This window comes from Blautia sp. MSK17_66 (assembly GCF_020538025.1).
Taxonomy (GTDB): domain Bacteria; phylum Bacillota; class Clostridia; order Lachnospirales; family Lachnospiraceae; genus Blautia_A.
In genome coordinates, this window is the sequence record NZ_JAJBNQ010000019.1 from 1 (window position 1) to 57,671 (window position 57,671).

At 45.1% G+C, this 57,671-nt stretch carries 47 protein-coding genes, 1 tRNA gene, 1 pseudogene and 1 other annotated feature (1 of these 50 running past the window's edge); of the genes and pseudogenes, 48 read left to right on the forward strand and 1 reads right to left on the reverse strand.

Going from position 1 to position 57,671, the window contains the following annotated elements; genetic code table 11:
- Positions 1–414: 414 nt before the first annotated feature.
- The 14 genes from LIR34_RS11025 (at position 415) to LIR34_RS11090 (ending at position 15,326) form a co-directional block, all read left to right on the forward strand.
- Complete coding sequence (locus tag LIR34_RS11025; protein WP_173902803.1) at positions 415–1,356, forward strand: magnesium transporter CorA family protein; 942 nt, start codon at positions 415–417, stop codon at positions 1,354–1,356.
- Positions 1,357–1,399: 43 nt separating this feature from the next.
- Positions 1,400–2,278: a hypothetical protein gene (locus LIR34_RS11030; RefSeq protein ID WP_173902802.1), complete on the forward strand. Its 879-nt coding sequence runs from the start codon at positions 1,400–1,402 to the stop codon at positions 2,276–2,278.
- Between the two features lie 50 nt (positions 2,279–2,328).
- Positions 2,329–3,621 carry a diaminopimelate decarboxylase family protein gene (locus tag LIR34_RS11035; protein ID WP_161284487.1) on the forward strand — a complete coding sequence of 431 codons (1,293 nt, stop codon included), beginning with the start codon at positions 2,329–2,331 and terminating at the stop codon, positions 3,619–3,621.
- Between the two features lie 56 nt (positions 3,622–3,677).
- Positions 3,678–3,757 (forward strand) — tRNA-Leu (locus LIR34_RS11040).
- Between the two features lie 258 nt (positions 3,758–4,015).
- Positions 4,016–5,887 (forward strand): ATP-dependent zinc metalloprotease FtsH, encoded by a 1,872-nt coding sequence (gene ftsH / locus LIR34_RS11045; RefSeq protein WP_173902801.1) that lies wholly within the window; start codon positions 4,016–4,018, stop codon positions 5,885–5,887.
- Positions 5,888–6,033: 146 nt separating this feature from the next.
- Positions 6,034–6,366: an anti-sigma factor family protein gene (locus LIR34_RS11050; RefSeq protein WP_161286083.1), complete on the forward strand. Its 333-nt coding sequence runs from the start codon at positions 6,034–6,036 to the stop codon at positions 6,364–6,366.
- A 28-nt stretch (positions 6,367–6,394) separates the two neighbouring features.
- On the forward strand, positions 6,395–9,034 hold the full coding sequence (polA, locus tag LIR34_RS11055; RefSeq protein ID WP_173902800.1) for a DNA polymerase I: 2,640 nt from the start codon (positions 6,395–6,397) through the stop codon (positions 9,032–9,034).
- On the forward strand, positions 9,035–9,625 hold the full coding sequence (coaE, locus tag LIR34_RS11060; RefSeq protein WP_173902799.1) for a dephospho-CoA kinase: 591 nt from the start codon (positions 9,035–9,037) through the stop codon (positions 9,623–9,625). It abuts the gene before it with no gap.
- Entirely contained in the window at positions 9,622–10,419 is a 798-nt protein-coding gene (locus LIR34_RS11065; RefSeq protein ID WP_173902798.1) for an MBL fold metallo-hydrolase, read from the forward strand. Before coaE ends, LIR34_RS11065 begins: the two co-directional genes overlap by 4 nt.
- 17 nt (positions 10,420–10,436) lie before the next feature.
- Positions 10,437–10,709 (forward strand): ACT domain-containing protein, encoded by a 273-nt coding sequence (locus tag LIR34_RS11070; protein WP_173902797.1) that lies wholly within the window; start codon positions 10,437–10,439, stop codon positions 10,707–10,709.
- A 72-nt stretch (positions 10,710–10,781) separates the two neighbouring features.
- On the forward strand, positions 10,782–12,146 hold the full coding sequence (locus LIR34_RS11075) for a PFL family protein (protein ID WP_161286075.1): 1,365 nt from the start codon (positions 10,782–10,784) through the stop codon (positions 12,144–12,146).
- Between the two features lie 65 nt (positions 12,147–12,211).
- Positions 12,212–12,459: a binding site (T-box leader), on the forward strand.
- A 65-nt stretch (positions 12,460–12,524) separates the two neighbouring features.
- The gene (locus tag LIR34_RS11080; protein WP_161286074.1) at positions 12,525–13,547 is read left to right on the forward strand and encodes an ABC transporter substrate-binding protein; all 1,023 of its coding nucleotides are present in this window, start codon (positions 12,525–12,527) and stop codon (positions 13,545–13,547) included.
- Between the two features lie 76 nt (positions 13,548–13,623).
- On the forward strand, positions 13,624–14,535 hold the full coding sequence (locus tag LIR34_RS11085; protein ID WP_173902806.1) for an ABC transporter permease: 912 nt from the start codon (positions 13,624–13,626) through the stop codon (positions 14,533–14,535).
- A 2-nt stretch (positions 14,536–14,537) separates the two neighbouring features.
- Complete coding sequence (locus LIR34_RS11090; RefSeq protein WP_173902796.1) at positions 14,538–15,326, forward strand: ABC transporter ATP-binding protein; 789 nt, start codon at positions 14,538–14,540, stop codon at positions 15,324–15,326.
- A gap of 82 nt (positions 15,327–15,408) precedes the next feature.
- Here the strand turns inward: LIR34_RS11090 and LIR34_RS11095 are convergent, their stop codons facing one another.
- On the reverse strand, positions 15,409–16,716 hold the full coding sequence (locus LIR34_RS11095; RefSeq protein WP_173902795.1) for a tRNA(Met) cytidine acetate ligase: 1,308 nt from the start codon (positions 16,714–16,716) through the stop codon (positions 15,409–15,411).
- A gap of 158 nt (positions 16,717–16,874) precedes the next feature.
- Between LIR34_RS11095 and LIR34_RS11100 the strand changes: the two genes are divergently transcribed.
- The 34 genes and pseudogenes from LIR34_RS11100 to LIR34_RS11265 all read left to right on the forward strand — a co-directional run.
- The gene (locus tag LIR34_RS11100) at positions 16,875–17,792 is read left to right on the forward strand and encodes a hypothetical protein (protein WP_022215452.1); all 918 of its coding nucleotides are present in this window, start codon (positions 16,875–16,877) and stop codon (positions 17,790–17,792) included.
- 177 nt (positions 17,793–17,969) lie between these two features.
- Entirely contained in the window at positions 17,970–18,977 is a 1,008-nt protein-coding gene (gene pta, locus LIR34_RS11105; RefSeq protein ID WP_161286070.1) for a phosphate acetyltransferase, read from the forward strand.
- A 53-nt stretch (positions 18,978–19,030) separates the two neighbouring features.
- A complete protein-coding gene (locus LIR34_RS11110; protein WP_173902794.1) occupies positions 19,031–20,221 on the forward strand; it encodes an acetate kinase in 1,191 nt (396 codons plus the stop codon).
- A gap of 284 nt (positions 20,222–20,505) precedes the next feature.
- Positions 20,506–21,033 carry a YceD family protein gene (locus LIR34_RS11115; RefSeq protein ID WP_173902793.1) on the forward strand — a complete coding sequence of 176 codons (528 nt, stop codon included), beginning with the start codon at positions 20,506–20,508 and terminating at the stop codon, positions 21,031–21,033.
- Positions 21,034–21,036: 3 nt separating this feature from the next.
- Positions 21,037–21,219, forward strand: a complete 183-nt coding sequence (rpmF, locus tag LIR34_RS11120; RefSeq protein ID WP_005425421.1) for a 50S ribosomal protein L32 — start codon at positions 21,037–21,039, stop codon at positions 21,217–21,219.
- Positions 21,220–21,296: 77 nt separating this feature from the next.
- Positions 21,297–22,718: a hypothetical protein gene (locus LIR34_RS11125; protein ID WP_173902792.1), complete on the forward strand. Its 1,422-nt coding sequence runs from the start codon at positions 21,297–21,299 to the stop codon at positions 22,716–22,718.
- An 89-nt stretch (positions 22,719–22,807) separates the two neighbouring features.
- Positions 22,808–23,488: a hypothetical protein gene (locus LIR34_RS11130; protein ID WP_173902791.1), complete on the forward strand. Its 681-nt coding sequence runs from the start codon at positions 22,808–22,810 to the stop codon at positions 23,486–23,488.
- A 2-nt stretch (positions 23,489–23,490) separates the two neighbouring features.
- Entirely contained in the window at positions 23,491–25,827 is a 2,337-nt protein-coding gene (locus LIR34_RS11135) for a serine/threonine protein kinase (protein ID WP_173902790.1), read from the forward strand.
- Positions 25,828–25,830: 3 nt separating this feature from the next.
- A pseudogene (locus LIR34_RS11140) lies at positions 25,831–27,531 on the forward strand (serine/threonine protein kinase).
- Positions 27,532–27,562: 31 nt separating this feature from the next.
- A complete protein-coding gene (locus LIR34_RS11145) occupies positions 27,563–29,152 on the forward strand; it encodes a serine/threonine protein kinase (protein WP_173902787.1) in 1,590 nt (529 codons plus the stop codon).
- A 16-nt stretch (positions 29,153–29,168) separates the two neighbouring features.
- A complete protein-coding gene (locus tag LIR34_RS11150) occupies positions 29,169–29,666 on the forward strand; it encodes a VWA domain-containing protein (protein ID WP_173902786.1) in 498 nt (165 codons plus the stop codon).
- Positions 29,667–29,681: 15 nt separating this feature from the next.
- Positions 29,682–30,566 (forward strand): hypothetical protein, encoded by an 885-nt coding sequence (locus LIR34_RS11155; protein WP_173902785.1) that lies wholly within the window; start codon positions 29,682–29,684, stop codon positions 30,564–30,566.
- Positions 30,567–30,668: 102 nt separating this feature from the next.
- Entirely contained in the window at positions 30,669–32,015 is a 1,347-nt protein-coding gene (locus LIR34_RS11160) for an MATE family efflux transporter (RefSeq protein ID WP_173902784.1), read from the forward strand.
- 9 nt (positions 32,016–32,024) lie between these two features.
- The gene (locus LIR34_RS11165) at positions 32,025–33,860 is read left to right on the forward strand and encodes an ABC-F family ATP-binding cassette domain-containing protein (RefSeq protein ID WP_161286058.1); all 1,836 of its coding nucleotides are present in this window, start codon (positions 32,025–32,027) and stop codon (positions 33,858–33,860) included.
- Between the two features lie 202 nt (positions 33,861–34,062).
- Positions 34,063–35,121, forward strand: coding sequence for a phosphate acyltransferase PlsX (gene plsX, locus LIR34_RS11170; RefSeq protein ID WP_173902783.1), 1,059 nt, complete (start codon positions 34,063–34,065; stop codon positions 35,119–35,121).
- 2 nt (positions 35,122–35,123) lie between these two features.
- Positions 35,124–35,795: a ribonuclease III gene (rnc, locus tag LIR34_RS11175; protein ID WP_173902805.1), complete on the forward strand. Its 672-nt coding sequence runs from the start codon at positions 35,124–35,126 to the stop codon at positions 35,793–35,795.
- A gap of 13 nt (positions 35,796–35,808) precedes the next feature.
- Positions 35,809–39,369, forward strand: a complete 3,561-nt coding sequence (gene smc / locus LIR34_RS11180) for a chromosome segregation protein SMC (protein WP_173902782.1) — start codon at positions 35,809–35,811, stop codon at positions 39,367–39,369.
- A 15-nt stretch (positions 39,370–39,384) separates the two neighbouring features.
- A complete protein-coding gene (gene ftsY, locus LIR34_RS11185) occupies positions 39,385–40,335 on the forward strand; it encodes a signal recognition particle-docking protein FtsY (RefSeq protein ID WP_173902781.1) in 951 nt (316 codons plus the stop codon).
- 42 nt (positions 40,336–40,377) lie between these two features.
- Complete coding sequence (ilvA, locus tag LIR34_RS11190; protein ID WP_161286054.1) at positions 40,378–41,589, forward strand: threonine ammonia-lyase; 1,212 nt, start codon at positions 40,378–40,380, stop codon at positions 41,587–41,589.
- Between the two features lie 98 nt (positions 41,590–41,687).
- The gene (locus LIR34_RS11195; RefSeq protein WP_173902780.1) at positions 41,688–43,601 is read left to right on the forward strand and encodes a BMP family ABC transporter substrate-binding protein; all 1,914 of its coding nucleotides are present in this window, start codon (positions 41,688–41,690) and stop codon (positions 43,599–43,601) included.
- 16 nt (positions 43,602–43,617) lie between these two features.
- Positions 43,618–44,238, forward strand: a complete 621-nt coding sequence (locus tag LIR34_RS11200) for a metallophosphoesterase family protein (RefSeq protein ID WP_161286108.1) — start codon at positions 43,618–43,620, stop codon at positions 44,236–44,238.
- A 74-nt stretch (positions 44,239–44,312) separates the two neighbouring features.
- On the forward strand, positions 44,313–44,636 hold the full coding sequence (gene ylxM / locus LIR34_RS11205) for a YlxM family DNA-binding protein (protein WP_161286106.1): 324 nt from the start codon (positions 44,313–44,315) through the stop codon (positions 44,634–44,636).
- 3 nt (positions 44,637–44,639) lie between these two features.
- The gene (gene ffh / locus LIR34_RS11210; RefSeq protein WP_161286105.1) at positions 44,640–45,986 is read left to right on the forward strand and encodes a signal recognition particle protein; all 1,347 of its coding nucleotides are present in this window, start codon (positions 44,640–44,642) and stop codon (positions 45,984–45,986) included.
- 54 nt (positions 45,987–46,040) lie between these two features.
- On the forward strand, positions 46,041–46,286 hold the full coding sequence (rpsP, locus tag LIR34_RS11215) for a 30S ribosomal protein S16 (RefSeq protein WP_005424344.1): 246 nt from the start codon (positions 46,041–46,043) through the stop codon (positions 46,284–46,286).
- 61 nt (positions 46,287–46,347) lie between these two features.
- Positions 46,348–46,578 carry a KH domain-containing protein gene (locus tag LIR34_RS11220; RefSeq protein ID WP_005424345.1) on the forward strand — a complete coding sequence of 77 codons (231 nt, stop codon included), beginning with the start codon at positions 46,348–46,350 and terminating at the stop codon, positions 46,576–46,578.
- A 58-nt stretch (positions 46,579–46,636) separates the two neighbouring features.
- Positions 46,637–47,143, forward strand: a complete 507-nt coding sequence (rimM, locus tag LIR34_RS11225) for a ribosome maturation factor RimM (RefSeq protein WP_173902779.1) — start codon at positions 46,637–46,639, stop codon at positions 47,141–47,143.
- Positions 47,144–47,908, forward strand: coding sequence for a tRNA (guanosine(37)-N1)-methyltransferase TrmD (gene trmD / locus LIR34_RS11230; RefSeq protein WP_173902778.1), 765 nt, complete (start codon positions 47,144–47,146; stop codon positions 47,906–47,908). It begins immediately after the preceding gene.
- A gap of 11 nt (positions 47,909–47,919) precedes the next feature.
- Entirely contained in the window at positions 47,920–48,945 is a 1,026-nt protein-coding gene (gene queA, locus LIR34_RS11235; protein ID WP_173902777.1) for a tRNA preQ1(34) S-adenosylmethionine ribosyltransferase-isomerase QueA, read from the forward strand.
- Between the two features lie 149 nt (positions 48,946–49,094).
- Entirely contained in the window at positions 49,095–49,676 is a 582-nt protein-coding gene (locus LIR34_RS11240) for a DUF6553 family protein (protein ID WP_173902776.1), read from the forward strand.
- A gap of 44 nt (positions 49,677–49,720) precedes the next feature.
- Complete coding sequence (locus tag LIR34_RS11245; RefSeq protein ID WP_173902775.1) at positions 49,721–52,645, forward strand: insulinase family protein; 2,925 nt, start codon at positions 49,721–49,723, stop codon at positions 52,643–52,645.
- A 29-nt stretch (positions 52,646–52,674) separates the two neighbouring features.
- Complete coding sequence (gene era, locus LIR34_RS11250; RefSeq protein ID WP_161286099.1) at positions 52,675–53,583, forward strand: GTPase Era; 909 nt, start codon at positions 52,675–52,677, stop codon at positions 53,581–53,583.
- 3 nt (positions 53,584–53,586) lie between these two features.
- Complete coding sequence (gene recO / locus LIR34_RS11255; protein ID WP_173902774.1) at positions 53,587–54,339, forward strand: DNA repair protein RecO; 753 nt, start codon at positions 53,587–53,589, stop codon at positions 54,337–54,339.
- A 78-nt stretch (positions 54,340–54,417) separates the two neighbouring features.
- Complete coding sequence (locus LIR34_RS11260) at positions 54,418–55,812, forward strand: glycine--tRNA ligase (protein WP_173902773.1); 1,395 nt, start codon at positions 54,418–54,420, stop codon at positions 55,810–55,812.
- A gap of 828 nt (positions 55,813–56,640) precedes the next feature.
- Positions 56,641–57,671: the 5' portion of a 6-phosphofructokinase gene (locus LIR34_RS11265; RefSeq protein WP_161286096.1), read on the forward strand. It continues 220 nt past the right edge of the window; the window shows 1,031 of its 1,251 coding nt (coding positions 1–1,031); the start codon lies at positions 56,641–56,643; the stop codon falls past the right edge of the window.

Sequence of the window (57,671 nt, forward strand, 5' to 3'; positions counted from 1 at the left end):
TTAACGCAGATGCAGTAGGTGCGTTTAATATCCTGCGGAAATATCTTTCCGTATCCGGGAAGCAGAAAGAATTGTCCGTAACCAGACTAAAAAATCCAGAAATAATAAAAGTAGCTGTATAGCCGAAAGGCAAGCAGTATTGGTGTCATGGACGCACCCTGAAAAAAGGCGGTATCCCGCCAGACTTCAGATGCTCTGGTAACTTGTTGCCGAGTAGTTCACAGGCGTATGTTAATTTTGGGTAAATCAAAACTGTTGGAATTGACAAAGAACCATGCACAATTTATAATGTAAGCTGTGCAGCGGTTCGGAGCTGGTAACTGAGAAAGAGTAAAGGGGAACAGGAAGAAAACGGCTGTACAGACACATGGAACTCTGGGACATGTGTAATATGAGTGGAAGGGGAGTGGAATCGTGGTTAGAATGTTTCGAACATCAGATGGAGCCATTCATGAGATTCAGGAACCACAGGACGGCTGCTGGATTGCATTGACCAATCCTACAGCAACAGAGATTTTTGAAATATCAGAACAGTTCCAGATAGAGGTCGACGATCTGCGAGCTCCTTTGGATGAGGAAGAACGTTCCCGTATCGAAGTCGAGGATACTTATACACTGATCCTGGTAGATGTCCCGATGATAGAGGAGCGTAATGATAAGGACTGGTATGGTACTATTCCGCTTGGTATCATTGTCACGGACAAGATGATCTTTACGATCTGCCTGGAAGATACACAGGTACTGACAAGGTTTATGGAGGGGCGTGTCCGCAATTTCTTTACTTATATGAAGACACGTTTTATCCTGCAGATTTTGTATCGAAATGCAAGCATGTATCTTCGTTATCTGCGTATCATTGACAAAAAGAGTGAACAGGTGGAGGAGAAACTCCATTTTTCACCGCGAAACAAGGAGCTGATCGAGCTTCTGGAACTGGAGAAATCACTGGTTTACTTTACGACATCTCTGCGTTCCAATGAGGCGGTTCTGGAGAAACTGATCAAGATCGAAAGCATCAAGAAATACCCGGAAGATACGGAACTTCTTGAGGATGTTATTATTGAGAACACGCAGGCGATCGAGATGGCAAATATCTACAGCGGTATCCTTGCCAACATGATGGATGCGTTTGCATCAGTTATTTCCAATAACCTGAATGATGTAATGAAGATCCTGTCTGTGATCACGATCGTTATGAGTATCCCGACAATCATATTCAGTGCTTACGGAATGAACTTAAGTGCTGTCGGCATGCCATTTTCCAAGACATCATGGGGATTTCTGATCGTAATCGTGATCTCGATCGCGGCAAGTATCGTAGCAGCGATCTTTCTGGCAAAAAAGAAATATTTTTAGTCTTTCCAAGTAGTATACTGACCGAAAAGGAGAAAGTGATTTTATGAATTGGATTGATAAACTGGAACGTAAGTTTGGACGATTCGGGGTTCAGAATCTGACGATGTATATCATCATCTGTTATGTAGTGGGATATTTTCTGACTTATCTGAACCCGAGCCTGATGGCAATGATGAGTCTTGATGTGGCAAAAATCCTCCATGGACAGATATGGAGACTGGTGACATGGGTGATCTACCCGCCCAGCACAGGGAATTTCCTGCTGTTTGTAATTTCTATTTTGTTTTTTTATTATCCGATAGGAACTTCACTGGAACGTACCTGGGGAACTTTCCGATATACATTGTATATTTTTTCAGGACTGTTCTTTGTACTGATTGCAGCTTTTCTGACTTATTTCATAACAGGTGGTTATGTTGTGATCGGAGGAATGAGCTATGCAATCGGCGGTGGAGTGTTTACGACTTATTATGTCAGTCTGTCTGTATTCCTTGCCTATGCGATGTCATGTCCGGACATGCAGATCCTTCTGTGGTTTGTGATTCCGATCAAGATGAAGTGGATGGCGATTGTTTACGGAGTGATCGTTCTTTATAATATGATCACTTATATAAGAGCCGGACTCTGGGTGATGGCAGTGCCGATTGTTGCCTCACTTCTGAACTTTGTGCTGTTTTTCTTCAGCACAAGAAATATGCATCGTTATAATCCGAAAGAGGTGCACAGAAGGAGAGAATTCAAGAAGGCAGTGGCACAGAGCAGGGTCAATCCGGCGACAGGCGGGCTCACCAAACATAAGTGTGCAATCTGCGGCAGAACAGAGCAGGACGATCCGAATCTGGAATTCAGATTCTGTTCCAAATGCAATGGAAATTATGAATATTGTCAGGATCATCTGTTTACGCATGAGCATGTAAAGTGAACGTATGGCTGTGAACAGGAAGAAATAAACCAAACGAGGAGAGATACATTATGAAAAAAAAGCCGTTTGTAACCTTAGACAAGCTGAAAGAAATTTCAGCACAGTATCCGACACCATTTCATCTCTACGATGAAAAGGGAATCCGTGAAAATGCAAAGGCCTTAAAGGAAGCATTCGCATGGAACAAAGGATTTAAAGAATTTTTTGCCGTAAAAGCAACCCCGAATCCGTATCTGATTCAGATTCTTCAGGAGTATGGCTGCGGCTGTGACTGTTCTTCCATGACAGAACTGATGCTTTCCAAGGCAATCGGCTGTAAAAAAGGCGATATTATGTTCTCTTCCAACGATACTCCGGAAGAGGAATTCCGCTATGCAGATGAGATCGGTGGAATCATCAATCTTGACGACATCACACATATCGAGGCGGTAGAGCGTGCAGTGGGAAAAATTCCAAAAACCATCAGCTGCCGTTATAATCCGGGTGGTGTGTTCAAGATCAGCAATGATATTATGGACAATCCCGGGGATGCAAAATACGGAATGACAACAGAGCAGATTTTTGAAGCCTTCCGTATCCTCAAATCCAAAGGAGCAGAGAAGTTTGGTATTCATGCATTCCTGGCAAGCAATACTGTCACAAATGAATATTATCCGATGCTTGCGAAGGTAATGTTTGAACTGGCAGTGAAGCTTCAGAAAGAGACAGGGGCAAAGGTTGCATTTATTAATCTTTCTGGAGGAATTGGTATTCCATACAGACCGGATCAGACTCCGAATGATATCCGTGTGATCGGAGAAGGAGTCCGCAAGGTATATGAGGAAGTTCTTGTTCCGGCAGGAATGGGTGATGTTGCCATCTACACAGAGCTTGGACGATTTATGATGGGACCATATGGCTGCCTGGTAACAAAGGCAATCCACGAAAAACATACACACAAAGAATACGTAGGGGTAGATGCGTGTGCGGTAAACCTGATGCGGCCGGCTATGTATGGTGCTTATCATCACATCACTGTCATGGGTAAAGAAGACAAGCCGTGTGATCATCTTTATGATATTACAGGATCTCTTTGTGAAAATAACGATAAATTTGCAATTGACCGCTATCTTCCGGAGATTGAGATGGGAGATCTGCTTGTGATCCATGACACAGGAGCACATGGATTTGCTATGGGCTACAACTACAATGGTAAACTTAAATCAGCAGAGATTCTTCTGCATGAGGACGGTAGCTTTGAGATGATCCGAAGAGCAGAAACCCCAAGAGATTATTTTGCGACCTTCGACAGCTTCCCGATTTATGAGAAGCTTTTGCAGGACGAAGATAAATTGTACAAATAATTAAAAAACACTTGCTAAGAACCGGAAATTATGATAATATAATTTTCGGTTCATGTGCCGCTGTGGCGGAATTGGCAGACGCACTTGACTCAAAATCAAGCGGGAAACCGTGCCGGTTCGAGTCCGGCCAGCGGCACCTCAAAAGTCCTGAGTTTTTTCAGGGCTTTTTCTTTTTGTGAAAATTCTCGGAGAATCACGGAATGCATGGGAGTAATTGTTTTACTTCCAGGATTTCTGTCGAAAAATGTTTTATGAAAAGTTTATAATTTTTCATACAATGAACATTGAATAACTGTGAAAAAAATGGTATGGTACATGACATAAATGATTTCGAAGGAATACGGGAATACTGAAGATACCGGATGCTTTCGAAGATATGGAGGACAGAAGTTAAATGAAGTTTGGCAGTAAGAAACCAGAAAAGATCCCAATGTATGTCTATTACATCATTGCAGGTATCGTTATCATTCTTCTGAACATGCTTGTAGTTCCAGCAGTGCAGGAAAGAAGCATACAGAAGACAGATTATTCTACATTTATAAAGAATGTGGAGAAGGGGAATGTCACCAAGGCCACTGTGGAAGAGAATTACATTTATTATGAAACAGGGACAGAAGCTTCCGGTGACAGCGTTCTCTGCAAGACTGTTAAGATGGATGATCCTGATCTTGTGAACCGTCTGCTTGACGCAGGGGTAACAATGGATGAGGTCCTTCCGGAAAGCCCGTCAATTTTTATGACGATTATCCTTAGCTATGTTGTACCAATCGTGATTTTTATCTTTATTGGACGCTGGCTGAGCAAGAAAATGATGTCATCTATGGGTGGTGGTCCCGGAGGAGCAATGTCCTTTGGAAAGAGCAATGCCAAGGTTTATGTCAAATCATCCACAGGAATTAAATTTTCTGATGTGGCAGGGGAAGATGAGGCCAAGGAACTTCTGACAGAAATCGTTGACTATCTCCACAATCCGCAGAAATACACGGAGATCGGAGCATCTATGCCGAAGGGAGCTCTTCTTGTAGGCCCTCCTGGAACAGGTAAAACTCTTCTTGCCAAGGCAGTAGCAGGTGAGGCTGAGGTACCGTTCTTCTCCATTTCAGGATCTGAATTTGTAGAGATGTTTGTTGGTATGGGTGCGGCCAAGGTCCGTGATCTTTTTAAGCAGGCCAATGAGAAGGCACCGTGTATTGTCTTTATCGATGAGATTGATACGATTGGTAAGAAGCGTGACGGTGCAGGATTTACAGGTGGTAATGATGAGCGTGAACAGACACTGAACCAGCTTTTGACAGAGATGGATGGCTTTGACGGATCCAAGGGTGTCGTGATCCTTGCAGCGACAAACCGTCCGGATTCTCTTGATCCGGCACTTCTCCGTCCGGGTCGTTTTGACAGAAGAATTCCGGTAGAACTTCCTGATCTTCTGGGACGTGAGGAAATCCTCAAGGTTCATGCGAAGAAGATCAAGATTGCAGATACGGTACGATTTGATGAGATTGCCAAGGCTGCTGCCGGAGCTTCCGGTGCAGAGCTTGCCAACATTGTCAATGAGGCGGCACTGAGAGCGGTTCGTGATGGACGTAAATTTGCGACCCAGGCAGATTTTGAAGAGAGCATTGAAGTTGTAATTGCCGGTTATCAGAAAAAGAACCGTGTTCTTTCCAATAAGGAGAAGCTGATCGTTTCCTACCATGAGATCGGACATGCGCTGGTTGCGGCGAAGCAGACAGAATCCGCACCGGTACACAAGATCACGATCATTCCGCGTACTTCAGGAGCACTTGGATATACCATGCAGGTAGATGAGAAGGAACATTTCCTTATGTCCAAGGAAGAACTGGAAAACAAGATCGCTACCTTTACCGGTGGACGTGCGGCAGAGGAACTGATCTTCCATTCTATTACCACAGGTGCATCCAATGATATTGAACAGGCAACCAAAATCGCCAGAGCAATGATCTCACGCTATGGCATGAGTGAGGATTTTGACATGGTTGCGATGGAAAGTGTCAGCAATCAGTATCTGGGAGGAGACAGCAGTCTTGCCTGCTCCTTTGAAACGCAGACACTGCTCGATAAAAAAGTGGTAGAGCTTGTACGTACCCAGCATGAGAAGGCGCTTCAGATCCTTAAGGACAACATAGGTAAGCTTCATGAACTGGCAAAATATCTTTATGAACATGAAACCATTACAGGAGAAGAGTTTATGAAGATTCTCGAGACTCCGTCAGACACTCAGGAAGTCAGCCTTGCAAAAGAATAAAAACATTTGAGTTCACACCAAAAGACAGTTCCGGTAAATTTCATTGAGAACTGTCTTTTTTTATGCTATACTACAGTGACAGAATAAAATCCGAAACAAAATCAGTGGTACAGAACAGAAACAGGAGGTGGCAGCCAGTGACGGAAATGGATTGCAGGACAGCAGAGAGCATGGTTACACGTTTTATTGACCACAGCCTGTCTATGAATGAACTTGAGGGATTCCTGGATCATATAGAACATTGTCCCTCCTGTTATGACGAACTGGAGACTTATTTTATTGTTCATGAGGCAATGCAGCAGCTGGATGAGGATAAAGATGGAAAGGTTCTTGATTTTAAGAAGCTTCTTGAGCAGGAGATCCGTAGAACCAGGAGGAACATCCATCAGAAGCGGGTTATGTATTTTGTGACAGGGCTTTTATGCGTGTGTGCTGCCATAGCCTTGTGTGTATTTGCGATTTTGGTTATCTTCAGTTAACTGGATATATAACAGGAGGACAGGAAACTTGAGTGAAAAAATATTGTTGATAGATGGACACAGCATACTGAACCGTGCTTTTTACGGACTTCCGGATCTGACAAACTCAGAGGGGAAACATACAGGCGCGGTTTATGGGTTTTTGAATATTCTTTTTCGTATCCTTGAGGAGGAGAAGCCGGAGTATCTGACTGTCGCATTTGATCTTCATGAGCCGACTTTCCGGCACAAGATGTATGAAGCATATAAGGGAACAAGAAAGCCAATGCCTGTGGAACTTCGGGAGCAGGTACCGTTGATCCGAGAAGTCCTCACCTCTATGGGCGTGAAGACAGTTTCCATGGCAGGTTATGAAGCGGATGACCTTCTTGGTACGCTGGCATTTCGAAGTGAAAAACAGGGCATGGAGGTCACAATCCTTTCAGGAGACAGAGATCTTCTCCAGCTTGCGACAGACAGGATCATGATCCGCCTTCCCAAGACATCCCGTGGCAAAACGACGATTGAGAATTTTCATGCAGAGCAGGTTCTGGAGAAATATCAGGTTACACCGCCTCAGATCATTGAATTGAAAGCTCTGATGGGGGATTCCGCAGATAATATCCCGGGAATTCCGGGGGTAGGAGAGAAGACTGCCACCAAATTGATCGTACAGTATGGTTCTATTGAGAATGCCCATGAACATCTTGAAGAAGTGAAACCAAATAAGGCAAGAGAATCTCTTCGTGAGCATTATGATCTGGCAGTTTTAAGTAAATCTCTGGCAACGATCAATACACAGAGTCCGATCGAGTTCTCCTATGAGGAGGCACGGATCAGAAATCTCTATACCCCGGAAGCTTACGAACTCTGTAAACGTCTGGAATTCAAGAATCTTCTGGGACGTTTTGACGTGACAAGTGTGCCGGAGCAGACCATGGCGGATGATTTTTTTACCTGTGAAGATCTGGCCGGAGCCGAGGCACTTTTTCAGAAAGCAGCATCCAAAGTCTGTGCAGGCATAGAACTGCTCTGTGACAAAGAGAATGTCTATGGAGTTGGAATCGCACTGGAGGAAAATGAGGTCTACCATATCCCGGTGGAGGGACTTGTGACAGGAGAGTATCTCTGCGGTAAGTTAGAGAAACTTTCAAAGACGACAATACTGTGCTGTATGGATGTCAAGAGTGTTCTTAAGCATGTGAAGCTTACAGAAGCCTCGAAGTTATTTGATGTGGGGATTGGAGTGTATCTTCTGAATCCGTTGAAATCCTCCTATACCTTTGATGATGTGGCAAAGGAATATCTGGACGGAAAATTACTTCCGACTCGTGAAGACCTTTTGGGCAAAGAAACCTTCCGGACAGCCTGGGAGAAATCTCTGGACAGCCTGGGAAGCTATGCCTGTTATGTAGCGTACACTGTCCTTGCGTCCAGAGCGCCGATCGAAAAAGCTCTTCATGAGACAGAAATGTGGAAGGTTTATACAGAAATCGAGCTTCCGCTGGTATTCACACTGGATTCCATGGAGAAATGGGGAATCTGTGTCAGAGGCGAGGAACTGAAGAATTACGGTGAGAAACTGAGTATCCGTATTCATGAACTGGAAAAGCTGATCTGGGAACAGGCCGGTGAAGAATTCAATATTAATTCCCCGAAGCAACTGGGTGTGATCCTGTTTGAAAAGATGGAGATCCCGGGCGGCAAGAAGACAAAGACAGGCTACTCTACAGCGGCAGACATTCTGGAGAAGCTTGCGCCGGAGCATGAGATCATCAAGAATATCCTGGAATACCGCCAGCTTGCCAAGCTTAAATCTACCTATGCAGATGGACTGAGTGCTGTGATCGAAGCAGACGGAAGAATTCATTCTACCTTTAATCAGACGATCACGGCGACCGGACGGATCAGCAGTACAGAACCGAATCTTCAGAATATTCCGGTCAGGATGGAACTTGGAAGACTGATCCGTAAGGTTTTTGTGCCGGAAGACGGATTCGTGTTCCTGGATGCGGATTATTCTCAGATTGAGCTGAGAGTCCTTGCACATATGTCTGGAGATGAGAAACTGATCCAGGCATATCGGGAGGCACAGGACATCCATCGACTGACGGCTTCTCAGGTTTTTCATGTGCCGTTTGATGAGGTCACACCGCTTCAGCGAAGAAATGCCAAGGCAGTCAACTTTGGAATTGTATACGGCATCAGTTCTTTTGGCTTAAGTCAGGATTTAAGTATTACCCGCAAAGAGGCAGCAGCCTATATCGAGAAATATTTTGAGACCTATCCCAAGATTAAGGGATTTCTCGATGAACTTGTAAAAACAGCGAAAGAAAAAGGCTATGTATCGACAATGCTCGGACGCCGCCGTCCGGTACCGGAACTTAAATCCAGCAATTTCATGCAGCGTTCCTTCGGAGAGAGGGTGGCGATGAACTCACCGATCCAGGGAAGTGCGGCAGACATTATCAAGATTGCGATGAACCGTGTATACGAAAGAATGAAACAGGAAGGATTAAAGTCAAGGCTTGTCCTTCAGGTGCACGATGAGCTCCTGATCGAAACCAAAAAAGAAGAAATTGACATTGTGTCAAAGATTCTGGAAGAAGAAATGAAAGGTGCCGCACATCTGTCCGTGGAGCTTGAGATTGACATGCACCAGGGCGAAAACTGGTATGAGGCAAAATAAATGAAGATTATAGGAATTACAGGAGGGGTCGGTGCCGGTAAGAGCACCGTCCTCGATTATCTGGAGAAAGAATTCAACGCCTGTGTGCTGCAGGCAGACAAAATCGGTCATCTGGTCATGGAACCGGACGGTATCTGTTATGATCAGGTTATCGCATTGTTCGGAAAAAAAATCATAAAAAACGATAAAACCATTGACCGGAAGATAGTTTCTGATGTAGTATTTGCCCATGAAGAAATGCGGCAGAAGCTGGATGATATTATTCATCCGGCTGTAAAGAGGTATATTCTGGATGAGATTGAGGTACAGCAAAGAGCAGGCTGCCCTCTTATGGTAGTGGAGGCTGCCCTTCTTCTGGAAGATCATTATGATGCATTCTGTGACAAAGTGTGGTATATTCATACAGACCGGGAAATCCGGATCGAACGTCTGATGAACAGCCGGGGCTACACAAGAGAAAAGGCCGGAAACATCATTGCACGTCAGGCAACAGAGGAATTTTTCCGGGAACATGCAGATTATATCATACAAAATAACGGAGATCTGAAGGAAACATGGAGTCAGATCGAAGAAGGGATCAGGGCATTATGAGATTTTGCAGTATTGCAAGCGGCAGCAGCGGGAATTGCATTTACATAGGATCTGAGCAGGCGCATATGCTGGTGGATATCGGCATCAGCGGAAAGAAGATGGAGGCAGGACTCAACAGCATCGATCTTACAGGCCGTGATCTGGACGGAATCCTGATCACGCATGAGCACTCAGATCATATCAGGGGACTGGGCGTGATCGCACGCAAATACGGGATTCCGGTTTATGCAACGGAGGGTACGATAGACGCGATGGTCAAGAGCGGATCCCTTGGGAAACTTCCGGAGGGGATTTTTTATGAAATCAGAGAGGACGAGCCTTTCGCAGTTAAGGATCTGACCATCAATCCTTTTACCATTCCTCATGACGCGGCACAGCCGGTTGGTTATCGCGTGGAATGTGGAGAAAGTTCCGTTGGTATTGCGACGGACCTTGGTAATTATAATGAATATATTGTCGAAAATCTTCAGAATCTGGATGCACTCCTTCTGGAAGCAAACCATGATATCCGGATGCTTCAGGTTGGGAAATATCCTTATTATCTGAAACAGAGGATTCTTGGAGAGAAGGGGCATCTGTCCAATGAAAATGCGGGCAGGCTTCTGTGCCGTCTTCTTCACGATAATATGAAAGCGATTTTTCTTGGACATTTAAGCAGGGAAAACAATTATGAAGAACTTGCTTACGAAACCGTATGTTCAGAGGTAACAATGGGAGACAACCCTTACAAATCAAAAGATTTCAGAATTCAGGTAGCGCACAGGGATTTTGCTTCTGAGGCAGTTACCGTATAAGAGAAAGGGAGACAGTTATGAAAAAAACAATCATTACAGTAGTAGGAAATGATACCGTGGGAATCATTGCAAAGGTATGTACCTATCTTGCAGACAACAATGTGAATATCCTGGATATTTCTCAGACTATCGTACAGGGATATTTCAACATGATGATGATCACAGATACCAGCGCTTCCGAAAAAGACGCTGCAACTATTTCAAAGGATCTTTCTGAAATCGGTGACAAGATCGGTGTAGTGATCCGCTGCCAGCATGAAGATATTTTCAATGTAATGCACAGAATCTAAAATAAAAACTGATAAACCGTAACTGTGAGGGGACTGAACAGTTACGATAAACCTTAATAAAGGAGCACCGACATGTTAAATATATTTGAAGTAAATGAAACAAATAAGATGATCGAACAGGAAAATCTGGATGTGCGTACCATTACTATGGGCATCAGTCTTCTGGACTGCATTGACAGTGACCTGGAGACTATGAACCAGAAAATTTATGACAAGATCACCACAAAGGCAAAAGATCTTGTGGCTACAGGTGACAAGATTGCAACAGAATTCGGGATTCCGGTTGTAAATAAACGAGTTTCCGTAACACCGATCGCACTTGTAGGCGGTGTGGCATGTCATTCAACAGAAGATTTTGTCTCTGTTGCAAAGACACTTGACAAAGCGGCCAAGACCATTGGCGTTAACTTCATCGGTGGATATTCTGCACTGGTAAGTAAGGGAATGACACCGGCAGAGGAGCTTCTGATCCGTTCCATTCCTCAGGCACTTGCTGTTACGGAACGTGTCTGCAGTTCTGTAAATGTCGGTTCTACCAAAACCGGTATCAATATGGATGCGGTCAAACTGATGGGAGAGATCGTTCTTGAAACAGCAGAGGCCAGCAAGGATCAGGATTCCCTTGGATGTGCGAAGCTGGTTGTATTCTGCAATGCACCGGATGATAACCCGTTTATGGCAGGTGCATTCCACGGTGTGACAGAGGCAGACTGTATCATCAACGTTGGTGTCAGCGGTCCTGGCGTTGTCAAGACAGCACTGGAGGCTGTACGTGGGGCAGATTTCCAGACACTTTGCGAGATGATCAAGAGAACAGCGTTTAAGGTAACACGTGTGGGCCAGCTGGTGGCACAGGAGGCATCCAAACGTCTTGGAGTACCGTTTGGCATCGTTGACCTTTCTCTGGCACCGACACCGGCGATTGGTGACAGTGTTGCTGAGATCCTGGAAGAGATTGGTCTTGAGAGAGTCGGAGCGCCGGGAACGACAGCAGCTCTTGCTCTTCTGAACGATCAGGTCAAAAAGGGCGGTGTTATGGCGGCTCAGGCAGTCGGTGGTTTAAGCGGTGCATTTATTCCGGTCAGCGAGGATCAGGGAATGATCGATGCGGTAAATCTTGGTGCACTGACACTTGAGAAGCTGGAAGCAATGACCTGCGTCTGCTCGGTAGGTCTTGATATGATCGCAATTCCGGGAGACACAAAGGCGACTACGATCGCCGGAATCATTGCAGACGAATCTGCGATCGGTATGATCAACCAGAAGACAACCGCAGTCAGAGTGATCCCTGTTATCGGCAAGGGTGTAGGTGAAACTGTAGAATTCGGCGGACTTCTCGGCTATGCACCGATCATGCCGGTCAACCAGTTCTCCTGTGATGCGTTTGTAGAAAGAGGCGGACGTATTCCGGCCCCGATCCACAGCTTTAAGAACTGATCAATTCGCCAAAAAAGTCAAAAAGTGATTGACAGATACAGTTTCGTATGGTAAAGTATAAAACAACAAAACCGATGAGGAAGAAGAGTAAATGATCCGGCAACATTCCAGAGAGCAGGTAATGGTGGAAGCCTGTATGAAGCGGATGATTGAATGGCCTTCCGAGGGCAGTCCGAAATTCGTATCTGGAGAGTAGGCACTGACGGGAACCGAACCCGTTACCAATCAGGAGTGTATGTTTGTACATGAGAAAGTGGACGATACGTCAATTTGAGTGGTACCGCGATAATAAGAAATTATTACCGTCTCAAGCATAGCTTGAGGCGGTTCTTTTTTTCTCATGGCACAGAAAATGTAGAAAGAGAGAGGAAAAAGACTATGAAAAAAAGAATGTTAGTAATCGCAGCAGCAGTAGCAACCAGTATGATGATGGCTTCACCGGTAATGGCGGATGATTTCAAGGTGGGTATCTGCAACTATGTGGATGATGCTTCTCTGAATCAGATCGTAGACAATATCCAGAGCCGTCTGGAAGAACTTGGCGAAGAAAAGGGTGTCACTTTTGATGTGTCTTATGATAACTGTAATGCAGATGCCAGTGTCATGGAACAGATTATTTCTGATTTTCAGGCTGACAACGTAGATCTGATGGTTGGTGTGGCTACACCGGTAGCAATGCGTATGCAGTCCGCAACAGAGGGAACTGAGACACCGGTTGTATTTTCAGCAGTATCTGATCCGGTCGGTTCCGGACTTGTAGATTCTCTGGATGCTCCTGGAGCAAACATCACAGGAACCAGCGATTATCTGGATACTTCTTCCATCATGAAACTGATCCAGGCACAGAACCCGGATGTAAAGAAGATTGGACTCCTCTATGACGTAGGACAGGATTCTTCCACAACAGCGATCCAGGAAGCAAAGGATTATCTGGACAAAGAAGGCATCGAATATGTTGAACGTACCGGAACTACAACAGATGAGGTTCAGCTTGCGGCAGAAGCACTGATCGCAGATGGCGTGGATGCAGTGTTCACACCTACAGACAATACGATTATGACAGCAGAGCTTTCTATCTATGAGAAATTCATCGAGGCAGGAATCCCGCACTATACAGGAGCAGACTCCTTCGCACTGAACGGTGCATTTGTAGGCTATGGTGTAGATTATGCAAATCTTGGACAGAAGACGGCGGATATGATCGCAGATATCCTGGTAGATGGAGCAAAACCATCCGAGACAGCTGTTGAAACCTTTGATAACGGAACTGCAACTGTAAACACAGAAACCTGTGAGGGTCTTGGTCTTGACCTTGAGACTGTCAAAAAAGAATTCGAACCTCTCTGCACACAGGTTAATGAGATTACCACTGCAGAAAGCTTTGAAGATATAGAAAAATAAAGTAACTGTGAGGGTACTGAACAGTTACAAAATAGAATCGAACTAACTGGAGGAATTTACCGTGACGATTGCAACCATGCTCTCCCTTGGAGAGACAGCCCTGAAGCTGGGACTGATCTGTTCTCTGACTGTCCTTGCTCTGTTTCTTAGCTACTCTATGCTGAATGTCTGCGATCTTTCCACTGACGGCTGCTTTACTTTTGGAGCAGCCGTAGGTGCTGTCGTGGCAGTCAGCGGCCATCCGTTTCTGTCTGTGATAGCGGCGATGCTCGCCGGTGTACTGTCAGGCTTTGTAACTGCGATCCTGCAGACCAAGCTTGGCGTAGACAGTCTGCTTGCCGGAATTATCGTAAATACAGCCTTGTATTCCGTGAATATTGCAGTGATGGGAGGATCTTCTCTCATCAATATGAATCGGACAGTGACTGTATTTTCCATGATGAAGGAGGCACTCTCCGGCACACCACTGAAGGGAAGAGAGGATATCATTGTTGCACTGATCGCAGTGATCCTTGTCGTTGCATTTCTGGTATTTTTCCTCAAAACAAGGCTTGGCCTTGCAATCCGGGCAACGGGAAATAACTCTGACATGGTAAAATCTTCTTCCATTAACCCGGTGTTTACCACAATCATCGGACTGTGCGTGGCAAATGCATTTACTGCACTTTCCGGATGTCTTCTGTCTCAGTCGCAAAAATCTGTAGATATCAACATCGGACAGGGAATGGTCACGATCGCACTGGCCTCTCTTCTGATCGGTGGTACGCTCCTCGGCCGTGGCGGGATCTTTGTGAGAGCCGTGGGAATGGTTCTTGGTTCCTTTATCTTCCGCCTCGTATACACCATCGCACTTCGATTCAATATGCCGGCATTTATGCTGAAGCTGGTATCCTCTGTCATCGTTGTTCTTGCAATCTCCGGACCATATCTTAAGCAGCAGTGGCCGCAGATCAGACGTCGACTGACACACAGAAAAGGAGGCAGATGATCATGTTAAAAATCAGTCATATCGCAAAAACTTTTAACCCGGGAACGGTAAATGAAAAAAAAGCAGTCGAGGATCTTTCTCTGGAACTTAAGAAAGGCGATTTTGCGACGATCATCGGCTCAAACGGTGCCGGCAAATCGACCCTTTTTAATGCAATCTGCGGTGATTTTATGACAGATGCAGGTGTGATCGAACTGGATGGCAGGGATATTACTTTTATGCCACAGCATGTGCGTGCAAAAGAAATCGGCCGTCTTTATCAGGATCCGATGCGTGGAACAGCACCTGGTATGACGATTGAGGAAAACCTTGCCCTTGCAGCGGGAAAAGGCGGTTGGCTTTCTCACACGACCCGCCAGGAAAAAGAAAGATTTCGTGAAGAATTAAAGAAACTTGATATTGGTCTGGAAAAACGTATGAGCCATCCGGTAGGACTTCTTTCCGGTGGACAGCGGCAGGCACTTACTCTTCTGATGGCGACCATGAATCCACCGAAGCTTCTGCTTCTGGATGAACATACAGCAGCGCTTGATCCGGGGACTGCCGAGAAGGTCCTGAACCTGACAAAACGTATTGTGGAGGAACATCAGCTCACCTGTCTGATGATCACTCACAATATGCAGTCTGCGATCGATCTCGGAAACAGGATCCTGATGATGGACTCCGGTAATATTGTGCTGGACATCGGCGAGGAAGAGAAGAAGAATATGACTGTGGATGCACTTCTTGAGAAATTCAGGACAGGAGCAGGTAAGGCTCTTGATAATGACCGTATTCTTCTGTCAGACTAAAAAATAAAAACCATCACTGATAAAGGAAATCTGTATGCTTGCGGGATTCAAAAGTCAGTGATGGTCTTTTTTATGTCAGTATTTACAGGATGACAAGCTGTTTCTGGTATTCGTGAACGAACTTTCTGCCATTTTTCCGGCAGAGCAGCTTTTCGTAGAGGTTGGATGAGAAGACGGTTTCATATAGAAACGATCTTCCGGATTCATCGAGAAGGCTGTTTGCGTCAGCAAGCTTGGTGATGAGTGGAATCGAGCTGCTGTCCTTGATCTCCTTCAGTAATGTGCTGCTTTCCCGGCGAAAACCAAGTACGCGTGCGTAAGGAACGGTGGCGGGCACTTCCCGGATTCCGAGGATGATATGGAGCAGTGCCCGCTGGATCCTGCTCTGGGTAAGTTCTTTTGTCTTCAGGAAGGAGGCAGCCTGAAGAAAACCATTGAGTTCATTCGAGCGGTTTATGATTCGTTCTGCGAGATCCCTGGAGACATCCAGGTAACTGCAAAAGCTGTCTGCATTTTCTTTTAATATACAATAGGATAGAAGCGGATCCAGGGCATCTTCTGTCAGGAATTCATTCCTTTGCAGAGAAGAGGCAAGGAGTAATGAAATCTCATCCGGAACCTGTGAGGCAATCCGGGAAATTGTTTCTGGTGTGAGTGTGGCTTTCAGTAATTCGCGGATCGCAGAAGCTGAGGCAAAGGTGTTGCCATCCGTACGGGAGAATCTGTCGGAACCGTCAGTCTCTGCAAGTGTTTCATGATAGCCCATTCCCTGACGTTTCAGGGTGACCGGTTTTATATTGCTCTTAAGGCGGAGAAGTGCCTTGCAGTATTCGATACCGAGAATGTTGTTGGGCGAATTCAGAATCTGTACGATCTGATTCAGGAGCGGAGTAAGAACACCATCAAAATCATCTCCTGTAAAATTATGGGGATTTTTGAAATATTCTGTCAGTGCCTGGCATCTGGCAGAAGGAAAAGACAGTCCGTTATTCAGAAATTCCTTCAGTAATTGCCGGTATTCTTCTGGTTCTTCTACGAGAATTTCTGCCAGTTCCATAAGAGCGGAAACTTCTCCGTACTCACTTCCGAAACAGAGACTGTCCACAATATGCAGTCCGTCCAGCATGGAAACGCCGCCCATGGCAAAGGCTTCCGCACTGGCGGTACTTACAGACACCGGCATCTCAAGTACGAGATCCGCACCACATCGAAGTGCCATCTCAGCCCGTACATGCTTCGGAAGAAGCGCAGGAGTGCCTCTTTGTACATAATCTCCGCTCATGGCGACGATCACATAATCTGAATTCAGTTTTTTTTTGCAGTAATCTATCTGGTATTTATGTCCTTTATGAAACGGATTGTACTCCGCAATGATCCCGGTTACTTTCATAATAAAATCCTCTCTGCCCACGGCAAAAGTTATCTGGTTTTTCCTATTGTAGCATACGTAAAAAGACGCGGCAAGCTGATATCATGAAGTGTATTGTAGGCAATGTCACCAAATGATATAATTTGTTTATACAGATAAATCGCAGAAAGGAGACAGACATGAAAAAAAGAATTCTGAAAAAGGCCCGCATACAGTTGCAGATCTGTATTCCTCTTTTATGCATTGGAATTCTCGCAGCAGGTGTGTTGATCGTCAAAAACTTATCCTGGGCAGAAATATCGATGGCCGCCGTTGGTATTTTAATCGGTATATACGGATTGTATGGAATTCTGGATGCCGGAAATTTCTGCATTGCGTATGATGATGAAGAAATCATGGTCAGAGATTTTCGGAGAAAAACAAAAAAATTTTATTATCAGGATCTGGAAGGGTTCTGTTTTCAGAACAATTTTGAGGAGGTCATCCTCTACTTTAAAAACGGCAGGATCGTGCTTGATGATGCGACCGAGGGAAAAGAACGTTTCGTCAAGGTTGCAGAGAGAAAATATACAAAATATCATTGTGGACAAAGAATGCCGGAACTTTGGGAAAGATCCAGACATACAGTCATTCTTGTCGTGCTTGCCGTTTGGGGTATGTGCATGGCATGTATGGGGATCGCCAGTATACTTCCGCCGAGAGAAGAAACAGAATTTTATGGACAGATTCATGTGGAGCCACTCGAGCAATACGCTGAAGACATAAATTTTTATATGGATGGAAAAGAAATCTATATAGCTGCTTATGAAGATGTTCTGTTGAACAAAGAATTATTTCAGGAAGAACTTCTGGCAGGCAAAAAGTTCAAACTGGAAACAGAGCTGGCAGGAGAAAAAAAGGAGATGTATTATACGGTGCGATATCTGGAAGATGAAGATGGAAATGTGTTTATTTCTTATTATTCCAGCGGAAAAACAAATCTGTTTTATATCTCAGGGCTGGCGGCAGTGATTCTTGCGATGACAGTCTTTATGTGGAGAATAGATGTAAACAAGAAAAAATATGCGAGGATCTACAGATTTTTCTTTAAGGACTGAAAAAGTTCGTGATTTTTCCCCAAATTGCACTTCAAAAAATACCTTTACTTGGAAGAATCTCCCTGTCAACCACTTGAAAAGAGCCAGAACTGGGGGTATAATGAAACTAGCTGTGAGGTCATATTCAGGATTCTCACATGGTCATAAGACCGAAATAACGAAAGGAGCCATTTAATCATGGGATTTGTTGATTTACTCAAAGAAAGAGCCAAAAAAAGCATCAAAACTATTGTACTGCCAGAGACAGAGGACATGAGAACTCTGGAGGCAACTGATAAGATTCTGAAAGAGGGAGTTGCCAAGATCGTTCTCATCGGAAACGAAGAAGAAATCAATAAGAAAGCTGCTGAAGGCGGATTTGATATCTCAGGAGCAACTATCGTTGACCCGGAGACATCTGACAGAACTCAGGCATACATTGACAAATTTGTAGAGCTGAGAGCTAAGAAGGGTATGACACCTGAGAAAGCAAAAGAAATCCTCCATACTCAGTACCCATACTATGGTGTAATGATGGTAAAAATGGGTGATGCAGACGGTATGGTATCCGGTGCATGCCACTCTACAGCAGACACACTTCGTCCATGTCTGCAGATCCTGAAGACAAAACCGGGAACAAAGCTTGTATCTGCATTCTTCCTGATCGTAGTTCCGGACTGCGAATACGGTGCAAACGGAGCATTTGTATTTGCTGACTCTGGTCTGAACCAGAACCCGACTCCGGAAGAGCTTTCTGCAATCGCAGCTTCTTCTGCAGAATCCTTCCAGCTTCTTGTTGAAGAAGAGCCGATCGTTGCAATGCTTTCACATTCCACAAAGGGAAGTGCAAAACATCCTGACGTAGACAAGATGGTAGAAGCTACAAGAATCGCAAAAGAAGAGCATCCGGAACTCAAACTGGACGGAGAATTCCAGCTTGACGCTGCAATCGTACCAAGCGTTGGTGCATCCAAAGCTCCGGGAAGCGAAGTTGCAGGTAAGGCAAACGTTCTTGTATTCCCTGACCTTGATGCAGGAAACATCGGATACAAACTTGCTCAGCGTCTTGGCAAAGCAGAAGCATACGGACCTGTTACACAGGGTATCGCAAAACCGGTTAACGACCTGTCCAGAGGATGCTCTGCAGACGATATCGTTGGTGTTGTTGCTATCACAGCTGTACAGTGCCAGGCTGAAGACAAATAATTTTTCTACAACAAATATTACATATTGAAACATATTGAACAGGAGAATTTAAAATGAATGTATTGGTAATTAACTGCGGAAGTTCCTCTCTGAAATATCAGCTCATCAACTCTGATACAGAGGATGTTCTGGCAAAGGGTCTTTGCGAAAGAATCGGAATCGATGGAAGACTGGTTTATCAGAAAGCCGGATCCGACAAAGAAATCACAGAGTGTGCAATGCCTACACACAAAGAAGCAATCCAGTTCGTACTGGATGCTCTCACCAACGACAAAACAGGTGCGATCAAGAGCCTCAACGAAGTAGATGCAATCGGACATCGTATCGTACACGGCGGCGAGAAATTTGCTTCTTCAGCAGTGATCACAGACGAGATGATCGCAACAGTAGAAGAGTGCAACGACCTTGCACCACTTCACAACCCGGCAAACCTGATCGGTATCCGTGTCTGCTCTGAACTTATGCCAGGCGTACCGCAGGTTGGCGTATTTGATACAGCTTTCCATCAGACAATGCCTGCAAAAGCATATCTGTACGGACTTCCGATCGAATACTACAAAAACTACAAAGTAAGAAGATATGGTTTCCACGGAACCTCTCACAGCTTCGTATCCAAACGTGCTGTTGAATTCCTTGGCCTTGACAAAGACAACTCCAAAGTGATTGTCTGCCATCTTGGAAACGGATCTTCCATCAGTGCTGTTGAGAATGGCAAATGCGTAGACACTACCATGGGACTTACACCACTTGAAGGTGTTGTTATGGGAACACGTTCCGGTAACATCGACCCGGCAATCGTTGAGTTCATCGCAAAGAAAGAAAACCTTGATCTTGCAGGTGTTATGAATGTGCTGAACAAGAAATCCGGTCTTCAGGGTATGTCCGGAGTCGGCAGCGACATGCGTGACATCCGAGCAGCAATCGAAGCTGGAAACGAAGATGCCAAGAATGCATATGATGTACTCTGCTATGGTATTGCTAAATTTGTCGGCGGATATGTAGCAGCTATGAACGGTGTAGATGCAATTGTATTTACAGCTGGTATCGGTGAGAATGTAGGAGCGCTTCGTAAAGATGTATGTAACTACTTCGGATACCTCGGAGTTGAGATCGATGACACAGCAAACAATACATTTGGTGAAGAAATCGTTATTTCTACAGAAGACTCCAAGGTTAAGGTTGCAGTTATTCCTACAAATGAAGAACTTGCAATCTGCAGAGATACAGTAGCACTGGTAAAATAATATGATAATACCAGGGTTCCAAGCTCAAAAGCTGTTTGTGCCTGTACGATAAGGCGTTTGAAGGATTGTGCGAGCAGTTTACTGCGGAACAATCCGTGTTAAAGAGAGGGAATTTACCGCTGAAGGCAGATTCCTTCTCTTTATCTGTAACTGTGAAGGTGCTGAACAGTTACCTTTATCTTAATAAAGAATATTTTTTTTCGAAAATACAATTTAATGAAAAATCAGATTGACAAACTATAGTCATCTATGTATAATTGATAAGGTGTGAGTAGGAGATAATTATGCAGATTCATTTATCAGATATTATAGAGAGTGAAGGAAAGGTCGTTCAGATCACTCCGGAACTTGAATTGGATAAAATTTCATTTCAGCTGGGAGAATATCAGCTTATAGACAAGACTCCGGTAAGTCTTACCATTGCCAATACAGGCAATAAGGTTCTGGAACTTACAGGAAACGGAAGTGTTACCGTGGGTATTCCCTGTGACCGCTGTCTGGAACAGGTGTTAGTTGAGATTCCATACAGTATTGAGCGTAAGCTGGATATGAAGCAGTCTGATGAAGACAGAGTAGAAGATCTGGATGAGAATGACTATCTCACGGGAACAGACCTGGATGTGGACCGGTTGGTCTATCTTGAGGTACTGATGAACTGGCCTTTGAAGGTTCTCTGCAGAGAGGACTGTAAGGGTATTTGCAGCCAGTGCGGTAAGAATCTGAATAACGGACCCTGCGGATGTGCAGAGGAGCCGAAGGATCCACGTATGGCGACCATCAGTGATATATTTAGTAAATTTAAGGAGGTGTAACCTATGTCCATATGTCCAAAGAACAAATCATCCAAAGCTAGACGTGATAAAAGACGTGCTAACTGGAAAATGAGTGCTCCGAACCTGGTAAAATGCAGCAAATGCGGCGCCCTGATGATGCCTCACAGAGTTTGCAAAGAGTGCGGAAGCTACAACAAGAAAGAAATCGTGAAAGTAGAAGACTAATCACAACAATAAGAAGCAGGATCCACAGGGGTTCTGCTTTTTTTGTATTAAAAAGCAAGGAGAAATGGAGGGCAGAGATGAAAAAGAGTGACATTTTTGAAAATCTTGTGATGAATTTTTCTATAGATACGGAGGAATTATCGAAGGCAGATGAAAAGAAACGGAAAGCAGTCCCGGCCAGGCTGGAGATTCTGGCAGAGGGTCTTGCTGCAAGATGGAGTCTTGAACAGATCAATCAGAAGCTGGAGGAGAATGAGTGCGAGAAGCTTTATGCAAGAAGCTTTTATGAAGCATGCCTGATTTATGCGTTTGAGCATCGGATGGACTACGAGGAATGGAAGGAGCTTTTTGCAGAAGGAAGAAAACTGTTCGAGAAATCCAAAAGAGACGAGAAGAGTTTTTTCAGGGGCGGAAAGATCACGTTGAAGGAACTCAAAGAATATATGGAGGCAGAATCTGTCTCCGAGGAACTGGAGACGATGTTTCTGACCAGATCCCTGGAGGAGAAAATTATAAAAAGTGATTCGGAAGAAGAATTCTTGTCTTTTGTGCAGGAAAATATCGAGAAATTTTCTTCTGTCAGAGAGCGTGCGAGATATTACTTCTGCAAATATCTTTACTTTTATATTCAGGATCGCTGTGACCGCTACTATGAAAGCTGCATAAAAGAAGAAAAACTGCGCAATCAGTATGGGAATGTGCGTGACAAAGAAGAGCGGGGAAGGGAAGAGAAATTTGCACTGGAGGAACTTGCCTTTCTGAAGCCTCTGACAAAGTTAAAAAGAGATGCCGACAAACAGAGAAACAATATGTCGCTGGAGGAAAAAAAGGAATATCTGGAGAATACAGCACTGACACCGGGCGGTATCTTTGATGAGTTTAATTATTTTTATTTTGGCTATGTCTCTGTGGACTGGATGGAGATCCTCTTTGAACTGTATGGAAATTTTGACCAGTGGCCGCAGAATATGAAGATCCGTGTGGCACATTCGCTGGGACTGTGCAGTCAGAATCCATCTTCGGAGGAATGGAAAACTGCTGCTGCAAAGCTTTTATTGATGGAAGAAGAGCAGAGAAAAAAAGAGGAGGAGAAGGATACCTGTGGAGGCAGAGAAGAGGGAGACCGTAAAAAAGCCTATCAGAGAGGACGCTCCGGAGAAGATTTTTTCCGTGAATTTATTACAGGAGGCAGGGATATCAACCGGGCGACACTGATAAGCTTTCTTCTGTTTGTCAGGATGAGAGTGCCACTGGATGATGAGAACAAGATCACAATGAACCGTCTGAACCGTGTTCTGATGAACTGTGGTTTTGCCGGACTGAAGCCGGATCAGGAATTTGACCGTTTTGTGATTCGATTTCTTCGTTCAACAGAGCCCTTGGATGTTCTGGAGGAAGAGGTGGAGAAGCAGGTGGTCCAGGGAAAGAATTTCTATCTTTACAAAGTATATCGCGATTCCTACTGTCACCAGAAAGAACTCCTGGATTATCTGGTATAAAAAACAAATTTGCCGGATGATCTTATATACTGTAATTAACAAACAAAACCGGTAACTATTCAACAGTATCAGGAGAGGGAGGAAAGACAATGAAAAATTTCAGAAGATTTTTTGTAAGAACAGTCTTAGGAATTATCGCAGGATTACTTTTGAGCACGGGAGGAACAGCCACTTTGGTACGGGCAGCTGGGATCAGCCATCAGAAAGCTGTTAAAATGTACAACAGCAAACTGCGCAGCTGGGGAAAAAGCGGAACCCGTTTCAATATCAACTATGATCTGAGAAGCCGTTCTGGATGGAAATATAATGACTGCGGAAAGAAGGTTTCCATGAGAAATGTCTATTATGATGATAACCTTCGTTATATTTTCAGAGATGTGACAGGTGACAAGATCCCGGAAGCATTTTTTTACAGTGAACGGGCAAATGTCATGGTGGTACTGACTATTTACAAAGGACGGGTACAGCCGGTTGCTGTTATGCGGACTTCTTACTTTGGACCACAGAAGCTTCTCTATAACAAAAAAGAGAAAACCTTTATTGTAAAGACAGTTATTAACGGAAGGAGTGTATCCAGAAATATCTTTAAGATCAGAGGATACAAGCTTTATATCAATCTTACCATGTCTGATTATGTCGGACAACGTCAGTCAAACGGCAAAATTAAGGTAAATTACTGGATTGATGGAAGATCTGTGTCAAAGAAAAGATATCAGAGCTACTACAAGGCATACTATCGTTATCAGGCAGCATATTCCTGGGGACCGTGAAAATGAAGGAAAAAAACAAAGATCAGAAACTAAGACCGTGTCACCTTCTGAAGAATCGTTATCTGACAGGAGACCTTCTTTGTGAAGGTGAGCACAGCAGAATTTACCGGGCTTATGATACGGCACTGGATCAGGAGGTTATACTTAAAGAATTTACAGGGGCAGATTCAGATACCGAATGTGCGGATACAGAGAGATTTATTGAGGAAGCCGGAAATTTTTTTGGAAAATATGAATATCGGGGAACTGCGGAGGTGACAGATGTCTTCTGCGGTGGAGAGCATGCATATATAGCAATGGAACATCTGCCAGGGCAGAATCTCAGACAATATCTGCATTCCCGGAAAAAAGGACAGTTTACCATAGAGGAGGCATGGGAACTGCTTTTCCCTGTTCTGGAGCTTCTCTCCTGGATGCACAGCATTGGGATCGTTCATGGCGGAATTACCATGGAGAGACTGCTCTTTGACGAAAACGGAACTCTTTGTCTGACAGGGATCGGAGACTGTTTCTTAAGAAGCCGGAAGCTGGAAGAGGCAGGCCCCTGGAGTGATGTGCACTCGGTGTCAGAGGTTCTCTATGAATGTCTGACAGGGAAATATCCGAGGCTGGCAGAACATTTCTGGAGGAAGGGCAGGGTAAGCCCGATCAGCCGCTGGGCCACGGTCAGCACCCGGGTAGATCATACACTCCGGCATGAAATCGAGGCAGATGCCGGCGAAGGCAGCTTCGGACTTTATGCACTGGCAGAACAGCTTGGTATGGAAAGTGAACCACTGGCCGTCTGCCTCGGAGCAGCACGGTCCGTCTGGGGCGAGAAATGGCTGGATCTGACAGAAAAAAAACAGAGAGAACCGGAAAAAAGAAGAGGAATGAATGCATTTATGACAAGAAAGCAGAGGAAAGTGACAGGAATTTTGTGTGGACTCATGCTTCTTGCCGGAGGCATTGTATTTGGCTATGTTCATACGCATGAACGGCAGATCCTGGAGTACCAGATTGATAGAGATCATATAAAATATCAGAAAGAACCTGTATTTCTTATGGCGGCAGAGACAAAAGAGGCGGAGGAAATCCTGAAGGCAGCTCAAAAAGAAGGAACTCTGGATGAGGGTTCCATTGCATCGGAGATGATCTATCATGTGGATCCCAAATTTCTGGAAGTCCGAAAACTGGCTGGAAATGAGGCACAGGGCTTTTTTATCCAGGATATCCATCTCAAAAAGCTTACAGAAGAAGTTCTGGGAATTTCCCTGAAGGAAAAAAGCAGCAGCAGAGAAAGCAGTGTTACAAGGTATGGAGAGCTGCTGACGTATCTGGAGATCCACAACCAGAAGAACGTGACTTATGCCTGTGCGGAGGAAGAAAAAAGGTTTGAGATTGTAAGCGACGGGCAGAGTGGAAGAGTAAATTCCTGTAAGGCTACACTCTCAGAGGATGAGATGAAAACATTTCTGAAAGAAATTTTACCGCAGATTGTTCCTGAAACGTATTTTACAGAACAGGAAATAGAGACAGTCTTTGCACTGGCAGAAGAGAGTATGTATGATTCAGTCAGATATGGAAGTTTTTATATGAGTCTGCAGAAAGATTACAGCTATACGGAAGAAGAACAAAAGTGTTGGAGTCTGGAACTTTCAAGCTATGCCTCAGAAGCAGAGGATGAAGAGCAGGCGGCAGGAAGTTATGCCAGAACCTCGGCACAATATCAGGATTTTATGGATTTTGTAGAGCAGAATGCGGTGAAAAGTGAGAAGGATGGACTTCAGACGGTCTACTGGCTTGAAGAAGAGGATGTCCGAGAGTGGAATCAGCCGTCAAACATATTGCTTCTGAAAAAAACGAGAAAAGATGTTATGAAGATCCTGGAAAGTCAGGACAGCACTTTTGAACTTACCTCAGAATCAGAGGTGTTTAAGGTGACAGATTCCGGAATGGGTGCCGTGAAAACACAGTTTTTGCGAGAACAGCTCTTTGAGGGTCCGAAAGGCGAAAAAATCAGAATACAGTATGATATTCTTTCAGAACGAATCTATAAGATCATTCTATTTTCGGAAGGAAATAAAAATAACTGGGACTGCAATCTGGCCGCAGAGCTTACGACAGCTTTTTCAGAAGACTGCAATGTGTCGGCACAGATGATTGCAGAAGATATCTCCAAAAAACTGTCAGGTCTTCAGGGCTTATCCATACAGGGGTATAGCTTTACAGATCTTGACGGATTGATCCTGACGGATGAGGACAATGCAGCACAGTTTGTGATTTTAAGAGGCACTTTCTGGGTGAGCAGAAATTATATGTTGTCAGAAACCTGCCGGTCGCAAAATGGAGAAAACTGATATATGGAACAAAAATTAGAAAGTCGTTATCTGATCCGGGAGCAGATCGGGCAGGGAGCTTTTGGAGTGATCTATCATGCACTGGATGAGAAAAATCATCGGGAGATTGCGATAAAAGTCTGGAAGGCCGGAAGTGAGACGGAAATTTTTTCCCACGACAACAGCCCTTTTCTGAGAGAAGAGAGGATCTCCGGAGTAGTAAAGATTTATGATTATTTCGAAAAAGCCGGAATGAACTTTCTGGTCATGGAATATCTGCCAGGAGGAACACTGAAGCAGAAGCTGGAAATGCTCCGAAAACAAAGTTCTCAAAGGTAGCTTCTGGAGCTGTTTCGCCCCGTGCTGGAAGGTCTGGCTTTTCTGCACAGCGAAGGTCTGGTTCACTGTGATCTGAGTCCGGATAATCTGATGTTTGACGAAGCAGGAAACCTGAAGCTGATCGATCTGGGTGCCTGTCGGGGCAAAGAGATCATCTGCGATAAGAAATTTATGAAGGAAGCGTACAGTGCCCCGGAACAGTATACGGCCCCGGACAGGATTGGACCGTGGACAGACGTTTATGGAATCTGTGCAGTTCTTTTTGAGACATTGACGGGAGAGAAACCAATATCGTCCGTACGGCGTATTCAAAAAGAGGAATTTAGACCGGTTTCTTTCTATACAAAAACAGACCGGCATATAGATCAGGCAATCTTTCAGGGACTGAATCTGGATATCCAGCAGAGATATTTCAGTATGGAACTTCTGCTTCATGCTCTGGGTTATGATACCGACAGTATAAGAATGCTGTCAGGAAGTACGCGGTATTTCTGGGGACAGAAATGGATCCAGATCAGTGGACTTGGAGTTGGCTATCATGTAGAAGGCCGAAAGCAGAACCGCCGTATCTTAAGACGGATAGGACTGGGAGCTTTGTGTACCGTTCTGGCAGCAGGAGGCTTTTGGGCAGGAGATCAGTGGCTGCAGAAACATTATCCCGTGCAGTATTTCGAGAGGAAAGCCAGGAAAGCAAAAGAGCAGGGGATTGCCAAAAATGATGAGAGGCTGATCTCCAGCCTGGATGAAGACTATGAAACCATCTTAAAAAGACTTGAAAAGTATGATCCAAAGATTGGAGAGGATCTTACAGAGGGAATGATTTCCTGCGAACTTACGGAGGAGGAACTGCTTGAGTGGAACATACCGGGAAACACGAGACGCAAAATGTATCTGGATAAGGCTTCGATTCAGAAAGTGCTGTTTTCCCAGATGGGACTGGACAGGATCAAAAATCAGATAAAAACCGAGAAGAACAGTCATCCGTCGGTTTACCGCAGGGTGGATGATTCCTATGAACTGCTCAGCAACCTGTCTTATTCAGAGGAAGCTTATCAGGTTACGACTCTGTCCGGAGATAGGGAAAATTATGAGATATTCTATGATCCGGTAGACCAGAGAGTGATCTGCCTGAGAGGTAGTACAACAGATCCACAGCGTTTCCGGACCTTTGTGGAAACGCTGTTCCCGGTCTGCTGTCCGGAAGCATATCTGACCTCGGAAGAGATTGAGGGTTTACAGAAACAGATGGAAGAATCGAAAGAAGGCAGATACATTCAGGTAAATCTCCACAGCTGGCTCAGCGTTATGGGGTCGGTCAATGAAAGTCAGGAAAACGTAGAATACAGTGCGGCGATCGCTGCATCCCATGATGGGATTCTTTACTGACAGGAAGGAATATAAAAAGTTGCAGACAAGAGTGATTGGAAACGGGCGTTATCATCTGGAAAAACGTCTGGGGCAGGGCGGCTTTGGAACTACCTGGCTGGCGGCTGACCAGGAAAACCAGCAAAAGGTCGTAGTAAAAGAGCTATGTCCTCCACAGGGCGAAAAAAGAGAAAAAGAAATCCGAAACTTCCTGCGGGAGGCAAGAGTGATGGCCTCTCTGCACGCGGTGAAAGAAATTGTAAAGGTTCTGAATTACTTTGAAGAACAGGGGAATGCCTATATTGTCATGGAATACCTGCGGGTAACCAGCCTGAGGCATTATCTGGAATGCCAGGAAGAACCTCTTTCTTTTGAGAAAGCGAGAGATATGCTCCTTCCGGTTATGGAGGGGCTGGAAAGGATGCACGGAAAACACATCCTGCACAGAGATCTGACACCGGACAACCTGATGCTCAGAGAGGATGGGAGTCTCTGCATTATAGATTTCGGTTCCGCACGAGAAATTACAGAGGATGACCACACAAAGACAGTTCTTTTTAAAGAGGGATATGCACCGCCGGAACAATATGAAAAACATGGAAAGCAGAAGGCATGGACAGATGTCTACAGTCTCTGTGCAGTGTGTTATGAGATGATCACAGGTGCAATTCCGGAAAGCTCTCTGTCAAGAAAAGAGAAGGATACCCTGTATCCACCCTCCATGTATGGCGCGGAGATTACGCTGGAGCAGGAAAAAGTACTGCTTAAAGGAATGGCACTGGATTACCGCGAACGCTATTCATCTGTCAGAGAATTAAGAGAGGCTTTTCTTGGAAAAGATGAACAGGAATCTCCAGAAGCAGAAAAAAAGAAGGGACAGGCCTTCAGAAAATTTGTACCACTGCTGTTGGGCACAGTAATTGTGGGAGTTGCTGGAACGGGAATTCTGTGGGCAGGAAGAACGGAACCGAAAGTGCAGTATGCTGGAAATTTTTACAGAGGATCCAGGGAAGCACAGGAACTTCTTACGCTGGCCAGGACAAAGGCAGTCTCTTCTGAAACATCAGAGGATGGAACAGACAGTATTTTTCATCTGTCAGAAGAAACGGTCAGAGCATACGGACTTCCCTGTAACCGCTTTCGTTTTTTCAGAACAGGAGAGGAACTGGATGCTTATCTGACGCAGCAGAAGCTTTCGTACACAAAACAGGAAACGGAAACGGACTGTACGGTAACGGTTGGCGAATATGATCTGATAGAAACGGATTTTCACAAAATAACAAAATACCAGGTGGCAGATACCTGTACCCTTATGGTGGAAGAAGATCTGAATAATGGAGATATCCTGGATTTCTATATGAAATGTCAGAGAGATCAGGGGACTGAGCCAGGAGAGATGGCAGCGGAATTTCTGCTTTTTCTTACAGACGCAGAGGATCCGGAGAAAAAAACAGCCAGAGACCTTATAGCAGATGACAAAGAGATCATGCAACAGGGAAAAGACGACGGCATGATCTATATGTATCAGTGGGAAGAGGGGATGCTGATCTTTAAAGAAAGCCAGAAAGACAGCCTGACTGTTCGGATCATTCCACGAAAGCTGCTGGAAATGTCGCAGGAAAAAGCATACTGGCCGGATTAGACAGGGAAGGGATTTTGTGTATAACAGAGAGGGAGAGCAGATGGAAAAAGAAGAATATAAAAAGATATCAGAAGTGATCTATATCATTGACCGCAGCAGATCTATGTATGGAAAGGAAAAAGAAATCACAGAAAGCTTTAACAGATGGCTTGCACAGCAGAAACAAATGAAAAAAGAGGCATTGGTGACACTGGCTCTGTGCAATGAAGAATGTGAACTGCTTTATTGCAGGATGCCGCTGAAATATGTGAAGCCACTGGATACCTTTGCTTACTATACAAAAGGCTACAGTGCCTATCTGGACAGTGCAGAAGAAGTTTTGGATCTGCTGTCAAAGCTCATGCCGCAAGAGGAGAAATCCCGGCAGGATGTCAGTCTGTACCTGATCACAGACGGGCTGGATAATGTAAGCTCTGAGGAAGAGAGAGAAAGATTCAAAGAAAAGATACAGAGACTGAAGGAAAGAGGCTGGAAGATAGCTCTTTGGGATCACAGACGACAGAATTACAACTAAAAGGAGATTGGATTTATGCGAAAAATAAGCTTTAAAGCCACAGGTGCAGCGATGATTGCGGCAGTGACACTTACAGGAATGACAGCAGTTCCGTGTTATGCGGGATTTACACTTCCATTTATCGGAGGGAACAGCAACTCTGCAGTGGAAGATCCGGAACTGGATTCCATGTTTGGAAGAAGTCTGAAAGAAATGATAGAAAAATTTGACGGGATGTCCGAGCCTTACTGGAATATGGGAATGACAAGCTCTTCCAACGGTCAGGTAACCCTGTTCAGTGCGGATTCCAGTGATGCCCAGGATGGTATTACACAGATCCAGCTGACCGGAAGCGGAAACCCGTACTGGCTGATGGGAGTAGATACCGGAATGACATACAGTGAGGCAGGAAATGAACTGGCCGGCAAAGGATTCTATTGTATGCCGTCAAGACCGGTTTATTATGACAGAAACGGAAACTATGTGGCATTAAGCGGAGAAGATAACGATCTGACAGTTACAATGTCCCATATAACACTTGGTTCCCACACGGATAAAACAGAGGTATCTCAGTATATGGGAGAGAATCTGCGCCAGCTCTTCTATGAGGGATTTGACGTGGGAGCGAGAACAGAGGGAGAGGATACGGTTGTGGAGGATGGACAGGTTATGTTCTATGCCAGAGGGCAGGCAGATGATCTTGGAAGTCTGAATGTATCCAAAATCGTAATAAAAGGAATCGGCAACAACTGCTGTCTGTACGGATATCAGCCGGGTGACAGTTGGGATAACATGTATCCAGGTATGCAGGAGGGTGGTTCCGGTGAGTGGATCGACCCGTCCAGAAATGTTCTCTCGATGTATGCTTCTACAGATTCTGCCGATCCGCAGATCGTCCTTTATGATCCTTCTCAGTGGTAGGAAACCCCATAAAAATACGTTGCTTTTCCTATTTCTCTCTGCTATACTGAAACGATGAGGATGAGATTATCTTAAAAGAGGGAGAAACGGGGGAAACAGATAATGGATGAGAGGAATCAGATTACAGAGGGTGTGATCTGGAAACAGCTTCTGATCTTCTTTTTTCCGATCATGATCGGAACATTTTTTCAGCAGATATATAACACGGCCGACAGCATTGTTGTCGGTCGTTTTGTAGGTAAGGAGGCTTTAGCAGCTGTCGGAGGTTCGGTCAATCAGATCGTCAATTTGGTAGTGGAGGTCTTTGTCGGACTGACTTCCGGTGCGTCTGTGATCGCAGCACAGTTTTATGGTGCGAAAGACAGGAAAAATCTTAATAAGACGCTGCATACTTCCTATGCGTTTGGTATTACGACCGGATGCATTGTGGGAGTTCTCGGCTTTTTTCTCACGGATACGGTTCTTACGCTTATGAAGACCCCGCAGGAACTGATGGCGGATTCCAGGATATATCTTCATATTTATTTCTGTGGAATGGTCTTTAACATCATTTACAATATGGGAGCATCCATCTTACGTGCAGTGGGCGATTCTAAAAGACCATTGTATGTTCTGATGGTCACCTGTGGGCTGAATATAGTCCTTGATATTGTACTTGTAGTTGTCTGTCGCCTGGGAGTTATGGGCGTTGCACTCGCGACTGTGAGCTGTCAGGGAATCAGTTCAGCGCTGGTAACGGTTCTTCTTATGAAAGAAAACCCGCTGTTTCAGCTTAAGCTTCGGGAAATCCGCTTTTATGGAGTTTCGCTTAAATCTGTTCTTCGGATCGGCATTCCGGCGGCACTGGAGGCTACTATGTATACCATTGCAAACCTGATCATCCAGGTATTTGTAAATGAACTGGGAACGGATACGGTTGCGGCATGGGGAACCTTTGCAAAGATTGATGCGGTCTACTGGATGGTCGTGAATGCCTTTGCAATTTCTATAACAACCTTTGTCGGTCAGAACTATGGGGCAGGAAAGGTGAAGAGAATGCGAAAAAGCGTGGGGATCTGCCTTGGAATGGCCTATGCGGGCGCTTTCCTTGTAAGCGGAGTCCTGTATGCACTGGCTGCTCCGCTTTACAGACTGTTTACGACAGATGCAAAGGTCGTGCAGATCGGTGTTGACATGATGCATTTCCTTCTGCCGTCGTACTTTTTGTACGTGGCGATCGGAATTCTTTCCGGTGCACTCAGAGGGGCGGGAAGAGTCCTGGTCCCGATGCTGCTTACCTGCGGCGGAGTTTGCTTTTTCCGTATTGTGTGGATGTTTGGTGTATTTCCGGGATATCCGGGAATTAATACAATTATGCTGAGTTATCCGGTATCATGGGGAATCACAGCAGTATTGTTTATTATTTATTATATCAGAAGATTTCCAAAAGTAAAAAGAATACAGGAGTGATGGACAGGGATGAATGTTTTAAATCTGGAGCATATCAGTAAAGTTTATGGAGATAAGGTGATCTTTGATGATATTTCCTGCGGGATACATCAGGGAGACAAAATAGGAATTATCGGTATCAATGGAACAGGCAAAACAACCTTTCTTAAAATCCTTGCGGGACTGGAGGAAGCGGATGAAGGTCAGGTGATCACACAGAACGGGCTTCGCATTACTTATCTTCCGCAGCATCCGGAATTTCCCAAAGACGCAACGATTCTTTCCTATGTGACACAGGGACAGAAGGATCAGAACTGGAATCCGGAGACAGAGGCGCATATGATCCTCAACAGACTGGGGATCGAGGATCATGAAGAAGAGATTGAACATCTTTCCGGCGGACAGAAAAAACGTGTGGCACTGGCAGCAGTCCTGGCAAACCCGACAGATGTTCTGATTCTGGATGAGCCGACGAACCATCTGGATAATGAGATGGCTGCATGGCTGGAGGATTATCTCAACCGTTTTAAGGGGGTTGTGATCATGGTAACACATGACAGATATTTCCTTGACCGTGTGACAAACAAGATCCTGGAGATCAGCCATGGAAAGCTTTACAGCTATGAGGCAAAATATTCCGACTTTCTGGAAATGAAAGCCCAGAGAGAAGAGATGGAGATGGCTTCTGAACGAAAGAAGCAGAGCATTCTCCGCATGGAGATTGAGTGGGCAAAACGTGGCTGCCGTGCAAGAAGTACGAAACAGAGAGCCCGTCTTGAACGTCTGGAGGAAATGAAAAATTCTACCGCTCCGGTGCGTGACAAGAGTGTGGAGATTGATTCCGTAGAAACACGAATGGGCAAAAAGACGATTGAACTCCATCATATTTCCAAGAGCTTTGGTGACAGAGTCTGCATCCGGGATTTTGACTATATTGTACTGAAAAACCAGCGCCTTGGAATCATCGGGCCAAATGGCTGCGGAAAGTCTACGCTTCTCAAGATCATAGCCGGCGTGATCGAGCCGGACAGCGGAGAAGTGGAAATCGGAGATACCATCAAACTGGGATATTTTTCTCAGGAGATCGAAGATATGAATAGCAGTCAGAGAGTGATCGATTATATCAAGGATGTGGCTGAGTTTATTCCGACCAGGGACGGGCTCATCAGTGCATCCAAGCTTCTGGAGCAGTTCCTTTTTGATCCGGCCATGCAGTATGCACCGATCGAGAAACTCTCCGGTGGAGAGAAGAAGAGACTGTACCTTCTCAAAGTACTGGCAGCAGCGCCGAACGTTCTTCTCCTGGATGAGATCACAAACGACATTGATATTCCGACCCTCACGATCCTGGAAGATTATCTGGCTTCCTTTGCAGGAATCGTGATCGCAGTATCTCATGACCGTTATTTCCTTGATAATCTGGTGGACCGTATCTTTGAATTTGACCGTGAAGGCAATCTTACGCAGTACGAAGGCGGCTACACTGATTACCTTGAGGCAAAGAAACGCAGAGAGGGAATTGAGACAGGTGACGCTGTGTCCTTTAAAGCAGACGGAAAAGATGAGGAAACACCGAAGACAGAAAAGGATTCCGTAAAAACATGGAAGCAGAACCGTCCGACAAAACTCAAATTCAGTTACAAAGAGCAGAGAGAATTTGAGACGATCGACGATGATATTGCGGCACTGGAGGCACGCATCGAGAAGCTGGATGCAGAGATCATGGCGAATGCGACAAATTCCGGCAAGCTGAATGAGCTTACACAGCAAAAAACAGAGGCAGAGGCACAGCTGGAGGAAAAAATGGATCGCTGGATGTATCTGAACGATCTCGCAGAACAGATCGAAGCTCAGAATAATAACTGATACAGGATGTTTCTTTCTATATGCGGTACAGAAAAGAATCCGTGATTTATCCGGTTTTTATTGATTTTAGGTGAATTCTTTAGTAAGATAAAGTGTGATTGTTTTATCATATTCAGAACAGAGAGATGATAGCCGTTTCGCAGACAGAGTTACAGATATAAGGAATGGTTATAATTTGATATAAAAAGCAGGAGGAAAAATAATGGCAGAATTAGTAAAAGTTGTTGTAGATGCCATGGGCGGCGATTATGCACCGGTGGAACCTGTAAAAGCAGCTGTGGAAGCAGTAAAAGAAAGAGATGATATTCAGGTGATCCTAACGGGTATAGAAGATGTGGTCCGCAGGGAGCTTGATAAATATCAGGATTATCCGAAGGACAGGATTCAGGTGGTAAATGCCACAGAGGTGATCGAGACGGCGGAGCCTCCTGTACTTTCCATCCGAAAGAAAAAAGACTCTTCCATAGTAGTAGGTCTTAAGATGGTGAAAGAAAAGAAAGCAGATGCATTTGTTTCCTCAGGAAGTACAGGAGCTGTCCTTGTCGGCGGTCAGGTACTGGTAGGAAGAAGCAAAGGTGTAGAGCGTCCGCCGCTTGCACCGTTGATCCCGACGGCGAAGGGAGTTTCTCTTCTGATTGACTGTGGAGCCAATGTAGATGCGAGACCATCCCATCTGGTACAGTTTGCCAAAATGGGATCCATTTATATGGAAAATGTAGTCGGAGTCAAAAACCCGCGTGTAGCGATCGTAAATAACGGAGCAGAGGAAGAGAAGGGAAATGCCCTGGTCAAAGAGACTTTCCCGCTTCTCAAAGAAGTGGAAGGAATCAATTTTATCGGAAGCATCGAGGCGAGAGACATCCCGGCAGGCTATGCAGACGTCATTGTCTGTGAGGCTTTTGTAGGAAATGTCATCCTCAAGCTCTATGAGGGGGTCAGCTCTGAGCTGATAGGTAAGATCAAGGAAGGCATGATGAGTACCTTAAAGAGCAAGATCGGAGCTCTTCTTGTGAAGCCGGCACTGAAGCAGACACTCAAGAGTTTTGATGCAACAGAGTATGGCGGTGCCCCTCTTCTGGGACTCAAAGGACTTGTTGTCAAGACACACGGAAGTGCGAAGGCTGTTGAGATCCGCAATGCGATCTTCCAGTGTGTACAGTTTAAACAGCAGAAAATAAATGAAAAAATTGCCGAGCGTATTCTTCCGCCTCACTATGAAGCACCAGAAACACCGGCAGTACAAAAAGAAGGACAGAACTAATGATGGAAGAATTAGAACAGATCATAGGATATACTTTTCAGAACAGGAAACTTTTGAAACAGGCACTGACCCACAGTTCCTATGCAAATGAGAAGAAACTTGGAAAGCTGGGCTGCAATGAGCGCCTGGAATTTCTGGGAGATGCGGTACTGGAGCTTGTCAGCAGTGATTTTCTGTATGCACGCTTTCCACAGATACCGGAGGGAGAACTGACCAAAAAGAGAGCCAGTCTTGTCTGCGAACCAAGCCTTGCCTACTGTGCAAGACAGTTCGGACTTCCGAAATTTCTTCTTCTTGGACGCGGAGAGAATATGACAGGAGGAAGAAACAGAGATTCGATCATATCGGATGCGACGGAAGCACTGCTTGGTGCCATCTATCTGGATGGAGGATTTGAGCCTGCGAGAGCTTTTGTCCTGCGTTTCATCCTGAATGATATTGAACGCAAACAGCTCTTTTATGACAGCAAGACCATTTTTCAGGAGATTGTTCAGGAAAAGGGACTTCAGCCTGTTGAATATGTTCTCACAGAGGAGAAGGGTCCGGATCATGACAAACAGTTTACCGTAGAGGTAAGAGTAAATGGAGAAGTGTTTGGATGTGGTACCGGTCACACCAAAAAGGCCGCTGAACAGGCAGCCGCCTATCAGGCGATCCAGGAGAAAAAGATATAATTGCAGGTGAGTTATGTATTTAAAAAATATTGAAGTATATGGCTTCAAATCTTTTGCCCAGAAGATCAATTTTGAATTCCACAATGGAATCACCGGGATTGTAGGACCGAACGGAAGTGGCAAGAGCAACGTCGGTGATGCAGTCCGCTGGGTTCTTGGTGAACAGAGTGCGAAGCAGCTTCGAGGCGGCAACATGCAGGATGTCATTTTTTCCGGTACAGAATCAAGAAAGCCTCTGAGCTTTGCGTCAGTGGCGATCACTCTGGACAACAGCGACCATAAACTTCCGGTGGATTATAATGAGGTGACGGTCGCAAGGCGGCTGTACCGCTCCGGTGAGAGTGAATATCTGATCAATGGAAGCAGCTGCCGTCTCAAGGATATTCAGGAGATGTTTTATGATACCGGTATCGGCAAGGAAGGATATTCCATCATCGGTCAGGGGCAGATCGACAAGATCTTAAGCGGAAAGCCTGAGGATCGCAGGGAGCTTTTTGACGAGGCAGCAGGAATTGTAAAGTTCAAACGAAGAAAAAACACAACGATCAAAAAGCTGGAGGAAGAACGTCAGAACCTTGTCCGCGTTACGGATATCTTAAGCGAACTGACCAAGCAGTTAGGACCACTGGAGAAGCAGTCCGAGACAGCGAGGATCTACCTTGCCAAAAGAGAAGAACTCAAAACACTGGATGTCAATCTTTTTCTTCTTGAGTATGAACAAAGTGGTCAGAACCTGGAAGAACTGGAGAATAAACTTCAGAATGCCCAGAGAGAACTGGATGAGGCACAAAAGGCCTATGACCGGACGAAGGCTGAGTATGAACGTCTGGAACAGGAGCTGGAGGAGTTAAACAGCCGGCTGGATGCACTTAAGGAAGAACAGCAGCAGAATGCACTTAAGAAACAGCAGATGGAAGGCCAGAAGCAGGTCATGGAAGAACAGATCCTGGCAGGGAAACAGAGCAGTGAGCATTTTAAGGCCCGTCTGGCTGTACTTAGAGAGGATCTTGCACACCGCCGGGAAGAAAAGGAAAAGCTGACCGAGGAGAAGCTGACACTTCAGGAAAAATTAAGAGAAATCCAGAGAAACTTAAGAGAAGAAGAGAAGCAGCTTGAGAATATCGTTTTTAATGTAGAGGAATGTACCGGCGCTGTGGAGGATGGCAAGAACGAGATCATTGAGATCCTTAACAGCCGTGCTACTACCAAGGGTAAAGCACAGCGTTTTGATGCGATGATCGAACAGCTTGATATCCGAAAGGCAGAGATCAGTCAGAGGATTCTCCGTCTCAAGAGCGAGGAGGAGGTTCTCGGAAATGACCGCAGCAGATATCAGAAAGCCTATGATGAGATCACACAGGATATTCAGAAAGCCAACGAAGAATGCAGCCGCCTGAATGAAGAAATGCAGAAGCTTCAGGCGAGGCTGCAGCAGCAGAGCAAAACGATAGAGGAAGGTCAGACTGCCTATCACAGAGAAGCTTCCAGACTGGAATCGCTGCGTAATATCACAGAACGCTATGATGGCTATGGCAACAGTATACGAAGAGTTATGGAGCAGAAAGCAAAAGAACCGGGGATTCGTGGTGTTGTAGCAGATATCATTCATGTGCAGAAGGATTATGAGATTGCAATCGAAACTGCGCTGGGCGGAAGCATCCAGAATATTGTCACAGACAATGAGCAGACAGCAAAGCGGATGATCAGTTTTCTTAAGCAGAACCGTTATGGACGTGCAACCTTCCTCCCTCTGTCAAATATCAGCGGAAGAGGCGGCTTTACACAGAGAGAGGCATTGAAGGAACCGGGAGTGATCGGAACCGCGGATACCCTGGTTAAGGCAGATGCCGAGTACAGTGATCTGGTACAATATCTTCTTGGCCGTGTTCTTGTGGTGGACCACATTGATCATGCGATTGCGATCGGAAAGAAATACCGGCACAGTCTCAGGATGGTAACCATCGAGGGTGAATCCTTAAGCCCCGGAGGCTCCATGACCGGTGGTGCCTTCCGGAACAACAGCAATCTTCTCGGCCGCCGTCGTGAGATTGAAGAACTGGAAAAAAATGTCGCACTTCGTAAGCAGGAATTAGAGGCTGCACAGCAGTCCGTTCTTGCAGACCGGGAGCAGCGAAATAAATTCCGTGACAGGATAAGTGAGCTTCAGCAGAGATTACGTCAACAGTATGTGGAACAGAATACTGCAAAGCTGAATCTGGAACAGCTTCAGAAGAAAGAGGAGGAGATCCAAAAAACCTATCGTCAGATTGACCGTGATCAGGATGAACTGAGACGGCAGGCACTGGAGATCCGTGAAGATCACCAGAATATTGCAAAAGAACTCGAGGCTTCCCAGAAGGATGAAAAAGAACTGGAAACCTTCATTGAGACGAAGCAGAAAGAGCTGGATGAATGGAAAGAAGAAGAGACAGCCAGACAGAAGAAACTGGAACAGATTCGTCTGGACTGCGCTTCACTGGAGCAGCAGAAACACTTTCTTCAGGAGAACCTGAACCGTCTGGAAACAGAAATCCAGGCCTGTGAAACAGAAAGCGAAGAGCTGCTTACAGATATTTCGCAGAGCGGCGATGAGATCGTCAAGAAAGAAAACGGAATTCAGAACCTTCGAAGAGAGATGGAAGCGTGTGAAAAGAAAGACCAGGAGCTTTATACACTGAGAGAAACATGCGAGGCTGAAAAAGAAGAGCGTACCGGAAGTCATAAGGCGTTTTTTGAAAAAAGAGATCATCTTTCTGAAAAAACGACACTTCTGGACAAGGAATGCTTCCGCCTGCGCAGTCAGGCAGAAAAAGTCGAAGAACAGAGAGAAAGCCGTATTGCCTATATGTGGGAGGAATATGAGATCACTCCGAACAATGCACTTTCTTATAAGAAAGAAGAGTTGGATGACTTTCAGGAGATCAGAAAGGATGTCAGCCGCATCAAAGAAGAAATCCGCAGACTTGGTTCCGTCAATGTCAATGCGATTGAGGATTATAAGGAACTTCTGGAACGTCACACCTTTTTGACAACGCAGTATACGGATCTTGTCAAAGCAGAGAAAACGCTGGAAAATATCATCCAGGAACTGGACGAGGGGATGCGCAGACAGTTTACCGAGAAGTTCCGGGATATCCAGCATGAATTTGACAAAGCATTCAGAGAACTGTTCGGCGGAGGAAAGGGAACCCTGGAGCTTGCAGAGGGAGAAGATATCCTGGAAGCCGGTATCCGGATCATCTCACAGCCGCCGGGCAAGAAACTTCAGAACATGATGCAGCTTTCCGGTGGAGAGAAGGCTCTGACAGCAATCGCACTTCTGTTTGCGATCCAGAACCTGAAACCGTCACCATTCTGTCTTCTGGACGAGATTGAGGCGGCACTGGATGACTCGAATGTTGGACGGTTCGCATCTTATCTTCAGAAGTTGACGAAGAATACACAATTTATTATAATAACACATAGACGCGGTACCATGAATGCCGCAGACAGGTTATATGGCATCACCATGCAGGAGAAGGGTGTTTCTACCCTGGTTTCTGTTGATCTGGTGGAGAGCCAGTTAACCAAATAACGAGGAGGAATGAGAATGGCAGAAGAAAAAAAGGGATTTTTTAAACGTCTGGTCAGTGGTCTTACCAAAACAAGAGATAATATCGTTGCCGGATTTGATTCCATTTTCAGTGGTTATTCCAGCATCGATGATGATTTCTATGAAGAACTGGAAGAAATCCTCATCATGGGAGATATTGGAATCAATGCGACATCAGCGATCATAGAGAATCTTAAGAAACAGGTTGCAGAAAAGCACATCAAGAACCCGGCTGAGTGCAAACAGCTTCTGATTGAAGAGATCAAGGAGCAGATGCGGGTAGACAGTACAGAGTATGCATTTGAAAATCAGAAATCCGTAATCCTTGTGATCGGTGTCAACGGAGTAGGAAAGACTACTTCCGTCGGTAAGCTTGCCGGTAAACTCAAGGATCAGGGAAAGAAAGTTATCCTTGCAGCAGCGGATACCTTCCGTGCAGCAGCAGGTGAGCAGCTTGCACAGTGGGCAAACCGTGCCGGTGTGGATCTTATCGGAGGACAGGCAGGGGCTGACCCGGCATCCATCGTATATGATGCAGTGGCGGCAGCCAAGGCAAGAAATGCAGATGTCCTGCTCTGTGATACCGCAGGACGACTTCACAATAAGAAGAATCTTATGGAAGAACTTCGTAAGATATATCGGATCCTTGAAAGAGAATATCCGGAGGCATATCTGGAAACACTGGTCGTTCTTGACGGAACAACCGGTCAGAATGCACTGGCACAGGCGAAGCAGTTCGCGGAGGTTGTCAACGTAAACGGAATTATCCTCACCAAACTGGACGGTACTGCAAAGGGTGGTATTGCAGTGGCTATTCAGTCCGAACTTGACATTCCGGTCAAATACATCGGCGTTGGAGAGCAGATCGATGACCTGCAGAAGTTTGATGCAGATGCGTTTGTCAATGCCCTGTTTGATGTAGATGAGAAGGACCTGAAGACGGAATAACCGGACAAAAGACTAAAAGTGATAAAACGAGGAGGAGCAAAGATGCTTACATTAGAGAGCTTTGAAGAGGCAGCAGAGATCGTAAAACAGGTAACACAGGAAACAAAGCTTATTAAGAGTGCATATTTTTCAGAACTGACAGGAAACAAGGTTTTCCTTAAACCAGAGAATATGCAGCGTACCGGCGCATATAAAGTCCGTGGCGCATACTACAAGATCAGCACCCTTTCTGAAGAAGAAAGAGCTAAAGGTCTGATTGCCGCATCCGCAGGAAACCATGCACAGGGTGTCGCCTATGCAGCACACAAGTTTGGTGCAAAGGCAGTCATTGTTATGCCGACGACCACACCTCTTATTAAGGTAGAGCGCACCAAGAGCTACGGCGCAGAAGTCATCCTCAAGGGAGATGTCTATGATGAGGCCTGTGCTTATGCCCTGGAACTGGCAGAAAAAGAAGGATATACCTTTATCCATCCGTTTGACGATCCGGCTGTTGCGACAGGACAGGGAACCATTGCAATGGAAATCGTACAGGAGCTTCCTCTTGTAGATTATATCCTTGTACCGATCGGAGGAGGCGGACTGGCAACAGGTGTTTCCACACTTGCCAAGCTTCTGAACCCGCATATCAAGGTCATCGGTGTAGAGCCTTCCGGAGCAGCCTGCATGAAGGCCTCCATGGAAAAAGGCGAAGTCGTTACTCTTCCTCATGTAAATACGATTGCAGATGGTACTGCGGTACAGACTCCGGGTGAGCATATCTTCCCGTATATCCAGGAAAATCTGGATGATATCATTACGATCGATGATGATGAGCTGATCGTTGCTTTCCTTGATATGGTAGAAAACCACAAGATGATCGTTGAGAACTCCGGACTTCTGACAGTCGCTGCACTCCGTCATCTGAACTTCACAGGCAAGAAAGTCGTATCCATCTTAAGTGGTGGAAATATGGATGTTATCACAATGTCATCCGTTGTACAGCACGGACTGATCCAGAGGGATCGAATCTTTACCGTTTCCGTCCTGATTCCAGACAAGCCGGGTGAACTGGTACGTGTTGCTTCTATCATTGCCGAAAATCAGGGTAATGTTATTAAGCTGGAACACAATCAGTTTATTAGTACTAACCGTAATGAGGCTGTTGAACTTAAGGTAACCCTGGAAGCGTATGGAACAGAGCACAAGAACAAAATCGTTCAGGCTCTGGAAAAAGCCGGATGCAGACCAAAAGTGATTCGGGCAAGTCTGTAATAAAAATACTGTTAAAATATCAGGGGATTCAGACCGGAACGGGTCCGGATCCCCTGTTTTGCGAAAGAGTTAAGATCCACGGAAAGGAGGTCTTTTTTATGGCATATGTATCAGAAGATTATATCAAGGCATACAAAGCAGGAAAAAGGGATTATCAGGCAAGGATGATGAGGGGAGAGATTCCAACGCTGAAGGTTCTGGATGATGTCCTTCCATCAAGAGGCAGATATTCTGAGGTAGAGCTTGGCCTGGTACAGATTCCGATCGAGCAGATCGTGGGAACAAAGACAAGTGGCAGAAGCAGTGCTTTTTCCGGAAACTTCATGCCGATCCTTCGTGAAAATACGGAGTTTGCCTACAAATGGAGTGTGCTGAGCGAGAGTCATCTCAAAGAGGGAATCCGCGATCCGATCAAGGCCTATGAATATATGAACAAATTTTATATAGAAGAAGGAAATAAGCGTGTCAGCGTTCTGAAATATTATGATGCAGTTTCTGTACCGGGATATGTGACAAGAATCCTTCCTGCAAAGACAGATCAGAAAGAAAATAAAATTTATTATGAATTTGTAGATTTCTATGCGCTCTCTCAGATCAATTATGTCTGGTTTTCAAAGCTCGGAAGCTTTGCAAAACTTCAGGAGGCAGTAGGAAAAGGACCGAAAGAACTCTGGTCAGACGATGACAAGCTGAATTTCAGCTCCGTTTATTCCCGCTTTGCAGCTGAATTTGAAGCAGCAGGAGGAAAGAAACTCTCCATCACTACGGGAGATGCGTTCCTGGCTTTTGTGACAGTTTATGGGTACGAGGCACTTTGTGAGAAGACGGTGAGTGAGCTCAAGACACTGGTAGAAAAGAGTTGGGAGGAATTTAAACTGCTCGAACATGACCATGAGATCGATCTGAAAATGAATCCGAACACAGAGAAAAAACCACTTCTGAACCGGCTGCTCCCATTAAGTGCACCGAAACTCAAAATTGCGTTCCTTTATGCCAAGACACCGGGAACATCCGCGTGGACTTATGCACATGAACTGGGAAGACTTCATCTTGAGCAGACCTTCCCGGATGAGGTCACAACAGAGTGTTATGAGAATCTGACTCCGGAGCTCGCAGAAAAAGCAATCTTTGATGCGATCCAGAAGGGCTGCAATCTCATCTTTACAACGACACCGGAGTTTGTCAAAGCCAGCGTACAGGCCGCAATCGCAAATCCTGAGATAAGAATCGTGAACTGTTCGCTGAATACTTCACACCGTTATATCCGTACCTATTATGCACGTATGCATGAGGCAAAATTCCTGATGGGAGCGATTGCCGGAGCAATGGCAGAGAATGGGCAGCTTGCCTATATCGCTGATTATCCGATTTTTGGAACGATCGCAAATATCAATGCGTTTGCTCTGGGTGCCAAGATGGTGAATCCAAGAGCCAAAGTCTATTTGGAATGGTCCACACTTAAGGATGTGGATCTGGGACGTGTCATGGAAAACATCCAGAAAAAGGGTGTGACAGTGGTATCCGGTAAGGACATGGTGATCCCGGAGGAGACTTCCAGATACTTTGGATTGTATCATCTGGAAAACGGGGAACCACATAATATCGCAATGCCTCTGTGGCACTGGGGTAAATTCTACGAACAGCTGATCCGCACGATCATGGATGGAACCTGGAAATATGACGACAATGACGGAACAAAAGCCATCAACTACTGGTGGGGACTCTCGGCAGGAGTTGTAGATGTCATTCACTCCCAGAACCTGCCGATTGGAACAAGAAGGCTGGTACAGCTTCTGAAGGATAATATAACCAGAGGAGAATTTAACCCGTTCTCCGGAATCCTGTATTCACAGGAGGGAATGGTTCAGTCAGATCCAGACAGGACGCTTTCTCCGGAAGAGATTATCAGGATGGACTGGCTGGCAGAGAATGTCATCGGTTCGATCCCGGCGCAGAAAGAATTAACAGAACAGGCAAAACCGGTAACACAGCAGTCCGGCCTTAAGAATTAGAAGGGATATGCAATAGATGAAAATACTTGCCATAGCAGATGAAGAATCCAAGTATCTGTGGGATTATTTCGAAAAAAGCAAACTGGAGGGAATCGATCTTATCATCTCCTGCGGAGATCTGGATCCGCGTTATCTGTCCTTTCTTGCTACATTTACATCGGCTCCGGTCTTCTATGTACATGGAAATCACGATGATAAATACGAAAAGATCCCACCGGAGGGCTGCATCTGCATTGACGACAAACTTGTTGTCTACGAAGGAGTACGAATCCTGGGGCTTGGGGGATCTATGCGTTATAAACCCGGCACCCACCAGTATACAGAATGGGAAATGAACAAAAGGGTATTAAAGCTTTTTCCGAAAATATGGTTTCGCGGAGGGATTGATATCCTTGTGACACATGCACCGGCCTATCAGCTGAATGACGGACGTGATCTTCCGCACCAGGGCTTTAAAGTCTTCCGTCGCCTGATGGAAAAATACCGCCCCAAATATTTCCTCCACGGACACGTTCACATGTCATATGGAAGAAAACACAAGCGTTATGACAAATACGAAGAAACAAATGTGGTCAATGCATTTGACCGCTGCGTATTTGAATTCGAGGCAGAAGAGCCAGAGAAACAGTTCCAGTAATTTCGAAACATCTGTCAAGAAAAAACACTTGACACCCACGCCAAAATACGATATGATACCCAAGGTGGTTACAGATGGAAAGATTTGTGGAACAGACATTGTTATATGATTTTTATGGAGAATTGCTTACGGAACGACAGCAGCAGGTATATGAGAGCGTTGTTCTGGAGGATTATTCCCTCAGTGAGGTAGCAGAGGATCTGGGGATCAGCCGACAGGGTGTCCATGATATGATTAAGCGCTGCAATCACACGCTGGAGGAGTACGAGGCGAAGCTTCATCTGGTAGAGAAATTTCTGAATATCAGAGAGCAGGTTCATCGGATCAAAGAAATTGCGGCCGATTATCAGGCACAGGAGATCACAGAAATTTCCAATGAAATTTTAGAGGAGTTATAACGCATGGCATTTGAAAGCTTGACGGAAAAATTACAAAATGTATTCAAAAAGCTGAGAAGTAAAGGCCGACTTACAGAGGAAGATGTCAAGATCGCCCTGAAAGAAGTCAAGATGGCTCTTCTTGAAGCGGATGTAAACTTTAAGGTTGTAAAGCAGTTCACGAAATCTGTGCAGGAACGTGCGGTCGGACAGGATGTCATGAACGGACTGAATCCGGGACAGATGGTGATCAAGATTGTTAATGATGAGCTTGTAAGCCTTATGGGAAGCGAGACAACAGAGCTTCCACTGAAACCGGGAAACGAGATCACAGTACTGATGATGGCAGGTCTTCAGGGTGCAGGTAAGACAACTACAGTTGCCAAGCTTGCAGGCAAACTTAAATCCAAGGGAAAACGACCGCTTCTGGTTGCATGTGACGTATATCGTCCGGCAGCGATCACACAGCTTCAGGTAAATGGAGAGAAGCAGGGTGTGGAAGTTTTTTCCATGGGAGATAAGCAGAGCCCGGTAGACATTGCGAAGGCGGCAGTTGAGCATGCCAGAGCCAATCAGCAGAATGTAGTTCTTCTTGATACCGCAGGCCGACTTCATGTGGATGAGAACATGATGCAGGAACTTGCAGACATCAAGGCAAATATACAGGTAGATGCGACACTTCTGATCGTAGATGCGATGACAGGTCAGGATGCGGTAAACGTAGCCAAGACTTTCGTTGACAAGGTTGGAATCGATGGAGTTATCCTTACCAAGATGGATGGTGACACCCGAGGCGGTGCAGCACTTTCTATCAAGGCAGTAACCGGAAAGCCGATCCTTTATGTAGGTATGGGAGAGAAGCTTTCAGATCTGGAGCAGTTCTATCCGGAACGTATGGCTTCCAGAATCCTGGGAATGGGAGATGTGATGAGCCTCATTGAGAAAGCAGAGGCGGCACTTGACCAGGATCAGGCGGCAGAGATGCAGAAGAAGCTCAAAAAAATGGATTTTGACTTCAATGACTATCTCACCAGTATGGAACAGATGAACAAGATGGGCGGTATCGGCAGTATCCTCAACATGCTTCCGGGAATTGGCAGTAAGGCCAGGGAACTTGAAGATATGATTGATGAGAAGGCACTGGAGCGTACCAAGGCGATCATCCTTTCCATGACACCGGCAGAGCGGAGCAATCCGGGGATTATGAATGTATCCCGCAAGAACCGTATCGCGAAGGGTGCGGGTGTGGACATCGCAGAAGTCAACCGTCTTGTGAAGCAGTTTGAGCAGAGCAAGAAATTAATGAAACAGATGCCTGGAATGATGGGCGGTAAAATGGGTAAAAGAGGCGGCTTCAAGCTTCCTTTTTAACAGATAAATAAATCAACCAAAACAATAAAAGATATCATAATGGAGGAAACAAAAATGGCAGTTAAAATCAGATTAAGAAGAATGGGACAGAAGAAAGCACCTTTTTATAGAATCGTAGTTGCAGATTCCCGCAGCAAACGTGACGGAAAATGCATCGCTGAGATCGGAACATATGATCCGAACATCGAGCCAAGCGCTTACAAAGTAAACGAAGAAGAAGCTAAAAAATGGCTTGCAGCAGGAGCTCAGCCGACAGACGTTGTAGCAAGAATCTTCAAAGAGGCCGGAATCGAGAAATAAGAGATACGATACGGAAGGTATTTCTTAAGATCCTGTCATAGACAGTACAGGGAGGTATGTAATGAAAGAATTAGTTGAAGTAATTGCAAAATCTCTTGTGGAGCATCCGGATGAGGTGGTAGTCACCGAAAACGAAAAAGAAGATGCAGTTATCATTGAACTGAAAGTGGGCCCTTCTGATATGGGAAAGGTCATCGGAAGACAGGGACGTATTGCCAAGGCAATCCGTACAGTAGTTAAAGCGGCTTCTTCAAAGAGCAGCAAAAAAGTAATTGTAGATATTCTGCAATAAAGAAAGTATTGGAGCTGTGGAAACATAGCTCCTTTTTACATCTTAAAGGGAGTTTTTTATGGAAGATTTATTAAAGGTCGGAGTGATCACCACTACACATGGTGTGAGGGGAGAAGTTAAAGTATATCCTACTACGGATGATGCAGAACGTTTTCTGGATCTGGATTATGTACTGCTGGATACAGGCAGAGAGTATCGAAGACTGGATATCAAAAATGTAAGATTTTTCAAAAACCTTGCCATCCTTAAATTTGATGGTATCGATAATATCAACGATATCGAGAAATATAAGGGGTGTGCTCTCTGGATCCCGCGGGAAGAGGGTCAGGAACTGGGTGAAGATGAGTACTATATCGCGGACCTTCTGGGAATGAAGGTAGTCCTGGAGGATGGAACGGAGTTTGGAACACTTAAGGATGTGATGGAGACGGGAGCGAATGATGTCTATATCATTAATTCCAGGGAACACGGAGAAGTCCTTCTTCCGGCGATCAAAGAGTGTATTCTGAATGTAGATCTGGAAAGCGGTACAATGACCATACATTTGATGAAGGGACTTATATAAATGAATTTTCATGTTTTGACACTTTTTCCGGAAATGATAGAGCAGGGAATGAACACCAGTATCATTGGACGTGCGATCGCGGGAGGATATCTGTCCGTTGATGCAATCAATATCCGTGATTATGCGTTTAATAAGCATCAGAAGGTGGATGATTATCCATACGGCGGCGGTGCCGGAATGCTGATGCAGGCAGAGCCGGTCTATCTTGCATACCAGTCCATCGAGGAAAAAATCGGTTACAGGCCGAGAGTGGTTTATCTCACACCTCAGGGAAGCGTATTTAATCAGACCATGGCCAGAGATTTTGCAAAAGAGCAGGATCTTGTTTTTCTGTGCGGACATTATGAGGGGATTGATGAGCGCGTGCTCGAGGAAGTGGTTACAGATTTTGTTTCTATCGGAGATTATGTGCTTACAGGCGGCGAACTTCCGGCGATGGTCATGATGGATGCTGTCTCAAGAATGGTTCCAGGAGTTCTGAGTAATCAGGAATCGGGAGAGACGGAGTCTTTTGCAGGAAATCTTCTTGAATATCCTCAGTACAGCAGACCGGAAGAATGGCATGGCAAAAAGGTTCCTCCTGTCCTTTTATCAGGACATCATGCCAACATCGAAGCGTGGAGAAGAGAACAGTCTATCCTGCGTACAGCAAAGAACCGGCCGGATCTTCTCAAAAAGGCGGATCTTACCAACAAAGAGTGGAATCAGATCCGCCAGTGGAAGAAACAGTGGAAAGAAGAAAAAGAAAAGAACGATAACCAATAAAAGGAGTAGTTATGAAGACATCAGATTTTTATTATGATCTTCCGAAGGAACTGATCGCACAGGATCCTCTGGAAGACCGCAGTTCTTCCAGGCTTCTTCATCTTTCTATGAAAGACGGATCCATGGAACACAGACATTTTACAGACATTCTGGATTATCTGAAAGAGGGAGACTGTCTGGTCATCAATGACACAAGGGTTATCCCTGCCCGTCTTTACGGACACAAAGAAGAAACCGGTGCACTGATCGAGATCCTGCTTTTGAAACGCCGTGAAAATGATATCTGGGAATGTCTTGTAAAACCGGGCAAGAAGGCAAGACCGGGAGCAAAGATCACATTTGGTGACGGAATCCTTAAGGGTGAGATCATCGATGTTGTAGATGAGGGAAACCGTCTGATCCAGTTCCACTATGATGGAATTTTTGAGGAAATTCTGGATCAGCTTGGAGAAATGCCGCTTCCTCCATATATTACACATAAATTAAAAGACAAGAACCGTTATCAGACCGTATATGCAAAGAATGACGGTTCCGCGGCAGCACCGACAGCAGGACTTCATTTTACAAAAGAGCTTCTGGAGCAGGTGAAGGCGAAGGGCGTCAATATTGCTCATGTGACGCTTCATGTAGGACTTGGAACCTTCCGGCCGGTCAAGGTTGATGATGTGGAACAGCATCATATGCATTCTGAGTTCTATATGGTAGAGGAAGACCAGGCGAAGCTCATCAATGACACAAAGAAGCAGGGCGGCAGGGTGATCTCTGTAGGAACGACAAGCTGCCGTACTCTGGAATCTGCGACAGATGAGAATGGAATTCTGTGTGCAGGAAGCGGCTGGACAGAGATTTTTATCTATCCGGGCTACCGCTTTAAAATGATTGACGGACTGATCACAAATTTTCATCTTCCGGAGTCTACGCTTATGATGCTGGTTTCTGCTCTTGCAGGTAAAGAGCATATTATGGCAGCTTATGAAGAGGCTGTACGCCAGAAATACAGATTCTTCTCCTTTGGGGATGCGATGCTTATTCTGTAAACTGGGACTACCCTTTTTTCTCCATCTTTGCTATAATGGGCATATTGGAGGGAAGAGGGTTTTTTATTACTTTATAGAGAATGATTTCGTAATGTTGGTCTTCACCTTCAGAAATCGTGGCAGAATAGAATATCTACAGGAGGGTATATATGGATACACCAATCATTGCACAATATTATAGAGAAAAAGATCCGGCAAAGCGCAGAGAGCTTCTGGAGCAGGCAATCGCACAGGAGGGAAATACCGAGGAAAATCAGGTTCGTAAGGAAGTCTGGGATGCACGTTATGGCATGAAATCTGACCTGGGAGGACGGGCAGACGGTTATCTGAAGTTCTGGATGACCATAGAATTCAACCGTGCTTCTGGAAACAGATTATTTGGTTCCAGGAGTGCACGAAAGAGCCTTCAGAAAGAACTGGATCAGGTAAGCTTCCATGAACTTATACAGAAGAGCGAGCTGCACAGAGAACTCGTCTATCGAGAGTGTGAGCATCTTGTCAAGCTGTATATGGATCTCTGCCAGACAGACAAGAGTTATAATACGATACTTTGCGGACTTGTGACAATGAAGAAGGATGACGTCAAGTCAAAGCTTAAGAATGATATCTATGAAACAACCGTAAAAGTACCCAGAAATCTTGGCATGGAAGAAGAACTGGCTCTGCTCACAAAGGCAGCCCGCAAGGTCTTTGAGGATTATTTCCCGGGCGAGGGCGGACTTCCGGAATAAATCTGGTAAAATAAGAAATACTACATATAAAAACGGAGGCAGCAATGGATTTAAGTAAAGTGACTGCATACAAGGTCATCAAAGAAAAAAAATTAACTGACATCCGTTCTACAGGCTACCTGCTCCGGCATATCAAAACCGGAGCAAGGGTAATGCTCATTGAGAACGATGACGAAAACAAAGTGTTCAATATCGCTTTTCGTACCCCGCCGAAGAACAGCACAGGTGTTGCACATATTCTGGAACACAGTGTGCTCTGCGGATCCAGAGAGTTTCCGCTCAAAGATCCGTTTGTCGAACTGGTCAAAGGCTCTTTGAACACTTTTTTGAATGCCATGACTTATCCGGACAAGACCTGTTATCCGGTGGCAAGCTGTAATGATCAGGATTTTCAGAATCTGATGCATGTTTATCTGGATGCAGTTTTTTATCCGAACATTTATGAGAAAGAAGAAATCTTCCGTCAGGAAGGCTGGAATTATCACCTGGAGAAACCAGAAGGCCCGCTGACCTATAATGGTGTTGTTTATAACGAAATGAAGGGAGCTTTTTCTTCTCCGGATGATGTTCTGGAGCGTGAGATCATGAACTCTCTGTTCCCGGATATCACTTATGGATGCGAGTCCGGCGGAGCTCCTGAGAATATTCCAGATCTTAGCTATGAAGAATTCCTTGATTTCCACAGAACGTATTATCATCCGTCCAACAGCTATATTTACCTGTACGGAAATATGGACATGACAGAGAAACTGGATTTCATCGACAGACATTATCTCTCTGCTTTTGACAGCCTGGATGTGGATTCTGAGATCAGAGAACAGAAGGCGTTTGATGCAATGCAGGATCTGACAAAGGAATATCCGGTTGCAGAGAGTGAGAGTGAGGAGGATAATGCATATCTTTCTTACAATGTTGTTGTGGGAACTGCCATGGACAGTCTTACTGCCATTGCGTTTGAAGTCTTGGATTATGCACTTTTAAGCGCACCGGGGGCACCGCTTAAGAAAGCACTTCTTGATGCGGGAATCGGCAAGGATATTTATGGTGCTTATGAGGATGGAATCCGTCAGCCGTATTTTGATATTATCGCAAAGGGTGCGAATGCAGACAAGAAAGAAGAATTTGTTTCCATTATCCGAGATGTTCTTCAGAAAGTTGCAGAGACAGGAATTGACCGCAAGGCACTGGATGCCGGAATCAACAGTATGGAGTTCCGCTACAGGGAAGCCGATTTTTCTTCCTATCCGAAGGGCCTGATCTATGGTCTTGATATTCTTGGAAACTGGCTGTATGACGATGAGCATCCATTTGCACAGGTAGAACTGATTCCGGTATTTGAGAAACTGAAATCTCTCAAAAACACAGGGTATTTTGAAGAACTGATCCGTAAATATCTTCTTGACAATCCACATGGCTCGGTACTGACCCTGATGCCGTCCAGAGGACTTGCCGCAAGAAAAGCCAAGGCTCTTGAAGAGAAACTGGCCGCTTATCTTGGGGGATGCACCGAAGAAGAAAGACAGGAGATGGTAAAACGAACCAGTGAACTGGAAGCATATCAGGAAGCAGAAGAAGATCCGGAGGCTGCAAAATGTATCCCGATGCTTAAGAGGGAAGATATCCGTAAATCTGCGGATAAATTTTATAATGAAGAACTGGATGTGGATGGAAGTCTTTTCCTGTATCATGAGGTTTCAACAAATGGAATTGCCTATCTGGATCTGATGTTTGACCTCAAGAACCTTGCACCGGATAAAGTTCCATATCTGGGACTCCTTAAATCCGTGCTTGGATATGTAGATACCGCACATTACACTTATGGAGAGCTTTCCAATGAGATCAATGCCGAGACCGGTGGAATTGCCTGCGGCGTTGAAGTTTTTGACCGTGCAGATTCTGTGGATGAATATAGAGCCTTCTTTGGTGTCAAGGGTAAGGTAATGTATCCGAAGATGGATGTGATTTTCCGTATGATCCGTGAGATTCTTAACACATCCGATGTGACAGATACCAGAAGACTTCATGAAATCATTTCGAGAGTCAAATCAAGAGCACAATCCTCTCTTGTAAGTGCAGGACATTCCACAGCAGTGCTCCGTGCAGCTTCCTATGCATCTCCGATGGCAGCTTTTCAGGATGGAATGGCAGGAATCGCATACTATCAGTTTATTGAGAAACTGGACAGGGAATTTGATGACAGAAAGGAAGAGATCATTGAGAACCTCAAGTCTCTGATGGTCGCGATCCTTCGTCCGGAAAATCTCTGTATCAGTTATACAGGAGAGAGAGAGTCCCTTGACAGTGTTCAGAAACAGATCAGGGAATTAAAGAAAACGCTTCATCAGGAAGTGACAGAAAGTTCTTCTTCTGAAATGATCTGCCAGAAGAAAAATGAAGGATTTATGACTTCCGGACAGGTACAGTATGTGGCACAGGCAGGAAACTTCCGCAAAAAAGGCTACGACTATACAGGTGCACTTAATATTCTCAAGGTTGCCTTAAGCTATGATTATCTCTGGATCAATATCCGTGTCAAAGGCGGTGCTTACGGATGTATGAGCGGATTTAAATACAGTGGCGAGAGCTTCTTTGTGTCCTACCGTGATCCGCATCTGAAACGTACCTTTGATGTTTTTGCCGGAATTCCGGATTATGTACGTGGTTTCCAGGCAGATGAAAGAGAAATGACAAAATACATCATTGGAACTATCAGTGGAAAGGATGTACCGAAGACTCCGCAGATGAAAGGAAGCATTTCCAAAGCAGCATGGTTCTGCGGTCTGACAGAAGAGATGGTGGAGAAAGAACGTGATGAGATCCTGAATGCACAGGCTGAGGATATTCAGGCACTGGCTCCGCTGATCGAGGCGATCTTGTCTGATGAAGAAATCTGTGTTGTAGGAAGTGAACCAGAAGTACAGAAAGAAAAAGAACTCTTCATGAATATCAGTCCGCTGATCAACGGCTGAAACGGAGAGGATTTTACAGGAGTGAAAGAATGAAAGATAATTTTAAATCCGGATTTGCAGCGATCATCGGACGTCCGAATGTTGGAAAATCAACACTGATGAATCATCTGATCGGACAGAAGATCGCGATCACATCCAAGAAACCGCAGACGACCAGAAACCGTATCCAGACGGTATATACCTGCGAAGACGGGCAGATCGTTTTTCTGGATACTCCGGGTATTCACAAGGCGAAGAATAAACTGGGCGAATACATGGTCCAGGTAGCGGAGAGGACACTCAAAGATGTAGATGTGATCCTTTGGCTGGTAGAGCCTACCACTTTTATCGGTGCAGGAGAGCGTCACATTGCAGACCAGCTTAAAGGACTTCATGTTCCGGTTATCCTTATTATCAACAAGGTCGATACCGTGGATAAGGATGAGATCCTGAAGGCGATCGATACGTACCGTAAGCTTTATGATTTTGACGAGATCATTCCGTGTTCTGCACTTCGAAACCAGAATACAGAGGATATTATTCCATGTATTTTGAAATATCTGCCATATGGACCGATGTTCTACGATGAGGATACGGTAACAGACCAGCCACAGAGACAGATTGCAGCGGAGATCATCCGTGAGAAGGCGCTTCATGCATTGGATGCAGAGATTCCGCATGGTATCGCGGTCGCAATTGACTCTATGAAAGAACGTCCCGGCAAAAGGAATCTGGTTGATATTGAAGCGACGATCATCTGTGAGAGGGATTCCCACAAGGGCATTATCATTGGAAAGCAGGGTGCCATGCTCAAAAAAATCGGCAGTAACGCCCGCTATGAGCTGGAGAGAATGCTGGATGCCAGGGTTAATCTGAAAATCTGGGTCAAGGTTCGTAAGGACTGGCGTGACAGTGACTTTATGATCAAAAACTTCGGCTATAACAAGAAGGAAATCTGATAAATGAGTGATTTGATCACCGTGCAGGGAGTTGTGATCTCTGCGATGCCGATTGGCGAATATGACAAAAGAATTGTTCTGCTGACCAGAGAGAGGGGAAAGATTTCGGTTTTTGCCAAGGGGGCAAGACGACCGAACAGTCCGTTTCTGGCAGCAGCAGATCCTTTTGTTTTCGGAACCTTTACTTTGTTTGAAGGAAGAAGCAGTTATAATCTGAATCAGGTGTCAGTATCCCACCATTTTGTGGAACTGGCAGCAATGCAGCCGGGAGTTTATTATGGGTATTATTTCCTGGAATTGGCGGATTATTTCGGGCGGGAAGGGACTGACGAGAGGGAGATGATGAATCTTCTGTATGTTACGGTCAGAGCTCTTCTGAATCCTAAGATGGATAATCGTCTGATCCGCTGTATTTATGAACTGCGGACGATGACAGAGCAGGGGCTTTGCCCGGAACTGTTTCAATGTGCGTTGTGTGCAAGAGAGGCAATCCCGGAAGGCCAGACTTTCTTTTCACAGGAGCTTCATGGGATTTTGTGTGCCAAATGTGCATCCGGGCAGAAGGGAAATCTTCGGATTTCACCTTCGGCACTTTATGCGATGCGTTTTATTGCCACAGCCCCGATGGGAAAGCTGTATACCTTTACGGTAAAGGATGAGGTGCTTCTGGAACTGGAGCATATCATACATAGATATACGGCTGCAAATACGGACAAAAGGTTTCGGAGTCTCCAGATTCTGGAGGTTATGAAATAAATGAGTTGAAATATATTTTAAATGCGGTATAATGAGAACACTTAGGTTTTCACTAATTAAACAATGAGGAGAGATATCATGGAAAAAACAATGGAGAAAATTGTTGCTCTGGCAAAGGCCAGAGGATTCGTTTATCCTGGTTCAGAAATTTATGGAGGTCTTGCAAATACCTGGGACTACGGTAACCTTGGCGTTGAACTTAAGAACAACGTAAAACGTGCATGGTGGCAGAAATTTATTCAGGAATCCCCGTACAATGTCGGTGTGGACTGTGCGATCCTGATGAATCCACAGACATGGGTTGCATCCGGTCATCTTGGCGGATTCTCCGATCCTCTGATGGACTGTAAGGAATGTCATGAGCGTTTCCGTGCAGACAAACTGATCGAGGATTTCTGTGCAGAGCATGACATCGCAATTGAGGGAAGTGTAGACGCATGGTCTCAGGAGCAGATGATGGATTTCATCAAGGAGCATGAAGTTCCGTGTCCGTCCTGCGGCAAGCACAACTTCACAGATATCCGTCAGTTCAACCTGATGTTCAAGACATTCCAGGGTGTAACTGAGGATGCCAAGAATACAGTTTATTTAAGACCTGAAACAGCACAGGGTATTTTTGTAAACTTCAAGAATGTACAGAGAACTTCCCGTAAGAAGATTCCGTTTGGTATCGGACAGATCGGTAAATCCTTCCGTAACGAGATCACACCGGGTAACTTCACATTCCGTACCCGTGAGTTCGAGCAGATGGAACTTGAATTCTTCTGCGAGCCGGATACAGACCTTGAGTGGTTTGCATACTGGAAGCAGTTCTGTCTTGACTGGCTGAGTTCTCTTGGTCTTAAGGATGACGAGGTACGTTATCGTGACCACGATAAAGAAGAGTTGAGCTTCTACAGCAAGGCTACTACAGACGTAGAGTTCCTGTTCCCGTTTGGATGGGGCGAACTGTGGGGAATTGCCGACAGAACAGATTATGACCTGACACAGCATCAGAATGTATCCGGACAGGATCTGACATACTTCGATGATGAGAAGAAACAGAAATATATTCCGTATGTTATTGAGCCGTCACTTGGTGCAGACCGTATGGTACTTGCTTTCCTGTGCAGTGCATATGACGAGGAAGTTCTGGATGCAGAGAAGAACGATGTTCGTACCGTACTTCATTTCCATCCGGTTCTGGCTCCGGTTAAGATCGGTGTTCTTCCGCTGTCCAAGAAGCTGAATGAGGGTGCGGAGAAGATCTTCCACCAGCTCAGCAAGAAATATAACTGTGAATTTGATGACCGTGGAAATATCGGTAAACGTTACAGAAGACAGGATGAGATCGGAACTCCATTCTGTATCACTTATGACTTTGAGTCTGAGAATGATGGTGCTGTAACAGTCCGTGACCGTGACACCATGGAGCAGGTTCGTGTGAAGATTGATGAGCTTGAGGCATATTTCGCTGATAAGTTTACATTCTAAGTAAATAAAGAGATATATAAATTCACCCGTATGATATATATGATACCGGCAAACAGGCTTCGGAAATCGTCATTTCTAAGATGTGAATTGCATCGTTAAAACCGTCTGTAAAAATCATAAACTCGCTTCGCTCAAACAGTATGATTTTTACAGACAACACGATTTATTCCCATCTAAGAACTGTCAGATTTCCTGCAGAAGGTTTGCTGTATCATATAATATCTACGGGTGTTTTGCGTTTTTTATGTAATTACTTAGATGGCAGACGACTCAGCGAAGCTATGCCGGGGGTGACGCTGGCCGCGGCGGCTTCGTCCGCCGCCAATCCACCGAAATCTATGTTGCATCAGAAACAGGAAATATATGTGTTGAGGATTCTGCGAGCCTGAGATACTTCGTAAATATACTTAACAGATAGAAATATACGTTGCCGTGAGAAATGACATTGTTTGAGCGTAAGCGAGTTATGTCATTTCTCATGGCGTTTTTAGTATATTGATAGCTGTTCTAGTATATTAGAAGTCTCTCACATGAGGAGAATACCAACACATATATAGCCTGTTTCGTGAAGTAAGCATAAGAGAGAAAATCTCCAACACATATATAGCCTGTTTCATGAAGTGAAGATGAGTGAAGTGAATATAAATGGGCAGAATTACAAGTTATATTCCGAGATATTTTGTTAAATATAAACATAATTTCTATAAATATAGATATTTACGAAATTTAAACAATACATATTGCACAAAATAACTTGACTAATCAAATAACTTTTGGTAATATTATACATTATATGTAATGCATAAATGCACAAAAGGAGATGACAGCATGGCAAAAAAACGCAATATCATCGTAGGACAGTCCGGAGGTCCTACATCAGTAATCAATTCCAGTCTGGCAGGAGTATACAAGAACGCCATTGAGAGAGGCTTCGACAAAGTATACGGAATGCTGCACGGAATACAGGGACTTCTGGATGAGCAGTATATTGATCTTTCCACACAGATCCACTCAGAACTGGATATCGAACTCCTCAAGAGAACACCATCCGCTTTTCTGGGATCCTGCCGTTTTAAACTTCCTGAAATCCATGAAGATAAGACTATTTATGAGAGAATCTTTGATATACTGAACCGTCTTGACATTGATGCGTTTATCTATATTGGCGGAAACGATTCCATGGACACGATCAAGAAACTTTCTGACTATGCGATCCTGACAGGACAGACACAGAAATTCCTTGGTGTGCCGAAGACAATCGATAACGACCTGGCACTGACCGACCATACACCTGGATTCGGAAGCGCAGCCAAATACATCGGAGCCTCTACCAAAGAAGTGATCCGCGACGCACAGGGACTTACCTACAAGAAGAGCATGATCACAATCATGGAGATCATGGGACGAAACGCAGGATGGCTTACAGGCGCGACTGCACTTGCCAGAACAGAAGACTGCGACGGACCAGATCTTATCTACCTCCCGGAAGTACCATTTGATATTGACAAATTCCTTGTCAAAGTCAAAGAACTCCTTAAGAAGAAATCTTCCGTAGTGATCGCAGTTTCCGAAGGTATCCGCCTTGCTGACGGCCGTTATGTCTGCGAACTCGGAAGCTCAGGAGATTATGTGGACGCATTCGGACACAAACAGCTTGCAGGAACAGCAACTTATCTTGCGAACTTCCTTGCAGCAGAGTGCGGCTGCAAGACAAGAGCCGTAGAACTTTCCACTCTTCAGAGAAGCGCTTCACATATGGCATCCCGCGTGGATATCGATGAAGCATTTATGGTAGGTGGTGCAGCCGTTAAGGCAGCTGATGAAGGCGATACCGGCAAGATGATCGTAATCGACCGTGT

Bases quoted from the DNA above. Each gene is read 5' to 3' on its own strand.
- era (WP_161286099.1), top strand. From the start codon at position 52,675: ATGAAAGATAATTTTAAATCCGGATTTGCAGCGATCATCGGACGTCCG.
- rimM (WP_173902779.1), top strand. From the start codon at position 46,637: ATGGAAGATTTATTAAAGGTCGGAGTGATCACCACTACACATGGTGTG.
- LIR34_RS11070 (WP_173902797.1), top strand. From the start codon at position 10,437: ATGAAAAAAACAATCATTACAGTAGTAGGAAATGATACCGTGGGAATC.
- LIR34_RS11085 (WP_173902806.1), top strand. From the start codon at position 13,624: ATGCTCTCCCTTGGAGAGACAGCCCTGAAGCTGGGACTGATCTGTTCT.
- ylxM (WP_161286106.1), top strand. From the start codon at position 44,313: ATGGAAAGATTTGTGGAACAGACATTGTTATATGATTTTTATGGAGAA.
- LIR34_RS11080 (WP_161286074.1), top strand. From the start codon at position 12,525: ATGAAAAAAAGAATGTTAGTAATCGCAGCAGCAGTAGCAACCAGTATG.
- ffh (WP_161286105.1), top strand. From the start codon at position 44,640: ATGGCATTTGAAAGCTTGACGGAAAAATTACAAAATGTATTCAAAAAG.
- LIR34_RS11220 (WP_005424345.1), top strand. From the start codon at position 46,348: ATGAAAGAATTAGTTGAAGTAATTGCAAAATCTCTTGTGGAGCATCCG.
- rnc (WP_173902805.1), top strand. From the start codon at position 35,124: ATGGAAGAATTAGAACAGATCATAGGATATACTTTTCAGAACAGGAAA.
- LIR34_RS11160 (WP_173902784.1), top strand. From the start codon at position 30,669: ATGGATGAGAGGAATCAGATTACAGAGGGTGTGATCTGGAAACAGCTT.
- LIR34_RS11110 (WP_173902794.1), top strand. From the start codon at position 19,031: ATGAATGTATTGGTAATTAACTGCGGAAGTTCCTCTCTGAAATATCAG.
- LIR34_RS11155 (WP_173902785.1), top strand. From the start codon at position 29,682: ATGCGAAAAATAAGCTTTAAAGCCACAGGTGCAGCGATGATTGCGGCA.
- ftsY (WP_173902781.1), top strand. From the start codon at position 39,385: ATGGCAGAAGAAAAAAAGGGATTTTTTAAACGTCTGGTCAGTGGTCTT.
- LIR34_RS11095 (WP_173902795.1), bottom strand. From the start codon at position 16,716: ATGAAAGTAACCGGGATCATTGCGGAGTACAATCCGTTTCATAAAGGA.
- LIR34_RS11030 (WP_173902802.1), top strand. From the start codon at position 1,400: ATGAATTGGATTGATAAACTGGAACGTAAGTTTGGACGATTCGGGGTT.
- LIR34_RS11195 (WP_173902780.1), top strand. From the start codon at position 41,688: ATGGCATATGTATCAGAAGATTATATCAAGGCATACAAAGCAGGAAAA.
- ilvA (WP_161286054.1), top strand. From the start codon at position 40,378: ATGCTTACATTAGAGAGCTTTGAAGAGGCAGCAGAGATCGTAAAACAG.
- smc (WP_173902782.1), top strand. From the start codon at position 35,809: ATGTATTTAAAAAATATTGAAGTATATGGCTTCAAATCTTTTGCCCAG.
- LIR34_RS11100 (WP_022215452.1), top strand. From the start codon at position 16,875: ATGAAAAAAAGAATTCTGAAAAAGGCCCGCATACAGTTGCAGATCTGT.
- LIR34_RS11130 (WP_173902791.1), top strand. From the start codon at position 22,808: ATGAAAAATTTCAGAAGATTTTTTGTAAGAACAGTCTTAGGAATTATC.
- queA (WP_173902777.1), top strand. From the start codon at position 47,920: ATGAAGACATCAGATTTTTATTATGATCTTCCGAAGGAACTGATCGCA.
- LIR34_RS11165 (WP_161286058.1), top strand. From the start codon at position 32,025: ATGAATGTTTTAAATCTGGAGCATATCAGTAAAGTTTATGGAGATAAG.
- LIR34_RS11135 (WP_173902790.1), top strand. From the start codon at position 23,491: ATGAAGGAAAAAAACAAAGATCAGAAACTAAGACCGTGTCACCTTCTG.
- LIR34_RS11050 (WP_161286083.1), top strand. From the start codon at position 6,034: ATGGATTGCAGGACAGCAGAGAGCATGGTTACACGTTTTATTGACCAC.
- LIR34_RS11240 (WP_173902776.1), top strand. From the start codon at position 49,095: ATGGATACACCAATCATTGCACAATATTATAGAGAAAAAGATCCGGCA.
- LIR34_RS11200 (WP_161286108.1), top strand. From the start codon at position 43,618: ATGAAAATACTTGCCATAGCAGATGAAGAATCCAAGTATCTGTGGGAT.
- LIR34_RS11125 (WP_173902792.1), top strand. From the start codon at position 21,297: ATGAAAAAGAGTGACATTTTTGAAAATCTTGTGATGAATTTTTCTATA.
- recO (WP_173902774.1), top strand. From the start codon at position 53,587: ATGAGTGATTTGATCACCGTGCAGGGAGTTGTGATCTCTGCGATGCCG.
- LIR34_RS11245 (WP_173902775.1), top strand. From the start codon at position 49,721: ATGGATTTAAGTAAAGTGACTGCATACAAGGTCATCAAAGAAAAAAAA.
- LIR34_RS11260 (WP_173902773.1), top strand. From the start codon at position 54,418: ATGGAAAAAACAATGGAGAAAATTGTTGCTCTGGCAAAGGCCAGAGGA.
- plsX (WP_173902783.1), top strand. From the start codon at position 34,063: ATGGCAGAATTAGTAAAAGTTGTTGTAGATGCCATGGGCGGCGATTAT.
- coaE (WP_173902799.1), top strand. From the start codon at position 9,035: ATGAAGATTATAGGAATTACAGGAGGGGTCGGTGCCGGTAAGAGCACC.
- LIR34_RS11090 (WP_173902796.1), top strand. From the start codon at position 14,538: ATGTTAAAAATCAGTCATATCGCAAAAACTTTTAACCCGGGAACGGTA.
- rpsP (WP_005424344.1), top strand. From the start codon at position 46,041: ATGGCAGTTAAAATCAGATTAAGAAGAATGGGACAGAAGAAAGCACCT.
- LIR34_RS11115 (WP_173902793.1), top strand. From the start codon at position 20,506: ATGCAGATTCATTTATCAGATATTATAGAGAGTGAAGGAAAGGTCGTT.
- LIR34_RS11065 (WP_173902798.1), top strand. From the start codon at position 9,622: ATGAGATTTTGCAGTATTGCAAGCGGCAGCAGCGGGAATTGCATTTAC.
- trmD (WP_173902778.1), top strand. From the start codon at position 47,144: ATGAATTTTCATGTTTTGACACTTTTTCCGGAAATGATAGAGCAGGGA.
- ftsH (WP_173902801.1), top strand. From the start codon at position 4,016: ATGAAGTTTGGCAGTAAGAAACCAGAAAAGATCCCAATGTATGTCTAT.
- LIR34_RS11035 (WP_161284487.1), top strand. From the start codon at position 2,329: ATGAAAAAAAAGCCGTTTGTAACCTTAGACAAGCTGAAAGAAATTTCA.
- LIR34_RS11075 (WP_161286075.1), top strand. From the start codon at position 10,782: ATGTTAAATATATTTGAAGTAAATGAAACAAATAAGATGATCGAACAG.
- rpmF (WP_005425421.1), top strand. From the start codon at position 21,037: ATGTCCATATGTCCAAAGAACAAATCATCCAAAGCTAGACGTGATAAA.
- pta (WP_161286070.1), top strand. From the start codon at position 17,970: ATGGGATTTGTTGATTTACTCAAAGAAAGAGCCAAAAAAAGCATCAAA.